This is a genomic window from Paenibacillus rhizoplanae (assembly GCF_042684125.1).
In the GTDB taxonomy this organism is placed as follows: domain Bacteria; phylum Bacillota; class Bacilli; order Paenibacillales; family Paenibacillaceae; genus Paenibacillus_AQ; species Paenibacillus_AQ rhizoplanae.
Genome location: NZ_JBHUKY010000004.1, coordinates 1 through 57,671 on the forward strand (window position 1 = coordinate 1; position 57,671 = coordinate 57,671).

The 57,671-nt window shown below is 52.8% G+C and carries 58 protein-coding genes and 1 riboswitch (1 of these 59 running past the window's edge); of the genes, 2 read left to right on the forward strand and 56 right to left on the reverse strand.

The genetic code is table 11. The features are described from left to right. Positions 1–402 precede the first annotated feature (402 nt). The 36 genes from lysS to pth form a co-directional block, all read right to left on the reverse strand. Complete coding sequence (gene lysS, locus ACFSX3_RS00950) at positions 403–1,917, reverse strand: lysine--tRNA ligase (RefSeq protein ID WP_209994395.1); 1,515 nt, start codon at positions 1,915–1,917, stop codon at positions 403–405. 172 nt (positions 1,918–2,089) lie between these two features. Next, a complete protein-coding gene (greA, locus tag ACFSX3_RS00955) occupies positions 2,090–2,569 on the reverse strand; it encodes a transcription elongation factor GreA (RefSeq protein WP_209994394.1) in 480 nt (159 codons plus the stop codon). Between the two features lie 224 nt (positions 2,570–2,793). Beyond that, entirely contained in the window at positions 2,794–3,810 is a 1,017-nt protein-coding gene (gene dusB / locus ACFSX3_RS00960; protein WP_209994393.1) for a tRNA dihydrouridine synthase DusB, read from the reverse strand. A gap of 45 nt (positions 3,811–3,855) precedes the next feature. Next, positions 3,856–4,065, reverse strand: a complete 210-nt coding sequence (locus ACFSX3_RS00965) for a helix-turn-helix transcriptional regulator (protein WP_209994392.1) — start codon at positions 4,063–4,065, stop codon at positions 3,856–3,858. Continuing rightward, positions 4,017–4,568 carry a 2-amino-4-hydroxy-6-hydroxymethyldihydropteridine diphosphokinase gene (folK, locus tag ACFSX3_RS00970; protein WP_209994391.1) on the reverse strand — a complete coding sequence of 184 codons (552 nt, stop codon included), beginning with the start codon at positions 4,566–4,568 and terminating at the stop codon, positions 4,017–4,019. The genes ACFSX3_RS00965 and folK overlap by 49 nt, the downstream gene beginning before the upstream one ends. 9 nt (positions 4,569–4,577) lie before the next feature. After that, positions 4,578–4,940, reverse strand: coding sequence for a dihydroneopterin aldolase (gene folB / locus ACFSX3_RS00975; protein ID WP_209994390.1), 363 nt, complete (start codon positions 4,938–4,940; stop codon positions 4,578–4,580). A 33-nt stretch (positions 4,941–4,973) separates the two neighbouring features. Next, on the reverse strand, positions 4,974–5,831 hold the full coding sequence (gene folP / locus ACFSX3_RS00980) for a dihydropteroate synthase (RefSeq protein ID WP_209994398.1): 858 nt from the start codon (positions 5,829–5,831) through the stop codon (positions 4,974–4,976). Continuing rightward, positions 5,828–6,706, reverse strand: a complete 879-nt coding sequence (locus tag ACFSX3_RS00985) for an aminotransferase class IV (RefSeq protein ID WP_209994389.1) — start codon at positions 6,704–6,706, stop codon at positions 5,828–5,830. The genes folP and ACFSX3_RS00985 overlap by 4 nt, the downstream gene beginning before the upstream one ends. After that, the gene (pabA, locus tag ACFSX3_RS00990; RefSeq protein ID WP_209994388.1) at positions 6,703–7,284 is read right to left on the reverse strand and encodes an aminodeoxychorismate/anthranilate synthase component II; all 582 of its coding nucleotides are present in this window, start codon (positions 7,282–7,284) and stop codon (positions 6,703–6,705) included. The genes ACFSX3_RS00985 and pabA overlap by 4 nt, the downstream gene beginning before the upstream one ends. Beyond that, positions 7,281–8,903 (reverse strand): anthranilate synthase component I family protein, encoded by a 1,623-nt coding sequence (locus tag ACFSX3_RS00995; protein ID WP_209994387.1) that lies wholly within the window; start codon positions 8,901–8,903, stop codon positions 7,281–7,283. The genes pabA and ACFSX3_RS00995 overlap by 4 nt, the downstream gene beginning before the upstream one ends. Before the next feature lie 168 nt (positions 8,904–9,071). After that, positions 9,072–10,010: a cysteine synthase A gene (cysK, locus tag ACFSX3_RS01000; protein ID WP_209994386.1), complete on the reverse strand. Its 939-nt coding sequence runs from the start codon at positions 10,008–10,010 to the stop codon at positions 9,072–9,074. Between the two features lie 147 nt (positions 10,011–10,157). Continuing rightward, positions 10,158–11,102, reverse strand: coding sequence for a peptidylprolyl isomerase (locus ACFSX3_RS01005; protein ID WP_209994385.1), 945 nt, complete (start codon positions 11,100–11,102; stop codon positions 10,158–10,160). Between the two features lie 9 nt (positions 11,103–11,111). Next, entirely contained in the window at positions 11,112–11,996 is an 885-nt protein-coding gene (gene hslO / locus ACFSX3_RS01010; protein WP_209994384.1) for an Hsp33 family molecular chaperone HslO, read from the reverse strand. 51 nt (positions 11,997–12,047) lie between these two features. Then, a complete protein-coding gene (locus ACFSX3_RS01015) occupies positions 12,048–12,815 on the reverse strand; it encodes a type III pantothenate kinase (RefSeq protein WP_209994383.1) in 768 nt (255 codons plus the stop codon). Beyond that, positions 12,815–13,687, reverse strand: coding sequence for a carboxylating nicotinate-nucleotide diphosphorylase (nadC, locus tag ACFSX3_RS01020; RefSeq protein ID WP_209994382.1), 873 nt, complete (start codon positions 13,685–13,687; stop codon positions 12,815–12,817). The genes ACFSX3_RS01015 and nadC overlap by 1 nt, the downstream gene beginning before the upstream one ends. After that, positions 13,677–15,293, reverse strand: a complete 1,617-nt coding sequence (gene nadB / locus ACFSX3_RS01025; RefSeq protein WP_209994381.1) for an L-aspartate oxidase — start codon at positions 15,291–15,293, stop codon at positions 13,677–13,679. The genes nadC and nadB overlap by 11 nt, the downstream gene beginning before the upstream one ends. Positions 15,294–15,332: 39 nt before the next feature. Next, a complete protein-coding gene (nadA, locus tag ACFSX3_RS01030; RefSeq protein ID WP_036723934.1) occupies positions 15,333–16,271 on the reverse strand; it encodes a quinolinate synthase NadA in 939 nt (312 codons plus the stop codon). Between the two features lie 245 nt (positions 16,272–16,516). Further along, positions 16,517–18,562, reverse strand: coding sequence for an ATP-dependent zinc metalloprotease FtsH (gene ftsH / locus ACFSX3_RS01035; RefSeq protein WP_209994380.1), 2,046 nt, complete (start codon positions 18,560–18,562; stop codon positions 16,517–16,519). Positions 18,563–18,673: 111 nt separating this feature from the next. Then, positions 18,674–19,213, reverse strand: a complete 540-nt coding sequence (gene hpt, locus ACFSX3_RS01040) for a hypoxanthine phosphoribosyltransferase (RefSeq protein WP_036696450.1) — start codon at positions 19,211–19,213, stop codon at positions 18,674–18,676. A gap of 46 nt (positions 19,214–19,259) precedes the next feature. Next, entirely contained in the window at positions 19,260–20,702 is a 1,443-nt protein-coding gene (gene tilS / locus ACFSX3_RS01045) for a tRNA lysidine(34) synthetase TilS (RefSeq protein ID WP_209994379.1), read from the reverse strand. An 86-nt stretch (positions 20,703–20,788) separates the two neighbouring features. Then, on the reverse strand, positions 20,789–21,727 hold the full coding sequence (locus ACFSX3_RS01050; RefSeq protein WP_379254209.1) for a serine/threonine protein kinase: 939 nt from the start codon (positions 21,725–21,727) through the stop codon (positions 20,789–20,791). Beyond that, positions 21,717–22,463: a hypothetical protein gene (locus tag ACFSX3_RS01055; protein WP_209994377.1), complete on the reverse strand. Its 747-nt coding sequence runs from the start codon at positions 22,461–22,463 to the stop codon at positions 21,717–21,719. Before ACFSX3_RS01055 ends, ACFSX3_RS01050 begins: the two co-directional genes overlap by 11 nt. Positions 22,464–22,948: 485 nt before the next feature. After that, complete coding sequence (gene spoIIE, locus ACFSX3_RS01060) at positions 22,949–25,456, reverse strand: stage II sporulation protein E (protein ID WP_209994376.1); 2,508 nt, start codon at positions 25,454–25,456, stop codon at positions 22,949–22,951. A gap of 450 nt (positions 25,457–25,906) precedes the next feature. Beyond that, the gene (locus ACFSX3_RS01065; protein ID WP_036696437.1) at positions 25,907–26,407 is read right to left on the reverse strand and encodes a S1 domain-containing RNA-binding protein; all 501 of its coding nucleotides are present in this window, start codon (positions 26,405–26,407) and stop codon (positions 25,907–25,909) included. Positions 26,408–26,532: 125 nt separating this feature from the next. Further along, complete coding sequence (locus ACFSX3_RS01070; RefSeq protein ID WP_209994375.1) at positions 26,533–26,868, reverse strand: FtsB family cell division protein; 336 nt, start codon at positions 26,866–26,868, stop codon at positions 26,533–26,535. A 30-nt stretch (positions 26,869–26,898) separates the two neighbouring features. After that, the gene (gene yabQ, locus ACFSX3_RS01075; protein WP_209994374.1) at positions 26,899–27,462 is read right to left on the reverse strand and encodes a spore cortex biosynthesis protein YabQ; all 564 of its coding nucleotides are present in this window, start codon (positions 27,460–27,462) and stop codon (positions 26,899–26,901) included. Beyond that, positions 27,459–27,743, reverse strand: coding sequence for a sporulation protein YabP (gene yabP / locus ACFSX3_RS01080; protein WP_209994373.1), 285 nt, complete (start codon positions 27,741–27,743; stop codon positions 27,459–27,461). The genes yabQ and yabP overlap by 4 nt, the downstream gene beginning before the upstream one ends. 141 nt (positions 27,744–27,884) lie before the next feature. Next, the gene (locus ACFSX3_RS01085; protein ID WP_036696426.1) at positions 27,885–28,163 is read right to left on the reverse strand and encodes an RNA-binding S4 domain-containing protein; all 279 of its coding nucleotides are present in this window, start codon (positions 28,161–28,163) and stop codon (positions 27,885–27,887) included. Beyond that, on the reverse strand, positions 28,163–28,435 hold the full coding sequence (locus ACFSX3_RS01090; RefSeq protein WP_036696423.1) for an HU family DNA-binding protein: 273 nt from the start codon (positions 28,433–28,435) through the stop codon (positions 28,163–28,165). The genes ACFSX3_RS01085 and ACFSX3_RS01090 overlap by 1 nt, the downstream gene beginning before the upstream one ends. 324 nt (positions 28,436–28,759) lie before the next feature. Next, complete coding sequence (locus ACFSX3_RS01095) at positions 28,760–30,259, reverse strand: bifunctional methyltransferase/pyrophosphohydrolase YabN (RefSeq protein ID WP_209994372.1); 1,500 nt, start codon at positions 30,257–30,259, stop codon at positions 28,760–28,762. Between the two features lie 71 nt (positions 30,260–30,330). Further along, a complete protein-coding gene (locus ACFSX3_RS01100; protein ID WP_209994371.1) occupies positions 30,331–31,983 on the reverse strand; it encodes a putative polysaccharide biosynthesis protein in 1,653 nt (550 codons plus the stop codon). Between the two features lie 205 nt (positions 31,984–32,188). Beyond that, on the reverse strand, positions 32,189–32,731 hold the full coding sequence (gene spoVT / locus ACFSX3_RS01105) for a stage V sporulation protein T (protein WP_209994370.1): 543 nt from the start codon (positions 32,729–32,731) through the stop codon (positions 32,189–32,191). A gap of 215 nt (positions 32,732–32,946) precedes the next feature. Then, entirely contained in the window at positions 32,947–33,996 is a 1,050-nt protein-coding gene (locus tag ACFSX3_RS01110; RefSeq protein ID WP_209994369.1) for a peptidylprolyl isomerase, read from the reverse strand. After that, positions 33,983–37,507: a transcription-repair coupling factor gene (gene mfd / locus ACFSX3_RS01115; protein WP_209994368.1), complete on the reverse strand. Its 3,525-nt coding sequence runs from the start codon at positions 37,505–37,507 to the stop codon at positions 33,983–33,985. Before mfd ends, ACFSX3_RS01110 begins: the two co-directional genes overlap by 14 nt. A 132-nt stretch (positions 37,508–37,639) precedes the next feature. Next, the gene (locus ACFSX3_RS01120) at positions 37,640–37,870 is read right to left on the reverse strand and encodes an anti-sigma-F factor Fin family protein (RefSeq protein ID WP_036696405.1); all 231 of its coding nucleotides are present in this window, start codon (positions 37,868–37,870) and stop codon (positions 37,640–37,642) included. An 89-nt stretch (positions 37,871–37,959) separates the two neighbouring features. After that, positions 37,960–38,520 carry an aminoacyl-tRNA hydrolase gene (gene pth / locus ACFSX3_RS01125; RefSeq protein WP_209994367.1) on the reverse strand — a complete coding sequence of 187 codons (561 nt, stop codon included), beginning with the start codon at positions 38,518–38,520 and terminating at the stop codon, positions 37,960–37,962. A gap of 85 nt (positions 38,521–38,605) precedes the next feature. On the opposite strand from pth, the gene ACFSX3_RS01130 reads away from it, so the two are divergent. Next, positions 38,606–38,812, forward strand: coding sequence for a hypothetical protein (locus ACFSX3_RS01130; protein WP_379254216.1), 207 nt, complete (start codon positions 38,606–38,608; stop codon positions 38,810–38,812). A gap of 102 nt (positions 38,813–38,914) precedes the next feature. On the opposite strand, the gene ACFSX3_RS01135 is transcribed toward ACFSX3_RS01130, so the two are convergent. The 13 genes from ACFSX3_RS01135 to ACFSX3_RS01195 form a co-directional block, all read right to left on the reverse strand. After that, positions 38,915–39,868 (reverse strand): ribose-phosphate diphosphokinase, encoded by a 954-nt coding sequence (locus tag ACFSX3_RS01135; RefSeq protein WP_019914487.1) that lies wholly within the window; start codon positions 39,866–39,868, stop codon positions 38,915–38,917. A gap of 107 nt (positions 39,869–39,975) precedes the next feature. Then, the gene (gene glmU, locus ACFSX3_RS01140) at positions 39,976–41,376 is read right to left on the reverse strand and encodes a bifunctional UDP-N-acetylglucosamine diphosphorylase/glucosamine-1-phosphate N-acetyltransferase GlmU (RefSeq protein ID WP_379254218.1); all 1,401 of its coding nucleotides are present in this window, start codon (positions 41,374–41,376) and stop codon (positions 39,976–39,978) included. A gap of 173 nt (positions 41,377–41,549) precedes the next feature. After that, complete coding sequence (gene spoVG, locus ACFSX3_RS01145; RefSeq protein WP_036696395.1) at positions 41,550–41,837, reverse strand: septation regulator SpoVG; 288 nt, start codon at positions 41,835–41,837, stop codon at positions 41,550–41,552. A 209-nt stretch (positions 41,838–42,046) separates the two neighbouring features. Beyond that, positions 42,047–42,874: a pur operon repressor gene (gene purR, locus ACFSX3_RS01150; RefSeq protein WP_209994366.1), complete on the reverse strand. Its 828-nt coding sequence runs from the start codon at positions 42,872–42,874 to the stop codon at positions 42,047–42,049. A 75-nt stretch (positions 42,875–42,949) separates the two neighbouring features. After that, positions 42,950–43,804, reverse strand: coding sequence for a 4-(cytidine 5'-diphospho)-2-C-methyl-D-erythritol kinase (gene ispE / locus ACFSX3_RS01155; RefSeq protein WP_209994365.1), 855 nt, complete (start codon positions 43,802–43,804; stop codon positions 42,950–42,952). 260 nt (positions 43,805–44,064) lie between these two features. Beyond that, positions 44,065–44,241, reverse strand: coding sequence for a small, acid-soluble spore protein, alpha/beta type (locus ACFSX3_RS01160; RefSeq protein WP_209994364.1), 177 nt, complete (start codon positions 44,239–44,241; stop codon positions 44,065–44,067). Between the two features lie 229 nt (positions 44,242–44,470). Beyond that, complete coding sequence (gene veg, locus ACFSX3_RS01165; protein WP_036696386.1) at positions 44,471–44,746, reverse strand: biofilm formation stimulator Veg; 276 nt, start codon at positions 44,744–44,746, stop codon at positions 44,471–44,473. Positions 44,747–45,020: 274 nt separating this feature from the next. Continuing rightward, positions 45,021–45,929 (reverse strand): sporulation peptidase YabG, encoded by a 909-nt coding sequence (yabG, locus tag ACFSX3_RS01170; RefSeq protein ID WP_209994363.1) that lies wholly within the window; start codon positions 45,927–45,929, stop codon positions 45,021–45,023. Positions 45,930–46,003: 74 nt separating this feature from the next. Beyond that, positions 46,004–46,888 carry a 16S rRNA (adenine(1518)-N(6)/adenine(1519)-N(6))-dimethyltransferase RsmA gene (gene rsmA / locus ACFSX3_RS01175; protein ID WP_209994362.1) on the reverse strand — a complete coding sequence of 295 codons (885 nt, stop codon included), beginning with the start codon at positions 46,886–46,888 and terminating at the stop codon, positions 46,004–46,006. Then, positions 46,885–47,436, reverse strand: coding sequence for a ribonuclease M5 (gene rnmV / locus ACFSX3_RS01180; RefSeq protein WP_209994361.1), 552 nt, complete (start codon positions 47,434–47,436; stop codon positions 46,885–46,887). The genes rsmA and rnmV overlap by 4 nt, the downstream gene beginning before the upstream one ends. Positions 47,437–47,597: 161 nt before the next feature. Continuing rightward, positions 47,598–48,758 carry a 3D domain-containing protein gene (locus ACFSX3_RS01185; RefSeq protein WP_209994360.1) on the reverse strand — a complete coding sequence of 387 codons (1,161 nt, stop codon included), beginning with the start codon at positions 48,756–48,758 and terminating at the stop codon, positions 47,598–47,600. A gap of 286 nt (positions 48,759–49,044) precedes the next feature. Then, a riboswitch (cyclic di-AMP (ydaO/yuaA leader) is annotated at positions 49,045–49,272 on the reverse strand. A gap of 198 nt (positions 49,273–49,470) precedes the next feature. After that, positions 49,471–50,241 carry a TatD family hydrolase gene (locus tag ACFSX3_RS01190; protein WP_209994359.1) on the reverse strand — a complete coding sequence of 257 codons (771 nt, stop codon included), beginning with the start codon at positions 50,239–50,241 and terminating at the stop codon, positions 49,471–49,473. Between the two features lie 62 nt (positions 50,242–50,303). After that, positions 50,304–51,587: an HD domain-containing protein gene (locus ACFSX3_RS01195; protein WP_209994358.1), complete on the reverse strand. Its 1,284-nt coding sequence runs from the start codon at positions 51,585–51,587 to the stop codon at positions 50,304–50,306. A 275-nt stretch (positions 51,588–51,862) separates the two neighbouring features. Here ACFSX3_RS01195 and ACFSX3_RS01200 point away from each other — a divergent pair, with 275 nt between their 5' ends. Then, a complete protein-coding gene (locus ACFSX3_RS01200) occupies positions 51,863–52,117 on the forward strand; it encodes an AbrB/MazE/SpoVT family DNA-binding domain-containing protein (protein ID WP_019914502.1) in 255 nt (84 codons plus the stop codon). Between the two features lie 756 nt (positions 52,118–52,873). On the opposite strand, the gene rsmI is transcribed toward ACFSX3_RS01200, so the two are convergent. The 7 genes from rsmI to ACFSX3_RS01235 form a co-directional block, all read right to left on the reverse strand. After that, positions 52,874–53,779: a 16S rRNA (cytidine(1402)-2'-O)-methyltransferase gene (gene rsmI / locus ACFSX3_RS01205; RefSeq protein ID WP_209994357.1), complete on the reverse strand. Its 906-nt coding sequence runs from the start codon at positions 53,777–53,779 to the stop codon at positions 52,874–52,876. Next, positions 53,776–54,552, reverse strand: coding sequence for a tRNA1(Val) (adenine(37)-N6)-methyltransferase (locus ACFSX3_RS01210; protein WP_209994396.1), 777 nt, complete (start codon positions 54,550–54,552; stop codon positions 53,776–53,778). The genes rsmI and ACFSX3_RS01210 overlap by 4 nt, the downstream gene beginning before the upstream one ends. A gap of 62 nt (positions 54,553–54,614) precedes the next feature. Further along, a complete protein-coding gene (gene yabA / locus ACFSX3_RS01215; protein ID WP_209994356.1) occupies positions 54,615–54,977 on the reverse strand; it encodes a DNA replication initiation control protein YabA in 363 nt (120 codons plus the stop codon). A 31-nt stretch (positions 54,978–55,008) separates the two neighbouring features. Continuing rightward, positions 55,009–55,809 (reverse strand): PSP1 domain-containing protein, encoded by an 801-nt coding sequence (locus ACFSX3_RS01220; RefSeq protein WP_036696365.1) that lies wholly within the window; start codon positions 55,807–55,809, stop codon positions 55,009–55,011. Between the two features lie 150 nt (positions 55,810–55,959). Then, positions 55,960–56,934, reverse strand: a complete 975-nt coding sequence (gene holB, locus ACFSX3_RS01225) for a DNA polymerase III subunit delta' (protein WP_036696363.1) — start codon at positions 56,932–56,934, stop codon at positions 55,960–55,962. Between the two features lie 16 nt (positions 56,935–56,950). Further along, positions 56,951–57,394, reverse strand: coding sequence for a YaaR family protein (locus tag ACFSX3_RS01230; RefSeq protein WP_036723982.1), 444 nt, complete (start codon positions 57,392–57,394; stop codon positions 56,951–56,953). A 5-nt stretch (positions 57,395–57,399) separates the two neighbouring features. After that, positions 57,400–57,671 carry the 3' portion of a cyclic-di-AMP receptor gene (locus tag ACFSX3_RS01235; RefSeq protein WP_036723983.1) on the reverse strand. 58 nt of this gene lie beyond the right edge of the window, so 272 of the gene's 330 nt are visible here — the last part of the coding sequence; the start codon falls outside the window, past its right edge; its stop codon occupies positions 57,400–57,402.

The window sequence follows — 57,671 nt, forward strand, 5'->3', positions numbered from 1 at the left end:
AGCCAGGATCAAACTCTCCAAATTGGTATTTAGAAAGAGCGATTGCTCATTTTGAAACATCTGACGAGAATTTACATTCTCATTTTGGATCTCACCGAAGTGATTTCCAGGTACTCACTCGTTGTTCAGTTTTCAAAGATCAAGCTCGTTGTCAGCGACGATTACTTCGTCACCAGCAACTCTTATAATATATCACATCCAGCCAATCAATGCAAGCTCTTTTTTTCAACTTCTTTTCGAGCAAACCGTTGATGTTTCGCGGCCAGAAATAGAATATATCATGGATAGAGATTGATTGCAAGCATTATTTTGAAACCATTATATCTGAGTATTCAACCCCTATGCCAAGAGAACCGCCTGAGCAGCTCCCTTGGTTATTAGGGTCTGGTATCAGAGAAATGCTCAGTCTTTATTACGCATATGAGGGAACAGCAGCACATCACGGATAGACGCTGAATTGGTCAGCAGCATAATCAGACGGTCTACTCCGATTCCAAGGCCCCCTGTTGGCGGCATACCGTACTCCAGGGCACGGATGAAATCATCATCCATCTCATGGGCTTCATCATTGCCTTGCTCTTTCTCGTGAATCTGTGCTTCGAAGCGCTGACGCTGGTCGATCGGGTCATTCAGCTCGCTGAACGCATTGGCATGCTCGCGGGCTACAATGAACAGCTCGAACCGGTCGGTGAAGCGCGGATCCTCTTCATTCTTTTTGGCAAGCGGAGAGATCTCTACAGGATGTCCCATTACGAATGTCGGCTGAATCAGCGTCTCTTCCACAAACTGCTCGAAGAACGCATTCAGGATATGTCCAAAGGTCATATGCTTCTCCACCGGTACCCGGTGTTCCTTCGCCAGTGCCTGTGCTTCTTCGTTCGTCATCTGAACACCAAAGTCTACTCCGGTTACTTCCTTAACGGCATCCACCATAGTAACACGGCGCCAGCCCGGAGACAGATCTACTTCCTGCCCTTGATAATTAATCACCTGGGAGCCCAGTACCTCACTGGCAATATGAGCGATCATGCTCTCTGTCAGATGCATAATATCCTTGTAATCCGCATACGCTTCATACAGCTCGATCATCGTGAATTCCGGATTATGGCGTGTCGAGATGCCTTCATTACGGTATACACGGCCAATCTCATAGACCTTCTCCAGACCGCCAACGATTAGGCGCTTCAGATGCAATTCGATAGCAATCCGCATATACAGCTGCATGTCCAGAGTGTTGTGATGGGTGATGAACGGACGGGCCGCAGCTCCGCCTGCGATGGCATGCAGGGTTGGAGTCTCCACCTCTAAATAGCCCAGCGAGTCCAGATAACGGCGCATCGACTGGATAATCCGTGAACGCGTGATGAAGGTCTGCTGCACCTCAGGGTTAATGATCAGGTCCACATAACGCTGACGGTAGCGGAGTTCTACATCCTTCAGGCCATGGTACTTCTCGGGAAGAGGAAGCAGGGACTTGGAAAGCACCTCGAGGTTATCCACTTTAATGGAGGTTTCGCCGGTCTTTGTCTTGAACAGGGTGCCCCGGATACCAACGATATCGCCAAGATCAAGGATCGTGAAGGCTGCATACTGCGCCTCAGGGATGCTGTCCTGTCGCACATAGATCTGGATTTTGCCGCTAAGGTCCTGAATATGAGAAAAGCTTGCCTTACCCATGACCCGTTTCGCCATAATGCGCCCGGCCACACTGACCTCCAGCGCCAGCTCGTCCAGCTCTTCCTTGGTCTGCCCGTCGTATTTGGCCAGAAGATCACCCGCCGCAGCGGTACGCTCATATTTCTTGCCAAACGGATCGATCCCGAGTGCACGGAGCTCGTCCAGCTTGCCCCGGCGGATCTGCAGCAATTCACTTAATTCCTTCTCTGTAGTTTCCACGTTGTTGACTTCTTCCTTCATGTTTCTTCATCCTCTCTTACTCACGGTATACAAAAGAAGAAACGGCTCCGCCCTAAACCCGAGGACAGTCCGTTCCGGTACAAAATATAAGCTGTATGTGTTCACCCATATTTTACGGCTGGTATTCATATCTTTTGAAAAAAGCTTCCCTAAGGAAGCTTTCGGAACCATTTTACTTCATTTTGATATCAAGAATTTTATATTGAATGACGCCTGCCGGGACACTAACATCCACAATCGTACCAATCTTCTTGCCGATGATCGCTCTGCCTACAGGGCTCTCATTGGAGATTTTATTATTGAGCGGATCGGATTCTGCAGTACCCACGATAGTGTACTCCATGACGTCGCCATACTCCATATCTTCAACGTTCACAGTAACTCCGATACTTACCACATCTGTCACGATCTCATCACTATTAATGATACGCGCATTGCGGAGCATCTTCTCCAAAGTAAGAACCCGTCCCTCTATGAAGGCCTGTTCATTCTTCGCGTCTTCATATTCCGAGTTTTCGCTGATATCTCCGTAGCCGATGGCCACTTTGATACGTTCCGCTACCTCGCGGCGCTTCACGGATTTGAGGAACTCCAGTTCTTCTTCCAGACGCTTAAGTCCGTCCGGTGTAAGGATGACTTCTTTATCGCTCATCTCAACCGATTCTCCTGTCGTATACATTTATTGAAAACACCATACTATATGCGAATCCGGAGGGATCAGAACCCTCCTTCACCATTGCTCCTGCTGTAACGGCGATTTTATACTGTGAAATTATATTGGAACCGCTACAAAATGTCAATGACGCCCTGTATAATGTTTAGCGATACTCAATAAAGCACACAGGAAAGGGGCTTAGTCCCAGGAATTCGTGAGGCTCATACGGCGAAAAGCGCGCCATCTGCGCTCTCCTGCTCCTCGTCCTGCTTAAGCTGACCGACAAAATCATTCAAAATCCGCACCATCTCGTCACGTTTCGTTTCTTCCATAATAACATCCTTCACGCGGGCCGCCGCCTTAAAACCCTTCAAATACCAGGCCAGATGCTTACGCATCTCGCGGACAGCCACCGCTTCACCCTTAAGAGCAATCAGGCGGTCCATATGAAGAATAGCTACCTTAATCTTCTCTTCGGCGCCAGGCTCCGGCATGAGCACACCAGTGTCCAAATAATGAATCGTCCGGTACAGCATCCACGGATTGCCCAGCGCACCCCGCCCGATCATTACACCGTCGCACCCGGTCTGGTCCAGCATCGCCCGCGCATCCTCCGGTGTATTCACATCGCCATTGCCGATTACCGGGATGGATACTGCCTCTTTAGCCATACGGATATAATTCCAGTCTGCGCGCCCGGTGTAGAGCTGCTCGCGGGTCCGCCCGTGTACGCTGACCGCCGCTCCGCCGGCCCGTTCCACCGCACGCGCATTCTCTTCAACGAAGATATGCTCGCTGTCCCAGCCGATCCGCATCTTCACGGTGACCGGTTTGTCCACGGCATCCACTACAGCGGATACCATCTCGTAGATTTTGTCCGGATTCAGCAGCCAGCGCGCTCCGGCATCACATTTGGTTACCTTCGGCACCGGGCAGCCCATATTAATGTCGATGATATCGGCATTCGTTTCTTTATCGACAATTCTCGCCGCATCCACAAGTGACACCCGGTCCCCGCCAAAAATCTGCAGACTCAGCGGTTTCTCACGCTCATCGACAAACAGCATCTCACGCGTACGCTGATTGCCATGCACAATTGCTTTGCCGCTGACCATCTCTGCACAGACCAGGCCGGTGCCGAATTCCTTGGCAATCAGACGAAACGCCGGGTTACATACGCCAGCCATAGGCGCCAGCACGACCTGATTTTTCAATTCAATATCACCGATCTTCAGCATGGCCCAATCACTTCCCTACCTTAATTTGTAACGTTCAGCCCTGTCTTATAATGCCGGATGGGCCAATTCCTCTACTGTAACTTCCAGAAAATCCGCAATTTTATTTAAAATTTGATCTTCCAAACGTCTGTTGCCCCGCTCTACTGCGCCAAGCACAGCAAGTGATATTCCGACAGAATCCGCCAGTTCCTGCTGCGTGTAGCCCTTCAGCTTCCGGAACGCTCTGACCCGTCTTCCCATACGTTTGTTGTCCACAAGCGAATTCCTGCCTTTCCATCTATGTCTTGCAGCGCTGTTGTGATTAATCTGCGGAATCCGGAAGACTCTTCGTTCTGCGATAAGATATCACTTAGCGGCAGAAGGACAAACGCCCGCTCCAGCATCCTCGGATGAGGCAGCGTCAAATCCGGCGTATCCAGGGTCAACCCCTCTACCCACAACAAATCCAAATCTACCGTTCTCGGTCCATACTGTACATCCCGGACCCGTCCTAACTGGTTCTCCGTGTCCAGCATCACATGAAGCAGATCCTCCGGTGCCAGTGTGGTGCGCAGAACAGCCGCCATGTTAAGAAACTGAGGCTGATCCAGATATCCGACGGGCTCCGTCTCGTATACCCGGGAGGTGCGTACCACTTCAATCTCTTCGTGATACTCCAGCCGTCGCAGGGCTTCTCTCAAGGTACCTTGACGGTCACCCAGGTTAGCCCCTAAAGCAATATAAGCCTCTGATGCCTCAGAGGTGGAATGTATGTTCATCAGTCTGTCTCACTTTCTCGTCCGGCGCAGTTCTACAGTGACTCCCTGGAAATGAATATCAAAAGGAGGATGCGGCTTGGTCACCTGGACCGTTACTGCATTGATAACAGTATAAGTGTCCAGTAACCCGGATGCAATATGTTCAGCCAAAGCTTCTATCAGCTTGAAGGACTGGGTTTCGACTATTTTTCGGACTACAACATGAACTTCAGCATAATTCACGGTCTGCTCCAGATCATCACTGAGCCCCGCTCCCTGCAAATCAAGCTCCAGCTCGAGGTCGATATAATAACGCTGGCCAAGCTTCCGTTCCTCTTCAAACACTCCGTGGTAACCGTAGTACTCCATGCGGTGCAGCTTCATTTTATCCATATAAGGTACCTGCCTTCTCTTGAAGAATATAATCTATACGCAGAGCACAGGTGATCCTGCATATAACATGGCGTCACACATCTCTACGGTACGTTTCATCGCCGCGATATCATGAACCCGCACAAGCTGACAGCCCTGGGCAATCCCGAAGGCTATAGTAGCCGCGGTCCCCTCCAGGACATCATCTGCGGGCAGCCCGAGGGCGGTGCGGATGAATTTTTTGCGCGAAGTGGCCAGCAGCACCGGATATCCCAGCTTCGTCAGTGCGCTTAGTCCCGTCATGACCTGAAGATTCTCTGTATAGTCCTTGGCAAACCCGATTCCCGGGTCCAAAATAATATTCTCCGGCTTCACTCCAGCTGCCAGCGCCAGGTTAATGCTCGCGCTCAGGTCATCCGTCATATCGCTGATCAAATCGTTATAATCTCGGTCATGGCGGTTATGCATCAGAATGATTGGACAGTCTGCCTGCGCAGCAACCGCCGCCATCTGCGGATCGGCCTTGGCTCCCCATACATCGTTGATGATATGTGCACCAGCCTGAATCGCCTGGCGGGCAACTTCCGCCTTGTAGGTATCTATAGAGAGGGGGAGATGCGGGGCGGCACGATGGATGCGCTCAATGACAGGAAGTACACGGGCCAATTCCTCCTCAGCACTCACCGGCTGGTGACCCGGACGCGTAGATTCTCCGCCTATATCGATAATATCGGCCCCCTCTGCCGCCATTTGCAGCGCATGCTCTACGGCTCTATCCCGCTCCGTCCACAGGCCCCCATCCGAAAAGGAGTCCGGCGTCACATTGAGTATCCCCATAATCAGCGTGCGCTTGCCCAATTTCAGCTCGCTGCTTCCGCAGCGGTAAGTCCGCTCATAGATGATCGGCTTCATATCAGCATTTCCGTCCTTTCTCTGTACAGCCTCATAAGTGCAGCCGTCTGCTCTCCGCAGCGCCCGCTGCCTATGGCTACCTGCCGCTCTCCATTCCATAAGGTGCTCACCGGTACGATCTCCTGCACGGAATTGGTAAGGAAAATTTCATCCGCAGCCTCAAGCTGCTCCCAGCGGTAAAAGCCCTGTTCAGGCTGAAGGCTGGCCGCTGCCAGCTCAAGCACCATTTCCCGGGTAATTCCCGGAAGAATGCCGGTGGCGACATCGGGAGTATAGAGCCGCTTATTGGAGATGAAAAAAATATTGCTCACAATTCCTTCGGCAAGCTCACCCTGTGCGGTCAGCATCAGCCCCTCGGCCCCTCGCTCTGCGGAGGGATATCCAGTCAATTCACGTTTTGCCAGAATGTTGTTCATATAGTGCAGCGATTTGAGCCTTACCGGACCCTCTGGGGTATTGCGCCTGTGGTTCAGGAGCTGAAGTTCTTTGCCTCCCGTATAAAGGCCGGTTGGTGTAACCGGCAGGGCTTTGATATAGAGCAGATGATTCGGCTGCTTATAGGCTGCGGATGGCAGACCCAGAATATCCTCACCGGCGGTAACTGTGTAGCGGATATATGCCTCACTAAGCTCATTCTTGTCCATTACAAGCCGAATCCATTCCCGCAGCCCTTGTACATCCGTCTCAAAAGGAATGCCCAGCTGGCGGCAGCCCTCAGCCATTCTGCTCAGATGACGCTCCAGCAGGAAGGGCTGCCCCCTATAGGTGCGGAAGGTCTCGAACAGGCCCATGCCGTACAAAAAGCCGTGATCCAGAGCGGAGACCACGGCGTCTTTGGCGTCGACTGCTTTGTTGTTAAGTCCTATATAATTCATGCCGGTTCTCCGGCTCTCCGTTTCAGGAAATTGCGCAGCATCGTATGCCCGTGATCTGTAATGATCGACTCGGGATGGAACTGTACGCCTTCAATCGGGTATTCTTTATGCCGCAAGGCCATGATCTCGCCTTCAGCTGTCTCAGCGGTAATCTCCAGGCAATCCGGCAGACTCTCGCGTTCCACGATCAGTGAATGATAGCGTGTTGCTGTGAAAGGAGACTCCAGCCCTTCAAATACGGAGGTGCCGTTATGGTGGATCGGCGAGGTTTTGCCATGCATAAGACGTTCTGCACGGATGACATTACCGCCAAAAGCCTGTCCGATCGCCTGGTGTCCGAGACATACGCCGAATATGGGGATGATGCCTTTGAAATGCTGAAGCAGTGCAAGGCTAATCCCCGCCTCATTCGGTGTGCAGGGTCCCGGAGAGATCAGGATATGATCCGGGGCTAATGCTTCTATCTCCTCAATGCTGATCTCATCGTTGCGCGCTACCTTAACCTCTTCCCCCAGCTCACCCAGATACTGCACCAGGTTATACGTAAAGGAATCATAATTATCGATGACCAAGATCATATTGCGCTTCCTCCTTCGGCGCCGAGGGCAGCCCGCTCTTCCTGCTCGCGTTCACTGCAGAGAATGGCTTTTACTACCGCTTTGGCTTTGTTGTGGCATTCCCGGTACTCACGGTAAGGGTCCGAATCGATCACAATCCCCGCACCTGTCTGAATGTAGCCGATTCCGTCCTTCACTGCGAGCGTGCGTATGATTATATTTAATTCCATATTGCCGTTATAGTCAATCCATCCCATAGATCCCGTATATGGCCCCCGGCGGACCGGCTCCAGCTCTTCAATGATCTCCATGGTGCGCACCTTGGGCGCGCCCGTGATGGTGCCGCCGGGGAACAGGGCGGCAATAACGTCGTAGGCATCCTTACCAGGTGCCACGATGCCCTCCACCTGCGAGACGAGATGCATGACATGCGAGTATCGCTCCACGGTCAGCAGCTCCGGCACGCTGACCGTTCCGTAGGCAGCGACACGGCCGATGTCGCTGCGCTCCAGATCGACAAGCATAATATGCTCGGCGATCTCCTTCTCGCTCCCGCGCAGCTCCGCCTCCATGGCGGCGTCCTCCGCGGGAGTGTGGCCCCGCCGCCGGGTGCCGGCAATGGGGCGGGCGCTGACCTTGTCCCCGTGCAGCTTGACGAGCAGCTCCGGCGATGCGCTGGAGAGCGCGAAGCCGGGCGTGCGGAGCAGCCCCATGTACGGGGACGGGTTGAGTCTACGGAGCCATTCGTAGACGTCCTCGGGTGTGGATTTAAGCTGCGCCTGCTGGCGCAGCGAGAGGTTCACCTGGAATACATCCCCGGCACGGATGTATTCCTGGACCTTCAGCACAGCCTGCTGGAAGCGTGCGGCTGAGAAATCTGAGCTCATGCCGGGCCACTCGCCGGTGATCTCCGCCCCGCTCTCCACCCTGCGGGTAAGCCCGGCGTACCTAGCAGCGGCGGCTTCTTCCGGCTCTGCCGGGTCATAGAGAAGGATCCACTGCTCCAGCATGCGCTCCGCACGGTGCACAGCAGCCTCATACAGGCTCCTTAGCCCGTCCAGGTTGCCGGATACAGTATCCGGCACAGGGATATGCACTGCACAGTAGAGCAGCTCCTCCTGCTCGTCGTAGATCCACACTTCTTCCAGTCTCATGAACAGATAATCCGGAAATTCAGGATTGTTCTTGGCAAGTGACGGCAGCTTCTCCAGAGAACGGGCTACATCATAGCCCAGAAATCCGATACAGCCTCCGGTGAACGGCGGCAGACCGTCAAGCGGCAGGCGGGGAGACGTATATTCCCTCATCCATGCCTGGAGCACTTGCAGCGGCTGACCTTCAAGTATGGCGGATTCTGTATGCTTCGGAGCCTTGGACCCGGGAGTATAGCTCTCCGCAACAGCTCCTCGGCCTTCAATGATCGAGACAGGGCTCAGGCCCAGATAAGTGTAGCGCCCGCCCTTACCGCTCTCCAGGACAACCGAATAGGGGGAAGCCTGTTCCCAGGCCTGCTTCCAGCTGCGGGGCAAGCCCTTATTGTCTTGCCGTTTCCTCAGGATCAGGGGAAGGACGCTCCAGGCTTCATCCGCCTCTGCCCACTGCTCCCAGTCCTGCCAAGCCGTTAAGATCTCCACAACCATTCGCCCGCCTCATCGCTAGTTAGTTTATTGCCTGTCAGTATACTGTACATAGGGTTACTTTGAAAAGCCCGCAATTCTTATAAATGCTTATTATCCGAAAAAAGAGCCTGCGGTATCCCTGTGAAAGCGGATAGGGCAGGCTCTTCGTAAGAGCTGAATTCTCAGCAATTATACTTCAAAGTTATAGAGCGGAGTGCTCAGGTAACGTTCACCGTTACTTGGGATGATCACAACAATCTTCTTGCCTGCGCCCAGTTCCTTCGCAACCTTGAGTGCAGCAAATACCGCCGCACCAGAGGAAATACCGGACAGCACGCCTTCTTCCTTGGCTACGCGGCGGGCAGTTTCGAACGCTTCATCATTCTCAACATGAATAATCTCATCATAGATATCCTGGTTCAGAATTTCTGGCACGAAGTTAGCGCCGATACCCTGAATCTTGTGCGGGCCCGGTTTGCCTCCAGCCAGAATCGGTGAAGCGGCAGGTTCTACAGCATAGATCTTCACGTTCGGATACTTACTCTTCAGCACTTCACCCGCACCGCTGATCGTTCCGCCTGTGCCGACACCGGCAATGAATGCATCCAGCGGGCCGCCGACAGATTCAATAGCTTCAACGATCTCCGGTCCAGTGGTCTCGCGGTGGATCTTCACGTTAGCCTTGTTCTTGAACTGCTCGGCAAGGAAATAATCCGGATTCTCGCTCAGAATCTGCTCAGCCTTCTTAACCGCTCCGTTCATTCCTTCCGATCCCGGAGTCAATACCAGCTCAGCACCATAGGCGCGCAGCAGGTTGCGGCGTTCAAGGCTCATGGTTTCCGGCATAACAATAATGGCCTTGTAGCCTTTGGCAGCTGCCACAAGCGCCAGGCCGATCCCTGTATTACCGCTGGTCGCTTCTACAATCGTGCCACCTGGCTTCAGCAGGCCCTCTTTCTCAGCCTCTTCTACGATGCTGATGGCAATACGGTCCTTCACACTGGAGCCTGGATTCTGGTATTCCAGCTTCAGGAAGATCTCTGCCGAGCCTTCCGGAACAATCCGGTTCAGGCGGACGAGCGGTGTGCCACCGATCAAATCTGTTACACTGTTGACGACTTTAGCCATGAGTAAAAACCTCCTTGGAATGATAAATGAGAGCCTATATTACCGTAGCACCCGGTTCACAATGCCTGGGTAACTAGCAGTTGTAATTTTTATCGCGCTTCAATATTTCCGACTAAATCAGTAGGTTTTATATTTAATTTCATATTATCAATCTTGCAGGCTGTTGTCAATATATATTGCTGTATCATATTTGGCCCGTAATTCACGCTCTACCTGCTGCAAGGGCGCTGCCTGCTCCAGTCTCAGCTGCTGGCCGATCATCCGGCGCAGCTCCTCCTGATCCGGCTTCCCGGGATCAATCAGCTTCTCCAGACGGATCACCGCATAACCCCCATCGATCTGCAGCGGCCCTGCGATATCCCCGTTCTCAAGCCCTGCTGCCGTCTCAAGCAGCTCCTCGGGCCAGAACGGGTCCTTCTCCTCGACCATTCCAATACTGCCGCCATGCTGGCGGCTCTCCTCGTCGATCGAGACCTCCCGGGCCAGCTCTGCAAAATCCTCCCCCTGCTCCAGACGGTCCATCACTGTACCGGCCTCGTTATAGGTGGAGGTCTGGATGATTGAGAGCTGCATCTGCTTCCTGGGCGCGAGTCTCTCACCATTTTGCTCCAGATAATCATCAATTTCCGCTTCACTGACCGTAATCCCGGCCGTAGCTATTGCCTGGAGCGTCAGCCGGTATGCCGTCTCCTCACGCAGCTCCTGACGGGAAAGTCCAAGCTCAGACTGCATCTGCTGATAATACTGCTCCTCTGAGCTGTAACCGGAGATTCCCCGCTTCAGCTCCTGCTCAATCTCTTCATCCGTGACCGTAATCCCCAGCGCTGCGGCTTCCTTGCCCACCACGATGTGATTCAGCATGCTCAGCAGCACTTCTTCCCCGTGCTTCTTCTGAAGCGCTTCTATCCATTCCTGTTCCGTGACCGGCTGTCCTCCGGCAGCAGCGACATCCGAGGCTTCCCCTTCAGCCGTCTCTGCCTTCAGCAGTGCCATGGCACGCAGGCTCCAGAATAATAGCCCCCCCAGCACCAGGGTTGCAACGGCGAGTAATATAACGGCATTGCGCAGCGCGCGCTCCTGTCTTGTCACCATCTCATAACCCTAAGACTTCGCTTGATCGAGGATTACCTGCAGTTCATCCTTGTTAAATACATAGCGCTCGTTACAATAATGGCAGACGACTTCTGCCGTATCATCTTCTTCGATTAACCGTTCCAGCTCGTGCTCACCCAGACTGACCAGTGTCTGTTCAATCCGCTCCCGTGAGCACTGACATACAAACCGGATCTCCAGCTCATCAAGAATCACAGCATCCGGCAGCAGCAGCCGCAGCATCTCTTCAGGCTCAAGCCCCTGATCCAGCACGGATGTTACCGAAGGCATGGCTCCAACCGCCTGTTCAACCTCAGTAATCTGCTCATCGGTCAGGCCGGGTAGCAGCTGGATAATAAAGCCTCCGGCTACTCTGACCGAATTATCGGTCTCCACCAGCACTCCCAGTCCCACAGCAGCAGGAGTCTGTTCCGAGAGGGCAAAATAATAAGTGAAATCCTCGCCCAGCTCTCCTGAAACGATAGGCACACTGCCGCGGTACGGCTCCTTCATCCCCAGATCCTTGCTGACATCAATGAAGCCTTCCGTGCCTACCGCCCCGGCGACATCCAACTTACCCATGCTGTTGCTGGGCAGATGAACATGCGGATTGTGCACATAGCCGCGCACTTCTCCCAAGGCATTGGATTCCGCCGTAATCTGCCCGATCGGGCCATTTCCTTTGACCATAATCGCCAGCTTCTCTTGTCCCTTGAGCATGGCCCCCATTATAGCTGCTGCGGTAACCGTACGGCCAAGCGCTGCTGTAGCCGTCGGATACGTATCATGTCTGCGCCGCAATTCATCGACAAGCTCTGTGGTACGGACAGCGAATGCTCGGACTCTTCCGTTCATAGCTGTCCCCCGGACCAGCCGGTCCTTCTTATTATCCATTGGGTGCATACTCCTCCTATCTATCTGTTCTGTATGGGGTCATCCTTATGATTATTTGTTACGGTTGTAAATAATGCGTAACCCTTCAAGCGTCAGCATCGGATTAACCTCGTCGATACATTCTGTCTCACTGGCAATCAGTGAAGCCAACCCCCCGGTAGCAATGACCTTAAGAACGGGAGCATTCATCTCCAGCTTGATGCGTCTGACGATACCCTCTACCTGACCAGCATAGCCAAAAATGATCCCTGCCTGCATCGCATGTACGGTATTGCGCCCGATTACCTTCTTAGGCTTCTCCAGCTCGATCCGGGGCAGCTTGGATGCCCGAAGATAGAGGGCCTCCGTGGAAATGCCCAGACCCGGCACAATAGCACCGCCCAGATAGTTGGCCCCGGCATCAATGCAGTCGAAGGTGGTTGCCGTACCGAAATCAACCACGACAAGCGGGCATTTATACTGCTCAATCGCCGCAACCGCGTTCACAATGCGGTCCGCCCCCACTTCACGCGGGTTCTCATAACGCAGATTAAGCCCGGTTTTGATACCGGGTCCTACAAGCAGCGGCTCCTTGCCGATAAATTTGACACACATTTCCACGATGACCTGAACGAGCGGCGGAACCACCGAGGAGATAATGACCCCCTCAACATCCCTGAACGACAGATTCGACATGCTGAACAGATTGTGAATCATCACGCCATATTCATCGACGGTGGATTGGCGTGCAGTGCTCAGCCGGAAATGATGCAGCAGCTCGCTGCCCCGGTAGACCCCCAGCACGATGTTCGTATTGCCGATATCGACGACAAGTATCATCAGAGGGTTCCCTCCTTCTTGCCGTTCAAATCCAGGCTGATATCAAGGCTCGCGAAGGAATACGTCAGCCGTCCTACCGAAATCACATCCACACCCGACTCGGCAATGCCCCGGACCGTCTCCAGAGATACATTGCCTGAAGCCTCGATGGTGACATGCTTCGCTTTGGTTCTGATTCTGCTCACGGCTTCAGTCATCAGCTCAGGGGACATGTTATCCAGCATAATGATATCCGCTCCGGCCGCAAGCGCTTCCTCTACCTGCTCCAGACTCTCCGTCTCCACTTCAATGGTCATGGTGTGCGGAATATTGGCACGGGCACGCCCTACCGCCTGACGGATGCCGCCCGCTCCCTTGATATGATTGTCCTTAATCATTACTGCGTCATACAGGCCGTACCGGTGGTTGGCTCCCCCGCCTATGCGGACCGCATATTTCTCCAGCATCCGGTGGCCTGGCGTGGTCTTGCGGGTATCCACCAGGCGGGTCGGCAGCCCTTGAAGCTTCTCCACAAAAGAGGCTGTACGCGAGGCCACACCGGATAACCGCTGCATTAAATTAAGGGCAAGCCGTTCACCGGTCAGGATGGCATGGGTGCTGCCTTCTACCTCAGCAATCACCGTCCCCTTGGAAACGGCCTGTCCTTCCTGCACCAGCGCCGTGAATACGAGCGCTGGATCAACGACTTCAAATACCAGTTCAGCCACGGGGATTCCGCAAATAACCCCATCCTCCTTGGCATGGATGATCCCCTTGGACTCATGCCCTGCGGGTATCGTTGTCCGGGTAGTAATATCCCCTGAGCCGACATCTTCCTGCAGCCAGCCCTTAATAGTCTTAAGCAGGTCTTCATTATATCCGTTAAACATCATCACTTAATTCCTCCACTATTCCAAGTTCCCGGATCTGGAGCAGATGCTTCTGCCACTGTGCGTCACTGCGCAGCGGATAATCCTCACGATAATGCGCACCGCGGCTCTCCTCCCGTGCCAGGGCTGATTCGGTAACCAGCAGACAGCATGTAAGCATATTGGCGAACTCGTATTCTTCCCGTGTTGTCAGTTCAGCATTAAAAACCGGCAGCTGGCGCTTTAACTCATCCAGTCCTTTATTCAGCATTTCCCGGTTCCGCCGCAGTCCGGCATACCGCACCATAACCTTTTGCAGCTTCAGCCTCCGCTCTACAACAGCTTGTGTTGGAGCTTCCAGCCTTGCCTGATGATAGGCTAGCGTTACGTTATCCCGGTCAAGCGGCGGCAGCTCGCGGATTCGTTCAATAATCCGGCGGCCGAACACAATCGCTTCCGACAAGGAGTTGCTGGCCAGCCGGTTGGCTCCTTGCACCCCAGTAGAGGATACCTCACCGCAGGCAAACAGGCGGGACACCGTACTTTCTCCGCTCAGATCGGTCTTCACGCCCCCCATCATATAATGCGCAGCAGGAGCTACCGGAATCCAGTCACTTGTGATATCCAGCCCATAGCTCATGCAGGTGGCATAAATGGTCGGGAAGCGGTGTTTAACCATATCCGCCGGTTCATGCGTAATATCCAGATAGACGAAGGTAGACTTGGTTAATTCCATCTCGCTTACAATTGCACGGGCGACAATATCCCGCGGGGCCAGCTCCTGCAGCTCATGATAACGTTCCATGAACCGCTCACCGTTGATATTGCGCAGCACGGCCCCTTCTCCCCGCACAGCCTCCGAGATCAGGAAACGCGGAGCACCAGGATAGCTTAGTGCTGTCGGATGAAACTGAATGAACTCCATATCCCGGATATGGGCACCGGCACGGTAGGCAATAGCTACCCCATCTCCGGTGGCCACCTCAGGATTGGTTGTGTAACGGTAGAGCTGTCCTGCTCCGCCGGAGCACAGGATTGTTGAATCCGCCTGCAGGAATAACCGCCCGCCGTCAGGCCGCTGTACAAGCGCTCCCAGACACTCTCCGCCCTCAGTAATCAGGTCAATCACATAATGGTCATCCCAGGTCTCAATATTCTCATGCCGGGCAGCCTGTTCAGCGAGTGCGCGGACAATCTCATATCCTGTAGCATCCCCATTTGCATGTAAAATACGGCGGTGGCTATGTGCCCCCTCCTGGGTTAAAGCCAGTACACCATTCTCCTTATCGAAAATAGTGCCAAGCCGGATCAGCTCACGGACGCCTTCGGGTCCTTCATTGACCAGCACATCCACAGCTGCAGAAGAGTTCAGTCCTGCACCGGCCATCAAGGTATCCTGACGGTGATACGCCGGCGAATCGTCCTCGGAAATGACGGCCGCAATTCCGCCCTGGGCATACCGTGTATTGCTCTCCATTACGGTCTTCTTCGTAATCATAATAACCTTCCGGTCTTCGCTGGCCTTGATCGCTGTGAATAACCCGGCAATGCCTGAACCAATGACAAGGCAGTCTGTCTTAACTACAGGAAGTCCCTGAAGATCAAAATCAACCAAATATTGTGGAATCATGACCGCTTTTCACCTGTTTCAACGAAAGAGTAGCGCATGCTACCGGACTTGTAGCATGCGCTCTAAGGATGTTCTGGCTTTGTCGGCGACTGCAGGCGGTACATAGATCTGCGGCTTCATCGTCTCCAGGCATTTGACCAGCTTCTTCAAATTATTAACCTTCATATTAGGACACACCAGGAATTTGGTGGCAAAATGAAACTCCTTATCCGGGCTGTCCAGCCGCAGCTGATACCCGGTTCCATCCTCAGTACCCACAATAAACTGCCGGCGGTCCGATTTCCGGCAATATTCCAGAATGGAGGTAGTGCTGCCTACATAATCCCCCATCGCCACGACTTCCGGGCGGCATTCGGGATGTACCACAAATTCGGCTTCCGGGTATTTGGCTCTCATCTCCATTACATCCTTGACGGTAAGCATGTCATGAGTATTGCAATAGCCTTCCCAGATAATCAGCTTCTTGCCGGTCTGATCCTGGACATATTGACCCAGATTCTTATCGGGTACCCAGATGATTTCTTCGGCATCAAGCGATTCGATCACCTTCACCGCATTCGCCGAGGTGCAGCATATATCCGTCTCCGCCTTGATTTCTGCCGAAGAATTGATATAGGTTACTACCTTCGCATTCGGATGCTGAGCCTTCAGCTTGCGCAGCCCATCCACATTGACCATGTCAGCCATCGGGCAACCGGCACGTTCATCGGGAATCAGAACCGTCTTGTTCGGCGCCAGAATCTTGGCGCTTTCTCCCATGAAATGAACGCCACAGAACACGATTACATCTGCCTCTGTCTCCGCTGCCTTTTGGGCCAGCAAAAAAGAGTCTCCCCGGAAATCCGCGACTTCCTGAATTTCATCACGCTGATAATAATGAGCCAGAATAATAGCGTTCCGTTCCTTCTTGAGCTGTTCGAGGCGCACACGAAGTTCACGATTCTGTTCCTGCTTGCGCTCAAGCGCCAGAGCTTCCACGGTCAGTCTCCCCCTTATGTCTTCATGGCTTGCCGCCAGTACATTTCTTATAAATGATAAATTTAATATTTATTCACTAATGTACACAACGTTCCACCCCCTGTCAATCCAAGCGGGCGCTCTGTTTCAGAGTGAAACCGGAGGACAAGTTAACGTGTGAAACCTCTATGTGCTTATATATAAAAGAAAAGCCCGGAGAACCAGTGGTTCTCCGGACTAGATTACAACGTTTGCTGCTGTAAGGGTTATACCAGACTTCCGCCGCCCTTATTCCCGTCATCCGGTCCGTTTCCCTCTTCAGGGTCCGGCTTGTTCGGAATATCCTTGGACAGGTCTAATGGGGATTCATCGTCATTCTTACCTTGAATCCGGACACGCACATCACCGATGGAATCGATAATCGGCTCGCCCGCTTCATTGGTAATGGCGTCGCCTTCTTCTGGCTTGCCATCCTCACTCAGGAAACCTTGCTCAATCAATTGTGAGATCTGATCAAGTTCCAGCGTTTCCTTCTCAAGTAGGGTGTTGGCAATCAGGTGCATTTCTTTGGAATGCTTGGTCAGCAGCTCTCTGCAGCGCTCATAGCTGCTGCGGATAAGGTTCTGCATCTCCTGATCAATCTCATAAGCAATGGAGTCGCTGTAATTCTGTTCATGCCCGATATCTCGGCCAAGGAAGACTTGGCCTTGGGTTGCGCCGAACTGCAAGGGCCCAAGCTTATCACTCATGCCATATTCCATAATCATCGCACGCACAATGCGCGTAGCCTGCTGGAAGTCACTATAAGCGCCTGTGCCGATTTCACCAATGAATAATTCTTCTGCAACACGTCCTCCAAGCAATCCGGTAACCTTATCCAAGAGTTCCTGCTTGGTAACGATCATCCGGTCTTCCTTAGGAAGCATAATGACATATCCGCCGGCACGGCCACGCGGGATAATGGTAACCTTGTGAACCACATCAGCATGCTCCAGGAAGTAGCCGGCAATGGTATGGCCTGCTTCGTGATATGCGACAATTCGTTTCTCGCGGTCACTGATGACGCGGCTGCGCTTCTCGGTACCGACAATGACACGGTCAATCGCTTCATCCACTTCACGCATCGTAATGTCCTTGCGGTTACGGCGTGCAGCAAGCAATGCCGCTTCGTTCAGCAGGTTCTCCAGATCCGCACCAGTGAAGCCGGTTGTACGCTTGGCGATAACGTCAAGTCTTACATCTTTGGTCAGCGGTTTGTTGCGGGAGTGAACCTTCAGTACAGCTTCACGGCCCTTCACATCTGGGCGGTCAACCGTAATCTGACGGTCGAAACGGCCCGGACGGAGCAGCGCCGGGTCAAGGATGTCTGCACGGTTGGTAGCCGCGACAATGATAATGCCTTCGTTGCCGCCGAAGCCGTCCATTTCAACGAGCAATTGGTTAAGGGTCTGTTCCCGTTCGTCATGTCCGCCGCCAAGTCCAGCGCCGCGCTGACGTCCCACAGCATCGATCTCATCGATAAAGATAATACAAGGTGCGTTCTTCTTCGCGTTCTCGAACAAGTCACGTACGCGGGATGCGCCGACACCGACGAACATTTCCACGAAGTCGGAACCGGAGATGCTGAAGAACGGAACGCCTGCTTCCCCTGCAACTGCACGGGCCAGCAAGGTTTTACCTGTTCCCGGAGGACCTACAAGAAGTACCCCTTTCGGAATCCGGGCACCCACCGCTGCGAATTTGCGAGGGTCCTTGAGGAATTCAACAACCTCCACAAGCTCTTGCTTCTCTTCGTCAGCCCCTGCAACATCCTCGAAGCTGATCTTCTTCTTCTCTTCATTATATAACCGGGCCTTGCTCTTGCCGAAGTTCATCACCTTGCCGCCGCCGCCCTGTGCATTATTGAACAGGAAGAAGAACAGAATGAACATGATAACCAGTGGAATCATGGAAGAAAGGAATGTCAGCCAGATGCTGTCCCCTTGCATTTTCTTCTGGCTAAGTTCTATGCCATTTTTCTGGCTGGCATCCACAAGTTCAGTAAGGGCTTGGTCTGTAGGAGGAACATAAGTGGAGAAATTCTTCGATTTAGCTTCGGGTGGCAGCTCTCTATATTCGCCAGTAACCAGAAATGCATTCCCCTCAAACTGAACCGTCATGCTCTTCACATTATTGTTCGAGATCTCCTGCCGCAACTCGTCATATCTAGGGAGATCGGCGGATTCATTTCCATTGCTTACAAACTGGACTATGCCCACCACGACTAAAAATAAAATCAAATAAAAACCAGAATTCCGGATGAACCGATTCATCCCCTACCTCCTCTCGCAACGCTCAAGTTATTGTACCATAGCCTGACCGGACTCCTCAAATTGTCAGGAAATCCAGAAAAGTGATCCGTAGATCTAAGGCTGTCGGGTAGTTCATTTGGTATAAATCTCAGGCTTCAGTACACCGACGTAAGGGAGGTTCCGGTACAGCTCGGCATAGTCCAGTCCATAGCCTACAAGGAATGCATCAGGAATCACAAAGCCGGTATACTGGGCTTCAAGATTAACTGCGCGGCCCGAGGGCTTGTCGAACAGAGTGACTACATTGACAGAAGCGGCATTGCGCCCCTGCAGCATGTCAATCAGATAGCTGAGTGTAAGGCCACTGTCGATAATATCCTCGACAATCAGAACATCACGGCCTTCAACCGATGTGTCCAAATCCTTAATGATTTTGACTACGCCGGATGATTTGGTTGTACCGCCATAGCTGGATACCGCCATGAAGTCCATTTCAACGGGTACTGTAATCACTTTAACCAGATCCGCCATAAAAATAAACGCACCTTTGAGTACACAAATCACTAAAGGTGTGCGGTCTGCATATTCCTTGCTCAGCTGGGCGCCAAGCTCCCTGATTCTCTGTTGAATTTCTTCTTCGCTGATCAAGATTTCTTGAATATCATTCTGCAACTTGCGAACCTCCTAAGATATACTTATGAAAGACTTACTTCGGCCATTACGATTCTTCACCCTGTTCCATATCTTCGAGGCTCAGGAGCAGAACCGAGACCGTGTGCCGCCCAACTGCGGCATGCATCGAGCGCCTTACGCCCGGAATCCAGACGATATTGCCCAGCGCATCACAAACAAGGGGAATTGCAGGACGTTCGGAAGAAGGTATTTTATCATCAATGTAAATATCTTTTACCTTTTTGCTTCCGTTTAATCCCATAACCCTTATGGTATCTCCAGGCAATCGGGAACGAATGGTGAGCGGCAGGACAAGATCGCCCCCGTCAAACCAAGCCGAGTTCTTCCCGTAATCCTCCTCCTGTGCAGAAAAAACCTCTCTCGCAAGCATCTTCATCGTCATAACCTTTCCTATCTCCCTCAGCTTAATCCGGGGATGAGTCAAAGACAGCCGGTATGTATAGCTTACCTGCCGGATCAAGGGCTTGGACGAGAACACAATGGTATCATATTGCCGCACACAGACATAACCCCCACCCATATCCAGCGTCCAGACGGTAGGGTATTCCTGCAGCGTTCCCCGGCGTACTGCTTCAATCTTGGGGTAATCCATGAATGATGAATCCGCCGACAGATAATTTAATATTAGTTTAATCAAACGCCGTTGTAAAGCGGAGGGTATGGCTGCAAAGTCAGCTCTCTTCAAGGTGTATTTTCCATGCTCGGTGAAAACCAGCTCATCAAAGCATTTTGCCGCATTCGCCTCCATATATTCATCTTCCGCCGAGGCAATTTCAGCCAGCTGCAGAAGCGATTGTCTCACTCTCGGATTATGCTGCTCCAGCATAGGCAGCACCTCCAGCCTGACTGCATTGCGCTTGTACTTCGTCAGGAGATTGGTTGCATCCTCCGCATAAGCAAGACCCTCCTCCCGGCAAAAGCCGACAAGAGCCGTTTTGTTAATACGCAGGAAGGGGCGGATGAGTTCCACCTTTTTTTCAGTCCGTTTCCAGCGCATGCCTGCAAGTCCCGAAGGCCCGCTCCCCCGCAACAGCCGCATAAGCACCGTCTCGGCCTGATCGTCTGCATGATGGGCCAGCGCAACAGAGCGCGCGTGGTAACGGTGTGCGGTAGCGATCAGGAACTGGTAACGCTTCTCCCGTGCAGCCCCTTCCGGGCCGAGCCCGCTCTCCTTGATGATGGACGGAATATCGAATTCGCCCAGCTCGAAGGGGATTCGCAGGCTTGCCGCCAAGGCCCGGACCAGCTCCGCTTCCTCTGCTGATTCCGCTCTGAAGCCGTGATTGACATGGGCGCATATCAGAGACAGCGGCATACGGGTCAGGGATATGTCATGCAGAACACGCAAAAGAGCCACAGAGTCCGGCCCTCCGGAAACTGCGACTACAATGGTGTCATGGGGCGCCCACAGCTCATATTCAGCCGCGGCCTCCATTACGGATTCCACCAGTTCTTTCCTGTGCTCCATAGGGGCTTCCTTTCCTGCCATCCCTAACGCGGCCTGCTCCGGCGGTCAGCATCTTAGTAAGTATGTACAATTACAACTGTCAATTCTCAGAAACGGAAAACCCAGTATAGCGTGAACGCCAGCAGAAATAAAGACAGCCCAAACGCATTTTTGAGCCAGCGCGGGGTCGCCATCGTCTCATGACCAGTCTTCCGTCCTCTGTAAATGTGGCTTCTCCAGATCTCCGTAGCCTGCGCGGAACCGGGGAAACCGCCTTTGAGCGCGAGGCACAGCCAGGAAGACAGCTTCTTATCCGGCAGCTCTCTGGCCAGCTTCAGCAGTTCCTCTACGCTCCTTGTCTGCGGCAGCTGCTGGGCGGCGGACTTCAACCCTTCTTCATTAAGCAGCCGCAGACACAGGACGGCAAAAGCAAACAAATCATAGTTCTCGTCGCCCGTCCGGCTGCCGGCATTCCAGAATCCACGGTCATGCCATTCGGTGAACTGCTTCACGCTGCGGCCGATGGGGCTTGCCCCTCCGTAATCAATCAGCTCGGCTTCCCCGTAGCTGGATACCATGACATTCTCCGGCTTCAGATCCCCGAACACGAAGCCGCACTCATGCAGCGTCTGCAGCTTCTCCAGAATTGTCATTCCGACCAGGCCCAGCCAGGAAGCACCGTTCCTGGACAGGAAATGGTGCAGCGGCCTTCCTTCCACATAACGCATTACATAAAAGGGCGTATGATCCCGGTCCTTGAAATCATCGGATTCCAGCAGGTAAGAGGACAACGGCGATTCCTTGCGGGCCCGGTGCTCGCTGCGCTTGCGGCAGGACTGCAGGGAGGTCAGCACGTTAATCTCAGACTGCAGCTCCAGCGTATCGTATCCGATCTTAAGCGCATACCGCTCCCGCCGGCCTTCCCGCTGCACCAGATATACGGTTCCGTTTGCCCCTTTCCCCAGCACACGTTCGACAACATAACGGTTCCCCCGCCATTTGCCGTTGATCACTGTGCCTGCCGGATAGGATGGATTAGACGACATACCCACCAATCATCCCTTCTCTTGCCCCGTCATCTTCCCCTGGAAGATAATCATGATGTTCCTCCAGTTTATCATAACGATAATATTCCAGCACCTTGAAAATAGCCGGTCCCGTCGGCGTAGCCCCCCGCATCTTCAGTCTGGAAAAGAGGGAGCGGACCTCGGATACATTCCGCGTCCAGTCTATATCCAGCATGGCATCCTCACTGCTGGAGCGCCCGGGGAAATGGAACACGGCAATCTCGCTGCTCCCTTCCCGGGCTTCCAGACTGAGCGCCAGATCACGGATGGCGTCCTCCACCGCGCCAAGCTTCGGCTTCATGCTGGCGCTTGCGTCAATTAATAGCGCGATGCGCAGCGGCGAGGTCTCGGTCAGGTCATCCACCACGGTTACCACTTGTGAACGCTGCTGCGGAGGCAGCTCCGCCAGCGAGCCGTCGCCGAGGATTTTTTGCACCTCTTTATTCACTGCCTGCTGAATGGTCTGAACCACTGTCTTGCGTGTCATCATCTGAATGGTCTGGGCCAGCTGCGGGGTTCCCACGATCCGGCTGATCCCGCCCCCGGACCTTGCAATGTCGGCAATCTCCCGGCTGCCCAGCTCACCGATGGTTCCATAATCCACGACCCCTACCACGTTGACCGTGATGCCCTCCTGACGGGCATGTGCTGCCGCCAGCACCGGACTCTCCCCCACATTTGAACAACCGTCCGTGATCAGCAGAATTTGCTTCATGACCGTTCCTCCCTTCCTTGTCTAGTTACTAGCATTGCCAAGGTTGAGAGATTTCAAACGCCGCCTATAGCTGAAAAACTTTGGAATGAAATCAAGGTGAGGTAAGGGTCACTGCAAGAATTGTGGACTTCCGATCGCTGTTGTCTTCCGATTTCCTGATTTGAGACCGCGGTTTGCGGTTGAAATCGGAAGACAAAGGCGAACGCTGACGCCTCTACAGTTCAGAGTCTTACTCCAGCTCCGAATCTCCTAATCCTGCCTTAAATACAACTCTCCTCCCGTTAATCCGTCTAAATACTGAAATTGTTGCACAAAAGGCAGGAATCCCCCTCCCTAAATTAGATTAGTGTAAAAAATCTTGCAATTCATGCAACAATCGAGCTTCAGCAGCGGGTATCTTCAACACCAGGCTGCATTTCGTACAACATTTCCAGCTTAATCAGAATGAGACTCAAGTGGTGCCCGGTAAGCGTATCCCAGCTGCGTTAGCTAACCGTACGCGGGCGCTCCATCCGGCCGACGCCAGGCATATGCAAGCTGGACCATTCCGGGTGGTAATGATCCACACGGCTGATCACAATGGTCATATCATCATGGACCTCATTCCCCTGATAGCGGATTACCTTGTCCAGCAGCTCGTCTGCCATATCCTGCGGGTCATCGCCCTCCAGCTCCTGGATCAGGCGTTTGATCCATATCTCCTTATTAACGGCATATCCCGGCGCATCATAAATACCATCGGTCATCATAATCAGGATATCGCCGGGACGCAGCTGCATGGTGACCAGGTCCACCTCGATATCTTTGATGATTCCAATCGGCAGATTGCTGGCCGTCACGGGAATCACTTCGCTGCCCCGCCGGATGAAGCTCGGTGCGGAGGCAATCTTCATAAAGATCGTCTGCGCCGAATACTGGTCGATCAGCGCCATATCTACCGTCGCATAGAATTCATCCGGGGAGCGCAGCAGCAGAATCGAATTCACGGATTTCACCGCCAGCTTCTCATCCATGCCCGATTGCAGCAGCTTCTCCAGCATGGACAAGGCAGCGCTGCTCTCCATCCGGGCCCGCTCCCCATTGCCCATTCCATCACTGATGGATACGGCAAAGGTGCCATTGCCCAGCTCCACCGTGCTGAAGCTGTCGCCGGACAGCATGTCGCCTCCCATCCCCGCCGCGGCTACACCGGTATTAATCTCATAAGCCTTGGCCGAACCAAACGTCACCATCGACAAGCCCTCGCGGGGATGGACGGCGGTCTCACTGACCACTGCGATATTCTCCTCCAGAATATCCGAGAGCAGCGGAGCGATCATTTTGCGGCATTCATCGAAGCCCCGGGTGTAGGCATGCACGACCTCAATCTCCACCCGGCCGGGATCGAGGCTCAGAATCTCAATGCTGTGAATGGATAAGCCCAGCTTCTCCAGCGCCTCCCGGATCTGGCTCTCCTGCCGGTACATCGCCTGCCCTTCCCGCTTAATTTCCTTCGCCAGATCCTCCATCACCTGCGAGACGCCGGATAATTGCTCGGCCACAAATTGGCGGCTGTCGTATATTTGCCGCTTCCAGCGCATATCATGCTGGTATAGCTCATATTGGCCCTTCATGACCTCAAGAACCTCCCCCGTCCTGCCGCAGATCCGGCTCCACTCCGGCGGCAGCTGGGCAGCGGTAATATCCGGGCACTCCTCGACCGTGGTCATCATGTCCGTCATATACCTGTAGGTCTGATAGAACTTGGCATCCCAGCAGTGAGTCCGCCGGATGCACCCGGCGCAGGCTCCCTCTGTTACCGTATTCATGAAGTCCTCCATCTCACGGTCACTTTTGCCCGCCTCTGCGGCCCGGGGAATCTGCCCGAAGCTGCTGGAGAGCTGCTGGAATACCTGCGAGAACTGGGTCACCCGGTCTGCTGTAATATCCCTGACCCTCCGGGCATATTCATGTTGGGTACGGCTGTGATCGGCCGTACCTGGTACATATTTGGCAATGGCAGTAATCATCCCCTTAGGTGTTAGAAGAAACAGCACTACGGCTGCGCAGGTCTCCCAGGTAGAATTCATGACATCGCCCGGTCCCATGAAATAGACAGATAGAATCGTTGATCCCAGCAGCATCCCGATCGAGACCGCCCCTTTGCGTCCGGACTGCATCATGCCTGCCAGCATCCCGGCAAAGGCCAGCAGGCTCATTTGATAGATGGCTCCGATATCGGCCAGACTGAGAATCAGCCCCGTCACTACGCCAACTGCTGCGCCAAGCGGCGCCCCCCCGGCCAGGGCAAAGATCAGAATAAGAAACCGCGATAAGATATGCTCCAGCGATAGACCGTTAATGGTCCAGCCAACAAGGCCGGTCATTACGGAAGCCAGAAGGATGATCAGACAGAGTACCTCCTCATTGCGGAGTGCCCTGCTTTTCTGCTTATAGGTGAATAAAGGAAGCGCCTGCAGGAATACCAGTGTCAGCACGAAACCGAGTATGGCATCAATGGCCGCCATCATCAGCGGATACCACGTGAGCGAAGGACCGATGACGACCTGGAACAATCCCACCATAAAAGTTGCCACGAACACCATCAATGGGGCATAAGACAGATCCACCCGCTGGAAATTCTCCAGCCCTTTATAGATCAGGTAAAAAATAATCAGCTCCGCAGCAACCACGATGGCACCCGGAAACGGTGTGAAGAGACTGCCGAGCACGATGGCTGCGGCCACAGGCAGCATGGAATCCCTGCGCATAAATACAATGACGGCGAAATAAGCAGCAGCAAACGGGGTAAGCTCATCCAGGATCATAGCCCGTCCCAGTAAAAAGCCCATTAGGCTCAGCAGCAGCACCCACTTCTTGACCGCGATGAACTGGAGAACCGGCAGCTTTGTGCCCCACGCCTTCAAGCGCGTACCTAAGGCTTCTTTCTGATTCTTGTCTTTGCTTCCTGCTCTTGTCCACTCCGGCAAATTCACCACATTGCTTTTACTCATTCCCTGCACCACCCGTTTATGAATTTTATGATTCTCATTATATAGCGGGGTCTTAAGAAAGTTTGTCAGAAACGGAGAGCAATCTGTAAAAAATTTCCGACAAAAAAGCCTGTCCCGACATTCTGTGGAAAAGCCTGCCAATCCCATACGGGGTACTAGATCGGCTGCAGACTGCTGCGCTCACGCTGCCGGTTGCAGGTAGCGCCCGCGCGGGCATTCGTCAGCGATTGCCCTTGAGTTATGTGAGAATGGCTTGGATGCTGTCGGCAATTTGTTCTGAGCCGACAAAAATAGCCTGCCGCCGTAAGCCTGCTGGAAGCATACAACTCCTGATTGGATCTCAATCAAGCTGACTTTGCAGCAATGAAGTGGAAAAGCGCCCAGACGCAACAAAAAAACCGCGAAGGGCGCAAGCGCCCCAGCGGTTATTTATGATGTACAAGACTCAGATTATACGCGCTTGGCTCCACGGCCGCCGCGCTTTCCTTCTGTGTTCTTCTTGATCGAAGATATCCGTTCTTCGCTGTCTTTCAGGAAGCGTGACATTTTATCCTCGAATGAAGGTTTACCGGCTGCAGGCTTGAATGGACGCCCACCCCGTTCACGATTGAATCCACCGCCGCCTCCGCCACTGCCGCCACCACCGCCGAAACGGTCTCCACCGCTTGGACGTTCTGGTCTTGGAGCTCTGGGGGGACGTACTTCCGATGCCGGCTTATCAACGGCTTGCTTAATGGAAAGTCCGATCTTGCCGTCCTTGTCAACATTGATCACCTTAACGGTTACTACATCCGCAATCTTCAAATGATCGTTAACATCCTTGACGTAGTTATCGGCGATCTCCGAGATGTGAACGAGACCTGTGACACCTCCTGACAGATCCACAAATGCTCCGAAATGCGTGATGCCTGTCACCTTGCCCTCTAACTTGGTGCCCACTTCAATTGCCATAGAATAAAATGATCCTCCCTTAAAAATATACAGACGAATATAATGTCCATCCTGTCTGCGGTGATTTGATTATACAGTAAAGAGCAAAGCAAGGCAACACAGCGTAAGCCTCTTTTCGCCTGCTTTTATTGCCCGGATTGCTCGGTACGGATAGGTGATTCCCCTGCAGGATACATATTGTACCATTTACGCGCTAATTGTCCGATATACTCATCGTCATTCAGGCGCGAGACCTCATATTTCAATTGATTCAGCGTGGCTGTTACACTCTCACTGTTCTCTGTCTTACGGGCGAGCTGTGCGCTCTTGTCGGCGATCGCTGCGCTCTGGGCAAAGAAAGTGAATCCGGCCCAGCCGAAGAATACAGCCATCACAAGAATCCATATAAACTTTCTTCTCTTCGCGCCTGCGGCCGAAGCATGGTGATTATTATCCTTCTCATCCGCAGAGAATCTGTTCATTCAGCTTACCTCCAGTTCCAGGGTTCAAGGTCAACGCTTCCGCCACCCTGATATCCAAGCGGTGATCCTCACCATCCGGTCACTGTGAACGAACCGGGATACATACGGAGAGACCCACCTTACAGGAAGTACCCAGATTGGCTTGGTTAGACGCAGCAGCAGCTTAAAAATATAAAGAAGGACCCGGCCGAGCAGCCGCAGCGTTCCCTTAACCAGGCGCCACAGCCAGAGAATCGGACCTCCAATGACTATGGTAACGAACCGCCATAGCATCCTGCCTGCATACTGAACCGACTGAATTAACCTTACCACAAAACGCTGTACCGTAATACTGAAGATCAAAAAATAGATCCATACTCCTAGAAAGAGGCCAAGAACGACATAAAACCTCAATTGCCCCTGGTTTCCGGCATAAAGCATACGAAAGACCAACAGGGCCGCCCCTATCCAGTACAGCAGATCCAGCAGCGCATTCAGCCAACGGGGAAATCTCAGCTTCTGCGACAGCACCCGGTAGCTGTCATAGGCCAGTCCCATGGCAATGCCGGCCAGAATCATATAGAGCAGGGTGATCCATTGAACGGAGGGATTCATTTAAACAGCTTGCGGAGAATCCCTTTATTTTTACCTTGTGCCCCGGGGTCCAGATAAATCAGGGAATGAACATTGCCTTCAAGGGACAGCATTCCATTCTCCAGACTTAGATTCTTGATATGTAAATGAGTACCCCGTATAGTCAGTTGGCCGAGTTCTGTACTCAGCAGAAACTCTTCGCTGTCAAAGCTCTCCACATTCTGCACACCTGTAAGCTCAATCTGCTTGCGGCTGCGCATGTGCAGATCATGCTGTTTGCTCCCTTTGGCTGGCTCGATCATAGCATGTACCCCTCCTTCTTGGTTCTAATCTATGAAGGAAGGACAGGGTATAGAACCGGTTAAAAGAAGAAAAAAGAGGTATTCCGCTCCGCCGTCTTCCGGCTTCGGGAATACCTCTTAACCTTACACTTCAATGTTCTGCTACCAGTCGAGTCCAGTGCTTTTGACAACGGGCTCTTCACGGAGCAGGGTATACATTCCGGCGGCCTCGTCCTTGCGGGTGGTTTCCACCAGCTTTTCCACTTTGACCGTCACAAGCTTTTGGCCGAACTGCACGGTAATCTCGTCACCGATCTTCACCGTGCTGCTCGGTTTGGACTCCCGTCCATTGATCAACACCCGGCCCTGTTCGGACACATCCTTGGCCACGGTGCGGCGCTTGATCAGACGGGAGACCTTCAGGAACTTGTCCAGACGCATTAGTTAACGGCTTCTTTGAGCTTGTTGCCTGCCTTGAAGGCCGGCACTGTGGATTCAGGAATTTCGATAGGTGCGCCCGATTGCGGGTTACGGCCGGTACGGCCGGAACGTTTGCGCGTTTCAAAAGTACCGAAGCCGATCAGCTGTACTTTATCTCCGCTTGCGAGAGCTTCTGTAATTTCGCCCAGAACTCCGTTGAGTACGGTTTCTACGTCTTTTTTGGCCAATCCGCTTTTCTCGGAAATGTTGTTTACCAGATCTGTCTTGTTCATAATTTGAAGTTCCTCCTAGGATACAAAAAATAAATGAAAATCAGGTTTACCGGAAAATCACGGCAAATCGTCATTTCGTCTTTATGATATTCTGGATTCCACCCTCAATTCCTGCCACGATCCGCCGTTTTTTTTGAAAAAGTAACATCATGCGTAGGATATGGGGGCTTATAGCACTATAACATTATAAACCTCTCATTGCATTTCAAATCAGAGATTCGCGCCGTAGTCACAGCATTGCCGTGAAACGCGCGGGATATACCGCAGAAGACTATTATTCTATGACGTTCAAGCCTTCTCACGGAAGTCCTTGCTGATAGCTCCCTACTGCTTCCGCTCTTCTGCCTTGGCTTCCTGCCAGAGGGCCTCCATCTCTTCCAGGGAGCTGTCTTCCAGCCGGACCCCCTGATCCCGCAGACGCTGCTCAATATACTGGAACCGGGCTACGAATTTGCGGTTAGTGCGGGTCAGCGCTTCTTCCGGATCAGCTCCGATGAAGCGGGCCACATTAGTGGCTGCGAACAACAGGTCGCCCAGCTCCAGCATCTGCTCCTCTGGGGACTGTCCCGTCTCAATCGCCTCCTGAAGCTCGTCAATCTCCTCGCGGATCTTAGCCAGCACATCGCCGGTGTTGTCCCAGTCGAATCCGACTTTGGATGCCTTCTTCTGCAGCTTGTACGCCTTCATTAGTGCCGGCAGATCCCTCGGAACCCCGCTGAGTGCGGACAGGGCTTCGGGCTTCACGCCTTTGCGCCGCTTCTCCTCGGCTTTCATCCCTTCCCAGTTCTGCAGCGCCTCCTCGGCATTGCCGGCCGCCTGATCACCGAATACATGCGGGTGGCGGAAGAGCAGCTTCTCATTCAGCCCCTCAATGACATCGTAGACACCGAAGGTCCCCAGCTCCTCTTCCATCTGGGAGTGAAGCATAATCTGGAGCAGCAGGTCGCCCAGCTCTTCCTTCATATGGTCCGGATCATCCTCGTCAATCGTCTCCAGCACCTCATAGGTCTCTTCGATCAGGTTCTTGCGCAAGGAATCATGCGTCTGCTCACGGTCCCAGGGACAGCCCTCGGGGCTCCGCAGAATATCGACAATTTCATGCAGCCGGGCAAAGGTGCGGTTACGCGCTTCATCCGCAAGGCTCGCAGGAACATAGACCAGCGACAGATTGCCATAGCCATCCAGCCGGTCCAGCTCGTAGAGGGGTACTCTGTGAATCCGCTCCTCGCCTTCCACACCAAGCGCATGTCCGACAATCACCTCATATTCGGGCGGGTACAGCTCCATCAGGCAGAGCTTGGTCTCAGACGCGGTGAAGCTGTCATAGACCTGTCCGATCAGGGTGTGCAGCTCCGGGTGAAGCTGGGAGCTGCGGATACCGGAGGCATCCAGCAGTTGGAAGCCTTCAATCGGATCAAAGCCCAGACGGACGAACGCTTCGTCGAGGAAGCTCTCACCGCCGAGGATATTCAGCTCTATGCCCGCCTCCGGGCACCGCTTACGCAGCAGGGAGACGGCGGATTCGGCCACCATGGGATGACCCGGCACGGCATAGACGATCTCCGTGCCCTGCGGAGCGGCCGCAGCCTTCTCCAGCAGTGCTGCCGTAATGGCTTCGTAGACCTCAGGGAAAGATTCCAGCGACTCATACAACCCGTCGAAGGACTCCCAGGATATCTCCAGCTCCGCCAGAGCAGCCATGACGGGATGCTCTGCGGTCCGCACGTATACGGCGGAGGCCGCCTTCAGCTTTTTGATGATGCCCAGTGTCAGCCGGTCCGGATTCCCGGAGCCCAGGCCGACGATCGTTAATATTGCGCTCATGCCAGTCTACTCCTTCCAGGCAGCCGCCTGCTGCTATTCGCAGGGTGGCTGCGCTATGTATGGTCAGCGCCTTAAGGGAACAGGCGCAGCTTTTTTAGCTTGTCCGCTAAGCGCGGGCCGAAGCCCGGAAGCTGGCGCAGCTCGCTCTCGCTGAGCAGCCGCAGCGCCACTGCGCCGAGTGCGAAGACGGCGCAGCCTGCGAGCACGCCGAGCAGGCTCTGCGCCAGGGCCGCGGTCCGCCCGCCACCGAAGCCGGCGGCGTCTGCCGCCCTGGCTGCGCCGTGGCTCACGGCTGCGGCGGCCAGCCCCAGGCCCGCGAGCAGCGCCGCGGGCTTCAGCAGGGCATCTGCGAAGCGAAGCTGCAGATAGCCCTGCCGGTAGAGCAGCAGCACGTTCAGCGCTGCTGCGAAGAGATGTGCGGCCACGCCAGCGATGGCCGCACCGGTAATGCCCTGCTGCGGGACCAGCAGCAGGTTGAGGGCCGCCTTAAGCAGGGCGGCGGCCAGGAGGGTCAGCGCCGGCGCACGCACGGCGCCCAGGCCTTGCAGCAGCGCGGCGGAGATGATGCTGACCGTGCCGCCCGCGGCGGTGAAGGCCAGCCAGGTCATCGCGCCGCTGCCGGCGGCATCTCCGTACAGAGCCGTGTTCACCGGCTCTGCAAGCACGGCCAGGCCTACGGACGCGGCCAGCCCGAGGAGCCAGAACCAGCGCAGCGACAGCGTGATGCGCGTGCGGATCAAGGCCTCATCCCGCTGGTACTTCGCTTCGGCCAGCGCCGGAATGAAGACGACCGAGAGCGAGGTCGCCAGCATCGTTACAATCTGCACGAGCGGCAGCCCGCGGTTATAGATGCCGAACTGGGCCATCGCAGCCGTCTCACTGCTGCCACTCCCTGCCAGCAGACGGGGAACCGTGAAGACATCGACCAGGCCGATTAACGGAACCGCCAGCGCGCCCAGCATCACCGGGAGGCCATAGGCTAATAGCTCGCGGGCAGGAACGCCCTGCTTAGCACTTATTACGGCCGATGCCGTTCTATTCTTAAGCGGAGCTTGGGGCAGCCTGTCCTGCAACCCCCGGCGGTGGCTGCGCCAATACAGCAGCATCACGCCAAGACCTGCGATCCCGCCTCCGGCGGGGCCCAGCATCGCACCGGCAGCAATTCCTGCCGCATCTGCGCCCGCGCCCGTCAGATACAGCAGAAGCGCGATCATAACCGCTACACGTACCGACTGCTCAACCACCTGCGACACTGCGGTCGGCATCATATTATGCAGTCCCTGGAAGTAGCCGCGCAGCGCCGCCATCAGCGGCACCACCGCCAGCCCCCAGGCGCTGCTGCGCAGAGCAGGAACAATATGGGAGCTGCCGACCCATACCGCTATGAGCGGAGCCCCGGCGTAGACCAGAATGCCGAGCAGAAGGCCGCTGGCCGCCGTAATTCCGGCTGATAGCAGCAGCACCCGCCGCCCCTTCTGCACATCCTGTGCCGCCGAAGCCTCAGCCACGAACCGCGAGATGGCGGCAGGCAGTCCGAGCATCGCCACCGTAACCAGAATGGTATACAGCGGATAGACCGTATTATAGATGCCGAACGCGGCGTCACCGCCCAGATTCTGCAGCGGTATCTTTTGAAGCGTACCGATCAATTTGGAGAAAATAGCTGCCGCGCTGAGAATAAAAGCGCCCTGTAGCAGCTTCGAGCCTTGAGTGTTGGATGTCATCGTTTACCTGCTTCTACAGCTATAACTGCCATAATATAGAGCTTGCTTTACCTAAGCAAATGAATTTCTATATTATAACTTATCTAAGGGTAGAAGTGTAAATGGCCGTGCTTCTATTCCTGAGCGGCCCGATTCCACAGCAAAAACCCGCTATTCCCAACGGTTATTATAACCAAAGGAAAAGCGGGGCTGTCACACTAGCTGATTACTGCTCCATTTGCTTGCCCAGGAAGGCTGCGGCTGTCTCTGCCATTTTTACTTCCATCTGGGCCATCTTGACCGAATCATCCTTATTCAGCAGCACTACGCAGCCGATGGGGTCTCCTCCGGAGATAATAGGCGCGGCCACATAGGTGGATAGCAGCTCCGAGTGGTCCTTGCTGATGTCATAGCTGCCACCATTGTTCTCAAGCATCGTTTTACGGCTTTCCATTACTTTCTCCAGCAGCACACCGACCTGTTTCTCCAGATAATCCTTCTTGGACCCGCCGGCGAGCGCGATGAACGTGTCCCGATCCGTAATCATGGTAATATGCCCTGTTCCTTCATACAGCGACTCTGCATATTCCTTAGCGAAATCGCCCAATTCACCAATCGGCGAATATTTCTTCAGTATAACCTCACCATCGCGGTCAACAAAAATTTCCAGAGGATCGCCCTCACGAATCCGCAAGGTGCGTCTGATCTCTTTGGGGATAACAACTCGTCCGAGGTCATCAATACGTCGTACAATTCCAGTAGCTTTCATTTCACATGTTGCCCCGCTTTCTTAAGAAGTATGGTCCAACTACTGTCCATTATGGGAATGGTTAATCCCAGTGATTTATCGTAATATCTGACCATAGTATTCATCTCTTCCCAGTTCCTTATACATCCCCCCGCCCGCTTCTCCGCATTTCCTTCTGTATCGACAAAAAAGCCGCCCGGATGCGTAGCGCATCAGGCGGCTTGTCCAGCCTTAATTTATTTGGCGGCTTCTGTAGCAGCCGGTGCATCTGTAGCGGCTGGCGTGTCACTACCCGCAGCCGGAGCCGGTGTAGCTGTGGCTCCCGCGCTGCCTGCAGCAGCAGAACTCTTCGGCAGATTGATTTTAATCTCCAGACTATCCAGGTCCTTCTCCAGGAAGGTCTCCAGGCTCGCAGAAGCCGCAGCGTTCTTCACGGCTTTGAGCTGGTCGGCAGTCAGCGTATCGAAAGTAGTGTCCTTGCGGGCTTCAACCTTCATAACATGATACCCGAAGCTGGTCTTGATCGGATCACTGATCGTATTCAGCGGAAGCGTCTGGGCCGCAGCCTTGAACTCTTCTACAAATTTGGCCAGAGGCTGTTCCTTATATTCACCGCCGGTTTCCTTTGTAGCGGTATCATCTGTATATTCCTTCACCACTGCAGCAAAGTCCGCACCGCCATCCAGCTTCGCCTTCACTTCCTGGGCGCGTTTCAGCGCATCGGCATCAGTACGCTCCTTACCGGCACTATCGGTCAAGCCAACCAATACATGACGCAGTGTAGCCACTGTATAGTCAGCCTTGGTGGCTTCATAATGGGTCTTGACCTGCTCGTCCGTTAACTTCAGCAGCATGTCCTGATATACGGTAAGTACACGCTTCATATACGAACGCAGGTCCGATTCGCTCAGATCCTGTTCCTTCAGCGTGCTTTTGTATTTGTCGCCCAGCGCAGTCTTGATAGAGCCGATCTGTGTATCGACCTCTTTTTCCGCAGCCTTCTTCGCTTCATCCGTGGCCTTGTCCGCCAAGTATTCGAACGCGACCTCCTGCTTCAGGATGGACTCCTTGAACATATCAATCTCCAGATACTGCGCCTGCTCAGGGGACAGGAATTTCATTATGCGGGTATCCAGATTGAATTCCTTCTGGGTAATGGTGCCGCCCTTATACGTTGCCACCGCAGTATCATCACTTTTATTGCTGCAGGCAGCAAGCATGGAGAAGGACAGGGCTGCGGTCAGCGAGACCACCAGTACCTTCCAGGATTTTTTATTTAACGACATTGTGTAATTCTCCCTTCGATTTTAAAGACTGTTTGGCTGCCGCCAGGAATTGCTCCAGCACATCCAGCAGCTCCTTGTCACCTAAATCCTTAGCTTTGATCCGAATGGTTGCCTGGGCATCCTTATCAAATTGTACACGCCTTTCAAAGCTATTACCAACTTTGGCGAGCTTTGCCGTATCAAAGGCCCCGAGGCTTCCCTCGTGGAAATTAAGTGCTACCTCATCCCCGCGCCGGACCATGGATTCCATGCCGTACAGCTTGCCGTAGACCTTCAGCCGGGCCACAGAGAGCAGATTAATAACGGCCTCCGGCAATTCGCCGAACCGGTCCAGCAGCTCATCCTCAAGCTCCGAGGCGTCCTCGAAGGTAGCTACCGCAGCCACTTTTTTATAGATTTCTATTTTTTGGATACTGTCGTAAATATACTCGGAAGGAAGATAGGCGTCAATCGACAAATCAATGACCGTATTCCCCTGCTTCAGCGAAGTATCCTCCTCACCAAGCACGCTTACCTTACGTTTGCGGATTTCCTCCGCCAGCATTTGCGAATACAGGTCGAAGCCGACTGAGGCAATGAAGCCGTGCTGCTCCGCCCCCAGCAGATTGCCCGCTCCCCGGATGGAGAGATCGCGCATGGCGATTTTGAAGCCTGATCCCAGCTCCGTGAATTCCTTGATGGACTGCAGGCGCTTCTCAGCCACCTCTGTCAGCACTTTATCGCGCTGGTAGGTGAAGTAGGCATAAGCAATCCGGTTGGAACGGCCGACGCGTCCGCGCAGCTGATACAGCTGGGACAGGCCCATTTTGTCAGCATCATGAACGATAAGTGTATTCACGTTAGGAATATCGACACCCGTCTCTATAATACTGGTGCTGACCAGCACATCATACTCTCCGTCCAGGAAGTCGAGAATCGTCTTCTCCAGCTCGGATTCTGACATCTGCCCATGTCCGATACCCACTCTTGCCTCCGGCACCAGCATGGATATCTGCGCCGCCATTTCCTGAATACCCTGTACACGGTTGTACAGATAGTAGACTTGCCCGCCACGGGCCAGCTCGCGCTCTACCGCTTCCCGGGTCAGCGTCTGGCTGTGCTCTACGACATACGTCTGTACGGGAAAGCGGTTCTCCGGTGGTGTCTCAATAACTGACAAGTCACGCACCCCGAGCATCGACATATGCAGCGTGCGGGGAATCGGCGTTGCTGTCAGAGTCAATACATCAACATTGGTCTTCAGCCGCTTCAGCTTCTCCTTGTGGGTCACGCCGAAACGCTGCTCTTCATCGACAATCAGAAGGCCCAGGTCCTTGAAGACCAGATCCTGTGAGAGCAGCCGGTGGGTGCCGATAATCACATCCACAGTCCCCTGGCGTACTCCCTTGATCGTCTCATTCTGCTCCTTGCGGCTGCGGAACCGGCTCAGCACCTGAATATTCAACGGATAATTGGCGAAGCGCTCGCGGAAGGTCTCATAGTGCTGCTGCGCCAGAATGGTCGTCGGCACGAGTACCGCCACCTGCTTGCCTTCTATCGCAGATTTAAAAGCAGCCCGGATCGCCACCTCTGTCTTGCCATAGCCTACATCGCCGCAGAGCAGGCGGTCCATCGGACGGTTCTGCTCCATATCCTTCTTGATCTCTTCGATCGCTCTAAGCTGGTCACGAGTCTCCTCATACGGGAACATCTCTTCGAATTCGTGCTGCTCCTGCGTATCCTTCTCGAAGCCATAGCCAAGCGCGCTCTGGCGCTCCGCGTACAGTTTGATCAGATCATCGGCAATATCCTGGACGGAGCTCCGCACCTTGCTGGTAACGCGTGTCCATTCATTACCGCCCAGCTTATATACCTTAGGCTCCTTGTCTTCCGAGCCTACATATTTCTGAATCAGATCAATCTGTTCAATCGGAACAGAGAGCTTGTCGCCTCCTGCATAGAGGATGTGCATATAGTCACGGTGAATGCCGCTGACCTCAAGCGTCCCGATGCCCATATATTTGCCGATCCCGTGATTCTGATGAACCACATAATCCCCAATTTTCAGCTCGGTATAGCTCTTAATCCGTTCGGCATTATCAATGCTCTTGGAGACCTTCCGCGCCTTGCGCTGCTTCTGCGAGAACATCTCACCTTCAGTAATCACAGCCAGATGAATCGAAGGAAGCTCAAAGCCGGAGCCTAGGTTGCCCTGCAGGATGGTTGGCTCTTCGATGCCATAGTCCTCCAGCACCCGGCGGATGCGTTCCATCCGCTCCTCGCCATTCGCGAGCATCACAACCTTCACGCCGGACTTATGCCAGCGCTCCATCTCGGATTTCAGCACATTCATCTGACCATGGAAATCCTGCATTCCACGGCTGATGAAGCCCAGAATGTTCTGTGGCTGAATATGCGGAACCTGGCGCAGAAAAATCGACATAAACAGGCTCTGAAACGGACGCTGATACATAATAACATCGCTGTCGACAGAGAGATGCAGCTCGGGCAGCGTTTTGCCGTTCTGCAGCAAGTGCAGATTCCATTCCGACTCATCCCGCTCCAGCTGCTTGGCGGTCTCCAGAAGTCTGGCCGGCTCATCCAGGACAAGCAAGGTATCCTGAGCCATGTAATCATACAAATGAGAGCGTTCCGGATACAGCAGACTGATATATTTATAGACCTCCGGGAAATAGGTGCCCTGCCGCAGCATCTCCAGCTCCCGGCCCATTTCCTCACGCAGGCGCAGCTTGGCCTGACGGTCACTCATCTTCTCCAGCTGCCGCTCCAGCATCGCAGATGCAGCAGAAGAAGCCGCATCCTGGCGGAGCTGATCAGCGATAATCTCCTTGGCCGGTGTAATCTTCACACTGCGGACCTTATCAATGGAGCGCTGATCCATAGGATCGAAGGTACGAATGGAGTCTACCTCATCATCAAACAGCTCCACCCGGTAAGCCAGTGGAGAGGTCATGGGATAGAAGTCGATAATACCGCCGCGTACACTTAGCTCACCACGGTTCTCTACACGCTCCACCCGCTCATAACCCATCTCAATCATGGACATAAGGAAGTCATCGAGCGAAAGGGTTCCGTCCTGCGAAACCGTAAGCTGGGCTTCAGCCATGATATGTGGAGCGGGAAGCAGCCTCCGCACGCCGGAGTATGGAACCACTACGATTCCACGGAAGCCCTTGGCGCAGCGTGTCAGCACATCAATCCGCTGGGCCAGCGTCTCGGGACTTGAGACAGCGGCTTCAGCCGCCACCAGCTCATTCGCCGGATAGAGCAGCACCTGCTCCGGGGAAAGCGCTTCCTGCAAATCCTCAGCCATCTTCTGGGCCGAGAACATATTATGGGTCACTACCAGCAGCGGACGCTGCACCTCTTCATGCAACGCAGCCAGCATGATTTGTCTGGCCGAGCCGGACAGACCGGAGATAAGCTGTTCCTTCATACCTGCAGCGATACCGCGAGTGACAGACTGGAAATCGGAATCCTTCGAAAAAGCTTCTATAAGACCTTGTAACAACAGGTGCACCTCTCTTACTAAACAGGCTGACAACGGCAGCGCCGCTGTCACCTATTATAATTGGAATCGAAAACAAGCCTTAGCGGATAAGGCCAAGGCTTGCGGATGACGATAGAGACAGGCGCTTCCACCTTACTGAAGCGGACTGGCCAGCAGACTGAGCTCGGGGTTGTTATCCAGCGCCTGCTTGCAGTAATCGCAGGTCACCTTCACCGTAATCTCGCCTTCTGAATCATACGCTATTATATCTCTGCGCTCCGCAGGGGTCAAGGATTGCAGCCCCAGCTGCATCTCTGTGATATCGCTTCTGCCAATGCTTCCCAAGAACGTCCGGCAGTGCCTGCATACATAGTGTATTGCCATCTATATGCCTCCTGAAGGTAGTATATACCTCCAGTATGCCCCGCCTGGGATGGCTTTAGCCTCAATTCCTGAGCCCTATGCCTTGTATTTCATCCGTTGAATTTGGCCATGGTCTGTTCAAAGGTGTGCTGCAGGCTGTATTCCACAGCATCGCAAGTATCACTTATCATGCTCTCAAGCCTTGCTCCATCCTTCTTGGCGAAGGTAGACAATACATAGTCCACTATAGCAAAGCCCGGCTCCGGACGGGATATCCCCATCCGCACCCGGTTGAAGCTCTGGGTGCCCGTGTGTTGAATGATGGACTTGATACCGTTGTGCCCGCCGGCACTGCCCTGGTAACGCAGCCTGATCTTGCCCAGCTCCGTGTCCAGATCATCATAGACTACAATCAAATCTTCCAGCTGGACCTTATAATAATCCATATAAGCCCGTACCGCTTCCCCCGACAGATTCATGAAGGTCATCGGTTTGATCAGTACCGTCTTCACACCGCCGATCACCCCTTCACCGATCACCGATTTGCATTTATTCTGGTTAAAAGCAATTCCGTGTCTGGACGCAAGCACATCGAGGGCCATGAAGCCGACATTATGTTTGGTTTTAGCGTATTGCGGTCCGGGATTCCCAAGTCCAACAATCCATTTCATAATTAAGGTTTATCCTTTCCACCCGGTACTCTCAGCAGAAGAGTTCCGTTTTTGGTACAATAAGTTTATACTCCGGAGACAGGTGATGAACATGCCACATCAGGGCGATATTTTAACACTGCAGCGCCATTTCCAGTACCATATTCAATATGCTGTGCCTGTTGAAGTCTATAGGGGGAACGCGCACGTAGACATCGGTGTGATTACAGCGGTGGATGAAGGCTTCGTAGAGCTGCAGGGTACACTGTACAACCGCAGCCTCTTCACCTTCATCTCCCGTCCGGGATATTGAAGCCTATTTAACCTCAGTCCCGGCCGCTGCATCACGCCGATAAGGGTTACACCTTCCGCTTGACGAAAGGTGTAACCCTTTTTCTGCTGATCTGACTGCAGTCTATTCGATTTCGAACAGCTTGCTGATCGACAGCTCTTCATGCACGCGAATGATAGCTTCACCCATAAGCGGAGCTACGGACAGCACCTTGAGCTTGGATGTCGGGTTGCTGCTGCGAATAGGAATGGTATCCGTCACGATAATTTCTTTGATCGGCGAGTTCTCCAGACGTTCATGCGCCGGACCGGACAATACAGGATGCGTACAGCAGGCGTAGACTTCCTTCACGCCGCCTTCCATCAGAGCATTGGCTCCCAGAACGATCGTTCCTGCCGTATCGATGATATCATCGATTAGAATCGCTGTTTTGCCTTCAATGTTACCGATAATGTTCATAACCTCACTGACGTTCGGTTCAGGACGGCGCTTGTCGATGATCGCCAGCGGAGCGTTGAGGAAGTCGGCCAGCTTTCTGGCACGTACCACACCGCCATGGTCAGGAGAGACGACTACCGGGTTCTGAATTTGCTTGGAACGGAAGTATTGGGCCAGAATCGGAACACCCAGCAGATGATCCACAGGAATGTCGAAGAAGCCTTGAATCTGCATCGCATGAAGGTCCATGGTAATGACGCGATGTGCACCTGCCTTCTCAATCAGGTTCGCTACCAGCTTGGCCGTAATCGGATCACGGGAACGGGCCTTACGGTCTTGACGGGCATACCCGTAGTAAGGAATCACGACATTGATGCTCTTTGCAGAGGCACGCTTAAGCGCATCTACCATAACCAGAAGCTCCATCAGATTGTCGTTCACCGGTCCGCAGGTGGACTGTACGATATAGACATGACAGCCCCGGACACTCTCCGACAGCTTAACCTGAATCTCTCCGTCACTGAAGCTGGTCGTATGGGACTCGCCCATCGGAATACCGATATAATCGGCAATCTGGCTGGCCAGCTTAGGATTGGAGTTGCAGGTGAAAATCTTGAGTTTGGAATCGCAATAAGTCATAAAATATAAACCCTCCGTGACGGAATTTAACTTGCCAAAGTGCCGGCGCGGATGTGCAAGAAGTCCGTCCGGCGCTTTAAGCCTACAGCTGCTTTCTGCTTACAGCTTTACGATGGACTATGCTGGTCTTTCTTCGCTTTGGCCCGGGAGCGGATCTTCTCTGCATAACCCGGCTTATTCTCCTGCCTTGCTCTGGCAATCGCCAGATCGTTCTCTGCAACCGGACGGGTGATGGTGGAGCCGGCGACAACAAATGCGCCTTTGCCTACCGTTACCGGAGCGACAAGATTCACGTTGCTGCCGATAAAGGCATCGTCACCGATCTCGGTTCTGAACTTATTATAGCCGTCATAATTAACGGTGATTGCGCCGCAGCCGATATTCACATTCTTGCCGACCTCAGCATCACCTACATAACTTAAATGAGACACCTTGGAGCCGTCACCGATCGTAGCATTCTTGATCTCCACGAAATCGCCGACCTTGACCTCTTCGCCAAGCACGGCACCCGGACGTAAATATGCAAAAGGCCCAACGGAAGCCCGTGCGCCGACCTTAGCCTGATTCAGCACGGATTGCTTAACCACCGCTCCGTCCATAATCACGCAGTCTTCAATTTCGCTCGCCGGTCCGATCACACAATCCTCACCAATCACGGTCTTGCCTTTGAGCACCGTGCCCGGATAGAGCACCGTATCTGCTCCAATCTCAACATCTGCCCCGATATAGGTTGAAGCCGCGTCGATTATAGTTACTCCGCCGAGCATATGCCCCCGGTTGATGCGCTGACGCATATAGCCTTCGGCTTCTGACAACGCCAGTCGGTCATTCACACCAATGGACTCTGTGGCATCATGGGTCTGGTAACCCAGTACGATATCGCCCTGCGCCCGGAGTATGCCGATGACATCCGTCAAATAATACTCCTGCTGGTTGTTGGTGTTCGTAACCTTCTCCAGAGCAGCAAAGAGCTTGGCGTTATCAAAACAGTACGTCCCTGTATTGATTTCGTGAACCGCAGCTTCACTCTCCGTGCAGTCCTTCTGTTCCACAATCTTCAGCACTCCGCCATCTTCACCGCGGATAATCCGGCCATATCCGGCAGGCTGCTCCATAACAGCCGTAAGGACCGTTGCAGCAGCGTTCTGCGCTTCATGCAGCGCCATCATGCCTTCGAGCGTCTCCTTCATCACAAGCGGTGTATCTCCGCAGATGACAATGGTGGTTCCCTCTTCACTTCCAAGAAGATCCTTGGCCTGCTTGACGGCATGGCCGGTTCCAAGCTGGACCCCCTGCAGCACATATTCGGCATCCTCACCTAAGTATGCCTTAACCTTCTCGGCGCCGTGTCCTACGACAACTACGTTACGCTGACACCCGGTCGCCTTCACTGTATCAAGCACGTGCCCTACCATCGGTTTACCGCAGACAGGGTGCAGTACCTTGTATAATTTAGATTTCATGCGCTTGCCTTGACCTGCAGCAAGTACAACAGCCATTCTTTTCAAGAATGCCAACCTCCTACTTCTTGAACTCACTACTGAATATATCTCATTCCGGGCAAAAAGAAAAGAGAACCATGCAGGCATGATTCCCTTTTCTTCGAACCCCAATAAAATCCGGTATGGCCTAATGCCGCCCTGGGGAGGCGGCAAATCCCAGAGAGTCAGCGGTTCACCGCTTAAGCTCCCTCTTCAATAACTTCTTCTTCTTCCGTAGCGGCACGTTCGTACTCGGCCAGAACCGCAGATTGAATCTTTTCGCGCGTTCCCGAAGAAATCGGGTGTGCGATATCGCGGAATTCTCCGTCAGGTGTACGCTTGCTGGGCATTGCAACAAACATCCCGTTATTCCCGTCGATGACGCGAATGTCATGAACAACAAACTCGTTATCGATTGTAATGGATGCGATTGCTTTCATTCTCCCCTCAGAGTTGACGCGGCGGAGTCTGACATCCGTAATTTGCATGTGTGTGTTCACCACCTTTTTCCATCAGAGACTTGGTGTATAATTCCACACAGCAAAGCGAATTCCTTCTTTTTCATTCCAAATAATGCCTGATTAAGAAGATTATTTTTGCCGAATCCCTAATTTCGACAGATTTCGTGCAGTTATCTTAAGAATCCTCATAGTTTCGACATTATGCACTGCTTTTCAGAACCGGCACTTCCCGCTCGTCAGGAGGAGAAATAGTTGCCCGGAAATGCCGAAATGCGCCGCACCTTAGAGTCCACCTCTGTCAGCTTCACCAGCGACACGTAGTCATGCAGCAGACGTTCTTCATTCTCCACGGCGCCGGACTCTACGAGCACGCCTACACCTGCGACCTCAGCATTGAACTCACCCAGCAGATCGACCATTCCGCGTACAGTACCGCCTGCCTTCATGAAGTCATCGACAATCAGCACCCGGGATTTCTCGCGCAGCGCCCGTCTGGACAGGGACATCGTATGAATGCTCTTATGGGAACCCGATACATAGTTGATACTTACAGCCGAGCCCTCCGTTACCTGATGGTCGCGGCGGACTAGCACTACCGGCAGCCCGAGCTGCGCAGCCGTTGAATAAGCGAGCGGAATCCCTTTGGTCTCCACCGTCATCACAACATCAATCTCCACCCCGTAGAAGGCGGTGGCAATGATCTTGCCGGCCTGTTCCATCAGGGACGGAAGGCCGAGCAGATCGGACATGTACAGATAACCGCCGGGCAAAATCCGGTCGCTCTGCTCAAGCTGCCCGCACAGCCGGTTCACGAAGGCAAGCGCCATATCCATAGGCATGCGCGGAATATACCGTACTCCGCCCGCTGCCCCGGCCAGTGTCTGCAGCTCGCCCATTCCTTCTCCTTCAAATACCTCTTTTATGATAGCCAGGTCCTCGCTGACCGATGACTTCGCCGCACCGTACCGCTCTGCAAAAGTGGACAGCGGCAGCAGATCGTGCGGCTTCTCCAGTAAAAATTGAGTCATGTCAACTAACCGTTGGCTTCGTTTAAGTTTTTTCACGGAATGCTCCTCGCCAAAACCGAATATTACTATGAATAATATCATTATTGTACGGATTTATACAAGCGAAACCACTTAGCTAAGTGAACGCACTGCATAGACTTCCTTGCAGAATCCGCGCAGCCCGTTATAGATTCTTGCCACCTTGGATTGCTTGGAGACGAGGCCAAATACAGTCGGACCGCTTCCCGACATCAGCACGCCGTCCGCACCCAGCTTCAGCATCGCTTCCTTGAGCTGCTGCACCTCAGGATGCAGCTTCAGGGTCACATCCTCCAGCACGTTGCCGAGGCCCGCACAGACGCCTGCGAAGTCACCGGCCTCAATGGCCTGCTGCATCTGGAGCGCGGACGGATGCACTGTTATGCTGCTTGCGCGCACGCGGCCGTATACCTCAGCCGTCGATACATTGATCGGCGGCTTCGCCAGGATGACCCACATTTGCGGCGGATTCGTGATACGGGTCAGCCGTTCTCCTCTGCCCGTAGCCAGGGCAGTGCCTCCTGTGACACAGAAGGGGACATCCGAACCCAGCTCGGCACCTAGCTCCTGCAGCTCCTGCACCGGGATACCCAGACGCCAGAGCCGGTTCAGGCCGCGCAGCGTAGCCGCAGCGTCGCTGCTGCCGCCGGCGAGGCCAGCAGCGACCGGAATTCTTTTGTCCAGATGGATATGTACACCGTTTCTCACGTTATACCGGTCCTTGATCAGTCTTGCAGCCTGAAAGGCCAGATTCTTCTCATCCAGCGGAATATATCCGGCCTGGCTTGAGATAATAATCGAATCCCGCTTCAGCTCCGACAGCTCCAGACGGTCCGCCAGATCGACCATTGTCATTATCATTTCCACTTCATGAAATCCGTCAGCCCGCTTATGCAGAACATCCAGCATCAGATTAATTTTTGCCGGTGCCTTCTCATACATTTTCAAGGCGTTCACCCACCCTCAGCTTTTCCCGTAAAAAACAACTTAACATATTATATGAGAAACTGGCAGTGAAGTCCATTAAATAAACATCCGGTTCTATCAAGTGGAAACGGCTTTACCGTTCTTTTTAAAGGACGGTACCGTTTCGGCGAGAAATAGAAGGATAATTTATAGTGTAAAACGTATAAATACGCTTATATTTCAAGCAGAAAAGGTACCGCCAGCTGGCGATACCCCGGTGCGGCAGAACACCGCTACAGCTCTTATGATTTGCGCGCAGCCTGCTCCGCCAGTTGAATGGCCCGCTTCACCATATTCCCGGCATCAACTGCCCGGATTCCGCCCCAGCCCTGCTGCTCAACCGTTTCGTAGAACCCAAGCTCCTTGGCAAGCTCCGTCTTCAATTCCTCCGACATCATACTCCGTCTTCTGCGGCTCATTACGAATTCCTCCTTTATGCTGCCCTATGATGAACGTACGTACTGCCTATGTAGTATGCAGCCAAGGGGCAAGTGTCATGCAGCATAATTCAGGAAGACCCCCTACATGCAAAATAACCCCACAAAGTGGGGCTTTAGCTTCGATGATGACTCAGGTACTTTGCGGGGACCCCAAAACATAAAAATTCTATCAAAAAACAGCCCCCCTGCAAGGGAGACTGCCATGACGCTAAGCTTTGATATACATAATCCGCATCTGCCCATCGTCTTCGGTAACTGTGATTTCCACAGATTCAGTAAGTATATCGGCATAGCTATAGGAGACACGCTTGAAGGTCTGCTGCTCCTGATCAAGTTTGACAATAAATACAGAAGGGTACGTTTCTTCCAGGACACCGGTGCGTTCAACGGTCTTACGACGGCCACCGTTAGCCCGCAACGTGATCTTATGACCGACGTGAGCTTCAAGACTGCGTTTAATTTCTAACAGCGCGTTATTAGCCATTACCTGACGACCACCTCTTTCCTTGTCCATTATACAACTTCCTTATGACGTTGTCAAATTAAATAAATAATTATAGATGAAGACAAAAAAGTTGTCAACGGAATTTTTTTAGACGGGGAAAGTCCTGTCTTTAGCACCTTGTTAGCGGTAACGGCGAGGGCAGCATCATAGCCCATCCTTCTGCCAGAAGCTGTCCCCCTACTCCAATAAAAACAGGATAAGCACAAATAGTGCTTACCCTGTTCTTCCATCTATTCAATTACCGCTTGCCCGCTTACAGCATCGAAGGCGCTACCTTCAGCGTTGCCAGATTCTGCAGCTGGGGCATTCCGATACGGAAGCTGCCTCGCGTCTCTATTCCGCCCATCCCCTGGCTACCGCTGATCGTATGGTTCAGAACATCGCTTAAGTTCACCGTATCACGGATGGAAGTGAAGGAGGCCTTGGCCGCGATATACACCGGGTCCAGGGCATGAATGAGTATTCTGCCCGGGGAGCTGGCGAAGTTGGCACCATTGCCCAGGAGGGCTTCGAAGTGCGACTGGCAGGCTCCGGCTACGATCGTCAAGGCATCGAAATTCCGCTCATATTCACGGGCTACCCGGATGGCTGCCACAAAATTCTGTGAGTTCTTATAGCTGCTCAGACTGTACAGATCATAATTCTGTTGTTGCTTAAGTACTCCATCATGACCGGTAATCACAACGATATCGGGACGCACACGGGGCAGCAGCCGGAACAGCGTTTCCGCCATTTTGGATTCATGGACATGATGTCCCTCTGCCGGTATGCGCAGCTGCTCGTAGAGGCTCAGGCTCTTCTTCAGATAGAGCGCGTCCCCATCCAAATGCAGGACCTTGCCCGGCACTTCAAAATAAGCCGCTTCCTTCGGAGATTGACCCCAGGTCCCCGTGGTCCCCGATACGCTCTCTCCGCTTCGCTGGCTCTGCACCTGCCGGTCTTTACGCAGCCAGGTTAAGGATTCTGTTGCCTTGATCTGCGCACGCTGTCCCCGCTCGGTAACCCGTGTAGGAGGCACCTGAACCAGATCCTCCAGCGGGGAATCCGCCAGCAAACGGAACTCCGTGCCTTTAATGACTGCTCTATTCTGCAATATATTGTCTACCCGGAAGGTCACATCGCCGCCATAGGATTTACGAATGACCAAGTCTCCTAGATTCATCACAACACCACCTCTACCCCATGTTATGGGCAAAGGCCCCGGTTGGTTCATCCCCCGGGAGGGTTTTCTGTATTCTATGCGATGCCTGCGGCCAGAAGAACCGCACTGAGCCGTGCATATTCTTCAATGCTAAGCGTCTCGCCGCGCCGTGAGGGTTCAATACCGGCCTCAGAGAGCAGCGCCTCCAGGCGCTCACGCCCTTCTTCCGGGAAGAAGCGGGCCTTAAGATTATTAGCAATCGTCTTGCGCCGCTGGGTAAAGGACGCCTGAACCACACCAAAGAAATGCTTCTCGTCCGCTACCTCCACCGGAGGACGCTCTCTGACCTTCAGCCGGATCACAGCCGATTCCACATTCGGCTGCGGGATGAACACGGTACGCGGCACCATACAGACCAGCTCAGGCTCGCTGTAATACTGAACGGCAATACTCAGACTGCCGTACTCCTTGCCGCCCGGAGACGCTGCCATACGCTCAGCAACCTCCTTCTGAATCATCACCACGATATTATCCAGCGGCAGCTTCTCTTCCAGCAGCTTCATGAGTATAGGTGTGGTCACATAATACGGCAGGTTAGCTACGACACTAACCCGGTCCCTGCCGGCGAAATCCTCAGCGAACAGCTCCTGCAAATTCACCTTCAGCACATCGTCATTGCGGATCTTCACATGGGGATAGGGCGAAAGGACGTCCCTGAGGATAGGAATCAGCCTGCGGTCAATCTCCACCGCAGTGACGGCCCCGGCCGTCATCGCCAATCTTTCCGTCAGGGCTCCGATCCCCGGTCCAATCTCAAGCGCACCGGCTGTGCTGTCCAGACCGGCGGCATCCACTATTTTGTCCAGAATATTCTGATCGATCAGAAAGTTCTGGCCCAGGCTTTTTTTGAAGGAAAATTTGTAACGCTGAATTATCGCTTTGGTTCTTGTTGGGGACGAGATGTTCTCGGTACCACTCATGAAGTAATGCCTCCCTGATCAATTTGGGCGAGGGCCTGCGCGAACTCCTCGCGGGTAATGCCGAACATCGCCAGACGTTTGTACAGCTGCTTGCCATTGCAATAACCGATACCGAGCAGATTGCCCAGCTGCATTCTGCGCTCTGCGGCGCGGGGATGCACCATTAGCCCTCCGGCCATGAGCTCATCCAGCCCGATGATGACCGGCGCCCCCTCGAAGGAGGTATGCACATGCTCCAGCGCATGGCGGATGGCCTCAGGCGAAGCGTTCTCTATCCCGATATCCCCTTTGCGGGTTGCATCCTTCTCCGGGATGAAGGCATGCTTGCACCCCGGTACCTTGGCCGCGACAATTTTGCGGATCCGCTCCCCGGCATGATCCGGGTCCGTAAGAATGATTACGCCCCGGCGCTGCATGGCAAGCTGGATCTTGGCAATGACCTTGCGGTCCACTGCCGAGCCCCCGGTTTCGATCGTATCTGCCTCTACCGCCCGCTTAACAGCAACGGTATCGCTTTTCCCTTCAACCACAATCAGCTCTTTAATCATAAATAATGTTACTCCTTACTCCAGAACGCAAAAAGAAGAGGATTCGCTCCCCTTCTTTTTGGCTAAAGAATGTATAAGTGATGAGCGGCAGCTCTCTAAAATTTCGTAAGTGCTTCCCTCACTATATCGTATTAACCGTTAATTTGCAAAAGACTTTACGTTTAGTTCAGCTCCGGCTTCACAGGTCCGATCACATAGAGTGTCCGCGACTTACGTCCGAAATTACGGGCATGGCTCAGTGAATCGTAATAGACATCCACCTTGTTGCCTTTGATGGCACCGCCGGTATCCTCTGCTCGGCGAAACCCTAATCCTTCAATGTACACCCACCAGCCGATTGGTATAATACTTGGATCTACAGCTATAGTGCGGCCTTCCGTTACGCGTGTGCCGGAGGCGGTACGTGTTCCAATACCCGGTTCTTGCGAGGAATACGCGGTCATGGATACGTTCTTAATCATTCTTTTGTACTCAAAATCCACACCAGCTTTACTGGTAACATTGCTGGCCTTTGCACTGGCTTTAGATGACTTGGAGGTTGTTACAGGTTTGGAAACTTTGGCAACAACAGGAGCGGGCTTAGGAAGCGGCTTGGTACCAATGGCAATGACTTTGTCCTTGGTAACCGTCTGTACTTCTTTGCCGATCATGCGCATGGTGGCCAGCTCGCCATCTTGATAAATCTTCTCGATGTGCTGGATCATTACGCCCGGCTTGCCTGCCTGTGCAACTCTTACGGTTCCCTTGGTCAAAGAGGGGTCTGCTGTCTTGATTACCCGGAAAGGCAAATTGGTTGTCCGTTGAACCACATGCTTGTTAATCCGGACAATTTTGATTTCCATGTCTGCAGATACTGCGGTTTCTAGCGAAGGGTAAATCTTGTCTAAGCCTTCCAGGCTGAGGCCCAGTTTGCCAATGGCCTGACCAATGGTATCCTCGGTCGTAAATAACGTCTCGGTCTTCCCGTCTACGGTAAGAGCGAACTTTTGCGCAGTGTTAATCACGATACGGTCGCCGTCTTTTATTTCATCACTAAGGCCAATAGATAATTCATCATGCGCCTGCAGCGAAATCTGTTCCTTAGCCAGCACATCACTGAACAGCGTTTCCCGCGTCTCCAGTGTCTGTACCTGTCCGTCTATTACTAGAGTAATTTCCTTTTTGCTCTGACCGTGTACGTACAGCAGAATTAACAGTGCGATAACAATCGATACCACACCGGCAAGTAAAACTACGCGGGGATTTACTTGCTTCAACCGTAATGCGATAGACCTGCTGGATGATTGCGAATCATGGGATACCTCTGGTTGGAATACGCCCACTCTCTCCATCCTCCTTACATAGCCCCGTCGTCTAAGTTATATCAAGGTGACTGTATCACTTCTGACGAAACTAGGTTTGAGATTGCAACAGGATACGCCCGCATTGCTTCAGCGTTTCCTGCTCATGGATCGCCTGCTCGGCATAGTTACTCCGGATATCTGTTATACAACAGTATGCCGGGAGCATCCGCGTTATTCAAAACAAAAAAAGCCTAAAAAGAGTTCATGGAGGACTCTTTCGTGGCTTCTCCGGTGTCAAAAACGCGGGAATGCTTATGCACGAGGTTTCCTCTCTTACTTGCGCTTACGGGGTTAGCTGTCGGGTTCGGGCATAAGAGAGACGCCCTATCTCAGGTCACCCGCTCACGGCGGTTGCCCTCAAATTCACCCCAAAGACCACGTAAAGAAATCAAATAAAGTCTGCGGCAATTCTGTGTTGTACTCTCATACGTTCATGCGGCAGAGCATTATTGGTTCCCCCGTTCTCCATCCGGAGACTCAGCGAGACGATCCATGAAAAAGTGACTGTCACAGTTACAACAGCTCACTGCACTGAAAAGATGATATCCTGTTTTGATACATGTTGTAAAGGACGATTCAACCACGTTTACGTAAAAAAATGATTAAAATATTGTAATAATCGGCCGTTTTTCGGTCATAAAAGTTTAATATATCCGCTATACTTCATTTTTCATCACTTTTACTCTCATTTTCAGAGTATACCAAATCGTTCCAGTGCGTTCGCATACGTAATTTCCGCCAATTCCTGTAATTCAATCCCTTTTATTGCCGCAGCTGCCTCCGCTACCAGCCTCACATGAGCGGTCTCATTTCGCTTGCCCCGGAACGGGTGCGGAGTCAGATATGGGGAGTCTGTTTCGATGAGAAGCCGGTCCAGCGGAGTCTGGGCAAGCACCTCTTTGGGTACCCTGGCATTCTTGAACGTAATCGGTCCTCCAAAAGAAAGATGGAAGCCCAAATCAAGACACATCTTGGCACTTTCCCAGCTGCCGGAGAAGGAATGCATAACGCCGCCAACCTCGCCCGCCTTTTCCTCACGGAGAATACGGATGACATCTTCATGAGCATCACGGTTATGAATACTAATTGGCATCTTCAGCTCACGGGCAAGCCCGATCTGCTTGCGGAATACTTCATGCTGCACTTCCTTAGGGGAGGTGTCCCAGTAATAATCAAGCCCGATCTCACCGATGGCGACCACCTTGGGATGAGCACACAGGGAGGCGATCCACTCCAGGTCTCCGTCCTTCATACTGATCGCATCCTGGGGATGCCAGCCTACGGCTGCATAAATATAATCATATTTCTCGGCAAGCTGCATGGTGGTCGGTATCGTTTCCCGGTTAAAGCCGATGTTGATCATTTTGCTGACTCCGGATTCCAGTGCTCTGGCAATGACCTCTTCGCGGTCTTCGTCGAATTGTGGAGCATCCAGATGGGTATGTGTGTCGAATAGCTGCATTACATTACATCCTTTCGGCTTGTGATTCTATCTATAATTCCAGAATTCCAGGCTTGATCTGATTATTTGGCAAAAATCTCTGCGATAGACGGCGGCAGCTGTGGAAGGGCTTTCTGCAGCCTGTCCTGCGGAAAATACAGATGGTATCTGCCGCGGTGAATGCCGCTGATAGAGCGTACAATATCCGAAACCTCGGAGATTTCCCTCAACTGGTCATACTTGTCCAGAAGCAGAATCTGCTTGCTGTCAAACCCGTCTCCCGGACGGAACACATCATAAGGAAGATCGGTGGGGAAATCAATTTCCAGGTCATAATCGGGCCGCAGTCCGGCACCGTCGAAGCTGCGGCGGATTTCGTCAATGGTGCCGGAATCCAGATGCTCCATCTCCACATATTTATACAGTTTACGATGGATAAACCGGCTGCACAAGTCGCTCAGAATGTCATCCTCCTCCAGCGTCCACTGCATGAAGGCAGTCTGCATCAAGGCTTCATCGAGCAGCAGATACTGAGCTACCGTCACCTCTCCGCTGAACAGATCACTCAAGGGCTCGATCATGAATCTGAAGGCATACTCCTGCTGCACCAGCTCCTTGGCCCGGCGGAGAATCTGCCGCAGAATAATCTCAGAGCTGCGGGTTACCGGATGGAAATAGACCTGCCAGTACATCTGGTACCGTGACATCAGATAATCCTCAATCGCATGCATCCCTGATTCCTTCACCACCACCCGGCCGTCATAAGGGCGAAGCATCCGCAGAATCCGGTCGATGTCTATGGTTCCGTAATTCACCCCTGTATAATACGCATCCCGCAGCAGATAATCCATCCGGTCCGCATCCAGCGGTCCTGACACCAAATTGACAACAATTTCATGCTCATAGGTTTTGGAGATGACCGAAGCCACTTTACCAGGGAAATCTTCCGCCACATCGCGCAGAATAGCCGTGATCTCCGTATCCTCCAGAATGATGCGGCAGGTCCAGTCTTCATGATCCATTTCGAAAGCTTCTTCTATAGAATGGGAAAATGGGCCATGCCCCAGATCATGCAGCAGCGCCGCACATAAGGTGAGCAGTCTTTCCTCCGGTATCCAGTCCTTGTAACCGCTCCGTTCAAATTGGGAGATAATCCTCCGCGTAATCTCATATACACCTAGAGAATGAGAGAATCGGCTGTGTTCCGCTCCATGAAAGGTTAAGTAAGAGGTGCCAAGCTGCCGGATACGCCGCAGGCGCTGGAACTCCATAGTGTTGATCAGTCTCCAGATAATGGTGTCCTGTACATGGATGTAGTTGTGAACCGGGTCCTTAAATACCTTCTCTTCTGACAAAGGTTGCTTCATGAAATCATCTCCTTTTCTTGTTTTATATAATATATTGTCGCTCTTTGTCGAATATTAGCGATTAAACGACTGCCAAATCGACAAAAATCTTTATAAGCTTTTTGAAGGTAATTTGCTTGATCAATCGCGGTATAAATGTACTCTCAAAAAAATCCTTAAAATTAGCCTGAAAAAAGGTTGACTGTTTTGGGAATGGTTGGTATTATAAATATCATAAAACAGTGAAGAATGTCGAATAATGACGCTTTTGAACATTGAGAGGAGCAACGATTGTAATGATGAAATCAACAGGAATTGTACGTAAGGTAGATGAGCTTGGACGGGTCGTTATTCCAATTGAATTGCGTCGCACGCTAGGCATTGGAGAAAAAGATGCGCTCGAAATTTACGTGGACGGTGAGCGGATCATGCTTAAGAAATACGAACCTGCTTGTATTTTCTGCGGTAATGCTGAGAATGTAACTTACTTCAAGGGTAAAATTGTTTGTCATGAATGCATTTCGGCTATCCCTACCCCTGTGACAAACTAAAATAAATAGGGTATAATAGGACTAATCCAATTGTTAATTCTAACCTTTTTATATCTCCTTGGCCTCCCGTTCGCGCGGGAGGTATTTTTTTGTACTATTTTCGGGGACTTTCCCCGGATGCCCTTTTTCTTTTACTTACTAGAAGTTCAAATCAGAAGTTCAAGCTTGAAGTTCAAAAACTTTATATCTATCTCTTACCCTCCCAAACCCTCCCTAAAGGGAGGGCCCCAAGGGCCCCGGCCCTCTGGACACCCGGAAGCTTAGTGAATCTCTGCAGCTGGCGCGGAAGGAAGCAAGGTTCGGCGGTGAACCGGCCCTTCTCGGCCTCCCTGCGGTGATTCCTCAGACCTTGTCATGCGAAGGGTTTCGGCATAGGCAGGTTTCCTATGCGGCTGGCGCCGGGTGGTTTTGTGCCACGGATGAGCGTAGAGCGCTCTCCCTGCGGGAATTGCTTTACTGTGGAGCGGCTAGTGAATTTGAACATGATTGGGATCGGTTACTTTAGTGAACTAGAGTTAATGGATAATGAAAAATCAGCATGGGTTAACTGGATAACTGTATTCCGTACATCTATTTATTTCCAATTTATCCGTCTGATCATTATAAGTGTACTTTGTACACTTATATCCATATAAATCCTCTTGATGGTTCGTTTCCTATACATATAAGTGTATGAAATACATTTATTTCATTGGGTGTTCAGATGATTATACCCATTTTTAGGTTTTTACTGGAATTCGAAAGCACAGCAGTGTTCTAACTCCGCTCCAGGAGTTCGTTATAAATATCGCGCTTGGACAAGCCGCGGTCGGACGCTGCCTTTTTCATAGCATCCTTACGCGTTAAGCCTGAAGTTTCATAATGAGCCACATGCTCACCGGTACTAAGCTGGCGCCACCAGGAAGATTCGGCCAGCTCCGCCTCCTCTTTACTCTCTCCCTCAAGCACGATTACGTATTCACCAAGCGGAGGATGCTCCTCCAGCCAGGCTATGCACTCCTCGATGCTTCCGCGCAGGAACTCCTCATAGCGCTTGGTCAGCTCACGGGCCAGTGTAATCCGGCGGTTGCCGAAGGCCTCCTGCAAATGAACAAGTGTCTTGGCAACGCGGTGCGGCGATTCATAGAAGAGCAGTGTTCCTTGAGCAGCACGCAGAGGGGCCAGAACAGCCCTTATATCCTTGCGCTCTCTGGGCAGGAAGCCGATGAACGTGAAGCTTGCCGTAGGCAATCCTGAGGCAATCAAAGCCGACAAGGCGGCATTCGCTCCAGGTACCGGAATCACCGGAATCTGATGACTGACAGCCAGAGCTACCAGATCGGCACCAGGGTCGGAAATCGCCGGCAGACCGGCATCGCTGACGAGTGCCAGATTTTTACCTTCTATTATATAGCGTATCAGCTCCGGTCCGCTGGCGGCCTTGTTATGCTCATGATAACTGAACAGCATGGACGGTGTAATTTCAAAATGGCTCAGCAACTTACGCGTCTGTCTCGTATCCTCAGCGGCGATAATATCGCATTCCTTCAGCGTGCGTACTGCGCGGTAAGTCATATCCTCCAGATTGCCGATCGGCGTAGCTACTAGATACAGACATCCGCATCCTTCAGGCTTCGCTCCATCATGATTATTTTGAAAGCTGCTTTGGCATTGTATGGTCATTGGCTCGTATCCTCTTTGTTTCCGTAATAAATATCCATAATCTCAGGGCAATATTGATTGTCCTCATTATATACGATTAAAGGCGGTTGTAAACGCACCTCCGGCTTCCCGTCACGCGCGGCCTCGATCAGAACCATATTTGCTTCCAGATGGGCACGTGGATGCACAAAGCGGATCAGCTTCGGCTCCAGCCGGTGCTTCCGCATCAGACTGATAATATCCACGAGGCGCTGCGGCTTATGCACCATACTGACTTTGCCTCCGGTACGGACCAGCCGGACACAGGCCTGAATGACCTCCTCCAGGGTACAACCGATTTCATGGCGGGCCATCGCCTGATGGGAATTCAGCTTCAGATCGCTCCCGTTCAGCGGCATATAAGGGGGATTCACCGTGATCGCATCGTATACGCCATAGCCCGCTGTAAGATGAAGCTCCCGCAAATCACCCTCATGAATCTGTACCCGCTCCTCCAGACCGTTAAGCGACACACTACGCCGGGCCATGTCTGCCAGACGGGGCTGAATCTCGATTCCTTCTATAGAAGCCTTTGTCCGCGTCGTCAGCAGCATGGGGATGACCCCGTTACCCGTACACAGGTCAAGCACCCGGCCACGCGGCGGTACACTGGCGAACCGTGCCAGCAGCACGGCATCCATCGAGAAGCTGAACACTTCGTCACTCTGGATAATTCTCAGATCATGGGTGAGCAGGTCATCGATCCGCTCTGCTTCTTGCAGGGGTACAGGTGTATTGTTCATTGAATGGGTCATTGTAATCTCCTTCTCTACATTCAAAAAAACCGTAGGCGACAATCTCCTACGGCTGGATATCCTCATTTATTAAGAAAAGAAAGGCAGAACAGACAATCGCCTTCCGTCCGCAAATGCCCAAAGTAGACATTGCAGATATGGAAGCCTTCGTGATACAGCCGGGCCAGATTATCGTAGCCTTCCCCGACAACCTCCTCTTTCCCTTCGGCAGCAAGTATAGCCTCTGCCTCCGCAGACAGTGCGGCCTTATCTACAGGCGCTTCCCTTTTCAATATGATACGAAGTTGCTCGTTCTCCAGACTCAGCTTCTGATTCGCTTCCATCAGCTCTTTGACCGTCTGCTTCCAATCGCCCAGAGTGGTGCGCATCTCATCCATCTGCGCTTCCATCTCCTGCATGTGTGTAAATATATTTTTCTTCTCCAAGTTTCCACCCCGAAAGTAACCTTATAATGGTTTACTTGACGACAACATCATCCATTGGAAGTTCTTTAACTTTACCCACTTCAAACAACTGCACATGAACCGTGCGGCTGCCGGCATTGATACCGACTACCTTGCCGTCACCCAGTGAAGTAACGACCATTTTGCCTACGGCCGGCATTTCTTCCTTCGTGCTCTCATAATTATCATGCTCAAACTTCAGACAACACATCAGCCGTCCGCATAATCCCGAGATCTTGGTCGGGTTAAGCGACAGATTCTGATCCTTCGCCATCTTGATGGACACCGGCTCGAAATCACCAAGCCAGGAGGAGCAGCAGAGCACCCGTCCGCATGGGCCTAATCCGCCCAGCATCTTGGCTTCATCCCGCACACCAATCTGCCGGAGCTCAATGCGGGTACGGAAAATACTGGCCAGGTCCTTCACCAGCTCGCGGAAATCCACGCGGCCCTCGGCCGTAAAGTAGAAAATAATCTTGTTGCGGTCAAACGTAAACTCCACATCCACCAGCTTCATTTTGAGGCCATGATCGCGGATTTTATTTAAACAGGTGGTAAAAGCATCCTTCGCTGCACCCTTATTCTCTTCCACCACGCGCGCGTCGGTTTCACCGGCAATGCGCATGACTTTCTTGAGCGGCAGTACAACGTCAGCTTCCTGCACCTCTTTTTTGCCAACGACAACCTTACCGTATTCGACCCCTCTTGCAGTCTCGACAATCACGCATTGATCGCGTTCAATCGGGAAATCAAGCGGATCGAAATAATATATTTTACCCGCTTTTTTGAAGCGGACACCTACTACGCTGTACAAAAATTAACCCCCTTGTTTGACGGTAAAGGAACCCTTAAGCAAGACTGCTTCCCTGATGATCCATGCTTGTCCTTCCTCGTCCGCTATACCCGGTCTTTCCAGGTGCTGAGGATTATATCCCGGAGGATCTATTATAAATAACCCGAGCCTCTAGCTTTCCAGCCGGATTAAGAACTGCTCCAGACACAGCTGGGCGTTGGCATTGGAACGCAGCTTCCGCTTGCTCTCCGCCGCATATTCCATATAAGCCACCCACTGCTGCGTACTCCTCTGACGGGCAGCCCTCGAAATAAAGTCTAACTGATCTATGAAAACGATACTTTCGTGCTTTCGGTACAGGAAGTAGAGCATATCTTTGAACCATAAGTGGAACATGCTGAATAGAGTGTCCAAATGTTCACCAAGTCCGGTCTTGAACAGCTTCGAACCCGCGGTTGCTACCGCAGTGCTGCCCTTGCCCAGAGACTCCTTCGCTAATTGTAACACTAGATTTCTCATTTCTGCAAACCAATTCTGTGCCAAAAGTTCCCTGCAGCCGTCAAGACCGGCAGTCAGCGACACCGCGCACCGTGCCAGCGGCACCGGAACCCCTTCACCGGACAGCGCCTGAAGCATAATATCCGGATGGAGCGGGCTAAACGGGATGCGCTGGGTTCTGGACTGGATCGTCGGGAGCAGGGAACTGCTGTTATCGGAGATCAGAATGCCTACCGCAGGGGCCGGCGGCTCCTCCAGGAATTTCAGCAGACTATTCGCGGCTTGCACCGTCATTTTGTCCGCTCCTTCTATAATATAAACCTTCGGGTTAATTCCTTCCGAGCGGTAGGAAAAAACACGCTGAAGTTCACGAATCTGATCGATCTTAATGCTCGCCCCATCGGGGCGCAGCAGCGTTAAATCAGGATGATTGCCATGCTCCACCTTGCGGCATTCCAGGCACTCTCCGCAGGCATCATCTTTGCTGGCGGTACAGAATATCGCCTGGGCGAACGTCAAAGCCATCTTCACCTGCCCGCTGCCTGCCGGACCCGTGAACAGATAGGCATGGCTGACAGCATCCTTGCGTAAGGCATTCTGAAGCAGCCGCTTGGCGTCCTCCTGGCCTAATAGTTCATGAAAAGACATATATTCCTCCAAGTTGTCAGAAAGAAAGGTTAATCAGCAGCCCGCGGATCTCTCCGACCCGTCCCAGGAGATCAATCCGGCCCTGCTCGCTGTCCAGCAGATCATCTGCCATATTCAGCAGAGCGGCATCAACCTCTTCGAGCAGCTTGTAGCGTTTGCCGCGGCCCCGCCGGTCCCAGCCCTTGGTATCCTTCAGGATCACTCCGCGGCGGGCCGTCTCCTCCAGAAACCGTTTGATCAGGTTCCGGTAGATGGATAGCTCACGCACAGTCATGGATTTGGAGAGCCGGTCGCCTTGCAGCTGGATATCTTTGATCTGACGGTTCAACTCATCTATAGTTTTCTGCTGGCTTTGCTGTTGAAATACATCGTTGAAGTTTTTTTGCTGGACCGGACGCCTCTCAGCCTCCGTGGTCAGCATTTCGCTTTTTAAGGGCCTGTAGCCCGGGTTGATCTTCATTATGCTCAATAATGCTCGAAACGATCGACGGGAAGTACGAATACGGTAGCTCCGCCCACCTGCACTTCAACAGGAAGCGGCAAATAGGAATCTGTCGTACCGCTCATCGGCGTGACCGGAGTGACCAGTTGCTCGCGCACTTTGCAGCTGTTACGGATTACACTGAGTACGGCATCCACCTGAATATCATCTACCCCAATCAAAAAGGTAGTGTTACCCGCACGGAGAAATCCGCCTGTACTGGCCAGCTTGGTGGCACGGAAGTTCGCCTTCACCA

Coding starts and splice junctions, on each gene's coding strand:
- lysS (WP_209994395.1), bottom strand. CDS start 1,917: ATGAAGGAAGAAGTCAACAACGTGGAAACTACAGAGAAGGAATTAAGT.
- greA (WP_209994394.1), bottom strand. CDS start 2,569: ATGAGCGATAAAGAAGTCATCCTTACACCGGACGGACTTAAGCGTCTG.
- dusB (WP_209994393.1), bottom strand. CDS start 3,810: ATGCTGAAGATCGGTGATATTGAATTGAAAAATCAGGTCGTGCTGGCG.
- folK (WP_209994391.1), bottom strand. CDS start 4,568: ATGAACATACATTCCACCTCTGAGGCATCAGAGGCTTATATTGCTTTA.
- folB (WP_209994390.1), bottom strand. CDS start 4,940: ATGGATAAAATGAAGCTGCACCGCATGGAGTACTACGGTTACCACGGA.
- folP (WP_209994398.1), bottom strand. CDS start 5,831: ATGAAGCCGATCATCTATGAGCGGACTTACCGCTGCGGAAGCAGCGAG.
- ACFSX3_RS00985 (WP_209994389.1), bottom strand. CDS start 6,706: ATGAATTATATAGGACTTAACAACAAAGCAGTCGACGCCAAAGACGCC.
- pabA (WP_209994388.1), bottom strand. CDS start 7,284: ATGATCTTGGTCATCGATAATTATGATTCCTTTACGTATAACCTGGTG.
- ACFSX3_RS00995 (WP_209994387.1), bottom strand. CDS start 8,903: ATGGTTGTGGAGATCTTAACGGCTTGGCAGGACTGGGAGCAGTGGGCA.
- cysK (WP_209994386.1), bottom strand. CDS start 10,010: ATGGCTAAAGTCGTCAACAGTGTAACAGATTTGATCGGTGGCACACCG.
- ACFSX3_RS01005 (WP_209994385.1), bottom strand. CDS start 11,102: ATGGTGACAAGACAGGAGCGCGCGCTGCGCAATGCCGTTATATTACTC.
- hslO (WP_209994384.1), bottom strand. CDS start 11,996: ATGGATAATAAGAAGGACCGGCTGGTCCGGGGGACAGCTATGAACGGA.
- ACFSX3_RS01015 (WP_209994383.1), bottom strand. CDS start 12,815: ATGATACTTGTCGTCGATATCGGCAATACGAACATCGTGCTGGGGGTC.
- nadC (WP_209994382.1), bottom strand. CDS start 13,687: ATGATGTTTAACGGATATAATGAAGACCTGCTTAAGACTATTAAGGGC.
- nadB (WP_209994381.1), bottom strand. CDS start 15,293: ATGATTCCACAATATTTGGTTGATTTTGATCTTCAGGGACTTCCTGTA.
- ftsH (WP_209994380.1), bottom strand. CDS start 18,562: ATGAATCGGTTCATCCGGAATTCTGGTTTTTATTTGATTTTATTTTTA.
- tilS (WP_209994379.1), bottom strand. CDS start 20,702: ATGGAGCACAGGAAAGAACTGGTGGAATCCGTAATGGAGGCCGCGGCT.
- ACFSX3_RS01050 (WP_379254209.1), bottom strand. CDS start 21,727: ATGTCGTCTAATCCATCCTATCCGGCAGGCACAGTGATCAACGGCAAA.
- ACFSX3_RS01055 (WP_209994377.1), bottom strand. CDS start 22,463: ATGAAGCAAATTCTGCTGATCACGGACGGTTGTTCAAATGTGGGGGAG.
- spoIIE (WP_209994376.1), bottom strand. CDS start 25,456: ATGAGTAAAAGCAATGTGGTGAATTTGCCGGAGTGGACAAGAGCAGGA.
- ACFSX3_RS01065 (WP_036696437.1), bottom strand. CDS start 26,407: ATGGCAATTGAAGTGGGCACCAAGTTAGAGGGCAAGGTGACAGGCATC.
- ACFSX3_RS01070 (WP_209994375.1), bottom strand. CDS start 26,868: ATGAACAGATTCTCTGCGGATGAGAAGGATAATAATCACCATGCTTCG.
- yabQ (WP_209994374.1), bottom strand. CDS start 27,462: ATGAATCCCTCCGTTCAATGGATCACCCTGCTCTATATGATTCTGGCC.
- yabP (WP_209994373.1), bottom strand. CDS start 27,743: ATGATCGAGCCAGCCAAAGGGAGCAAACAGCATGATCTGCACATGCGC.
- ACFSX3_RS01085 (WP_036696426.1), bottom strand. CDS start 28,163: ATGCGTCTGGACAAGTTCCTGAAGGTCTCCCGTCTGATCAAGCGCCGC.
- ACFSX3_RS01090 (WP_036696423.1), bottom strand. CDS start 28,435: ATGAACAAGACAGATCTGGTAAACAACATTTCCGAGAAAAGCGGATTG.
- ACFSX3_RS01095 (WP_209994372.1), bottom strand. CDS start 30,259: ATGAGCGCAATATTAACGATCGTCGGCCTGGGCTCCGGGAATCCGGAC.
- ACFSX3_RS01100 (WP_209994371.1), bottom strand. CDS start 31,983: ATGACATCCAACACTCAAGGCTCGAAGCTGCTACAGGGCGCTTTTATT.
- spoVT (WP_209994370.1), bottom strand. CDS start 32,731: ATGAAAGCTACTGGAATTGTACGACGTATTGATGACCTCGGACGAGTT.
- ACFSX3_RS01110 (WP_209994369.1), bottom strand. CDS start 33,996: ATGTCGTTAAATAAAAAATCCTGGAAGGTACTGGTGGTCTCGCTGACC.
- ACFSX3_RS01120 (WP_036696405.1), bottom strand. CDS start 37,870: ATGGCAATACACTATGTATGCAGGCACTGCCGGACGTTCTTGGGAAGC.
- pth (WP_209994367.1), bottom strand. CDS start 38,520: ATGAAATGGATTGTTGGACTTGGGAATCCCGGACCGCAATACGCTAAA.
- ACFSX3_RS01130 (WP_379254216.1), top strand. CDS start 38,606: ATGAACATGCCACATCAGGGCGATATTTTAACACTGCAGCGCCATTTC.
- ACFSX3_RS01135 (WP_019914487.1), bottom strand. CDS start 39,868: ATGACTTATTGCGATTCCAAACTCAAGATTTTCACCTGCAACTCCAAT.
- spoVG (WP_036696395.1), bottom strand. CDS start 41,837: ATGCAAATTACGGATGTCAGACTCCGCCGCGTCAACTCTGAGGGGAGA.
- ACFSX3_RS01160 (WP_209994364.1), bottom strand. CDS start 44,241: ATGAGCCGCAGAAGACGGAGTATGATGTCGGAGGAATTGAAGACGGAG.
- veg (WP_036696386.1), bottom strand. CDS start 44,746: ATGGCTAATAACGCGCTGTTAGAAATTAAACGCAGTCTTGAAGCTCAC.
- yabG (WP_209994363.1), bottom strand. CDS start 45,929: ATGAATCTAGGAGACTTGGTCATTCGTAAATCCTATGGCGGCGATGTG.
- rsmA (WP_209994362.1), bottom strand. CDS start 46,888: ATGAGTGGTACCGAGAACATCTCGTCCCCAACAAGAACCAAAGCGATA.
- rnmV (WP_209994361.1), bottom strand. CDS start 47,436: ATGATTAAAGAGCTGATTGTGGTTGAAGGGAAAAGCGATACCGTTGCT.
- ACFSX3_RS01190 (WP_209994359.1), bottom strand. CDS start 50,241: ATGCAGCTATTCGACACACATACCCATCTGGATGCTCCACAATTCGAC.
- ACFSX3_RS01195 (WP_209994358.1), bottom strand. CDS start 51,587: ATGAAGCAACCTTTGTCAGAAGAGAAGGTATTTAAGGACCCGGTTCAC.
- ACFSX3_RS01200 (WP_019914502.1), top strand. CDS start 51,863: ATGATGAAATCAACAGGAATTGTACGTAAGGTAGATGAGCTTGGACGG.
- rsmI (WP_209994357.1), bottom strand. CDS start 53,779: ATGACCATACAATGCCAAAGCAGCTTTCAAAATAATCATGATGGAGCG.
- ACFSX3_RS01210 (WP_209994396.1), bottom strand. CDS start 54,552: ATGACCCATTCAATGAACAATACACCTGTACCCCTGCAAGAAGCAGAG.
- holB (WP_036696363.1), bottom strand. CDS start 56,934: ATGTCTTTTCATGAACTATTAGGCCAGGAGGACGCCAAGCGGCTGCTT.
- ACFSX3_RS01230 (WP_036723982.1), bottom strand. CDS start 57,394: ATGAAGATCAACCCGGGCTACAGGCCCTTAAAAAGCGAAATGCTGACC.